Raw genomic sequence first — 54641 nt, forward strand, 5'->3', positions numbered from 1 at the left:
CTCCGGGTTAGGGCGGAACGTCGGCGTTATTCTTCGGTTTCGCTCTCTTCGGCCTCGCTTCCGCTTCCGAGGCCAAGCTCGTCCATGCGGTCTTCGAGCTGGTCGAAGCGGTCGGCCTGCTCTTCGAACTGCTCGGAGAGTTCGTCGAGTTGGTCCTCGAAGCGGTCGGCGAGTTCATCGGCCTGTTCTTCGAGTTGCTCTCGGGCCTCCTCGGTCTGTTCGTCGAGTTCCTCCTGGAGGTCCTCGAACTGCTCGGTGACCTCTTCGAGGGAGTCGACCAGTTGGTCTTCGAGGCCTTCGTTGAGGTCCACGAGCAGGTCGATTTGCTCCGAGAGGTTCTCGAGGGTGTCCTCGCTGAACTCGTCGTAGGTCTCGCCGAGGGCGTCGTACTCCTCGTCGACGGTGTCGAAGGCCTGTTCCTGCTGTTCTTCGAGGGTATCGAACGTCTCGTCGACGGACTCCCGAAGGTCATCGAGCGTCGCGGATTCCCCGGAGATGGCTTCAGCGGCGTCCAGCGACGTGTGGACCGACTCGCGGGTGAGGTTGAGGGCCCGCCCCTGGAGTTCCTGCTGTGTTTCGGCGCCCGCATGGAGGCTGTCGCCGACTTCCCGGGGAACCGAAAGCGCGCTTTCGAGGGCGTCCTCGGTCTGTCTGATGGTGTTCCGCTGCAACTCGAAGAGCGTACTAAGTGGTGAGTTGTCGTCGCTCATGGCTGCCTGACGGTTCGGCGGCAAGAACTTTAACCTTTGCCGTAAATAACCTTTTAATGTCTCTCAATGTCTTTAGTTGGTGATGCTGGTTTTCGGGTCGGCGGCGTCCGCGAAAGGGGCTGGCGGCCGTCGACGGGCGAAATCGGTCCGTGTGGCCCCGCAGCACGCTTGAAAGGCTTAAAGTTACGTACCCGAGATACCGAACTGTGAGAGCGAGCGTGGTGCCGGGTTCCGGCCACAGTCGGCGGCTTTCGCGGCAAGCCACGCCCGCGTCGGTTCAGTCGGACGAGTTCCCGGGAGACGACACATGAACGGACTGCTCCCCGCGTTGCCCTACGGCCTGCAATGGCGCCTGATACTCATCCCACTCATCACGGGCGTCATCGGCTACGGCACCAACTGGGTCGCCATCCGCCTGCTGTTCTACCCGACGGAGTTCGTCGGGATTCGGATGCCCGGCCTCAAGCAGGTGGCCCCCGCGCTGCCGCGCAAACTCAAGCAGATTCCCGGCATCATCGAGGGGCGTCTCGGCTGGCAGGGCATCATCCCCTCGCGGTCCGCCCGGATGGGCACCATCGCCGCCGAGAAGGGCATCGCCAAAATCGCGACCGAACGGGAGTTCTACGAGACGTTCGACCCCGAGCGCATCGCCCGCCACATCGTGACCAACTCCGAGGACGAGATTCGCGAACTCACCGAGGAGGTCCTCGAAGAGGAACACCCCGAACTGTGGCACAACACCCCCCGGGCCGTCCGGGAGGTGATTCACGCCCGCGTGCAGTCGAAACTCCCGGCTATCGCCGAGAAAATCACCGAGCGCATCGGCGACAACATCGACGAACTGCTGGATATCAACCAGATGATTACGAACCACCTCGACGAGAACCCCGAACTACTCAACCGCCTGTTCATCGAGGTGGGTGAACACGAACTCAAGTTCATCATCAACTCCGGCTTCCTGCTGGGGACGGTGCTCGGCTGTTTCTCGATACCGTTCTTCCTCTATATCGACGCGTGGTGGGTCCTGCCCGTCTGTGGGGTCGCCGTCGGCTATCTGACGAACTGGATCGCGCTCAAGATAATCTTCCTGCCCATCGAAGAGCGGAAACTCGGCCCCTTCAGCCTGCAGGGACTGTTCATCAAACGGCAGGGCGAAGTCGCCGAGGAGTACGCCGATATCGTCTCTCAGGAAGTGGTTACCATCGGCAACGTCGCGAAGAACCTCATGCACGGCACCCAGTCGGACCGCACCCGGAAGATGGTTCGCGATGCCATCCGCCCGGAGGTCGACCACGCGGTCGGCGTGGCCGGACCGTTTATCCGTATCACGACCGGTAGCGAAGGATACGAACGCATCCGGGAGTCCTTCGCCTCCGAGAGCGTCGAACGAACCATCGAACCGCTACAGGACCCCGAATTCAACGAGGAACGAAGCGAGGCCATCAAGGAACTCATGACCGACCGAATCCGCAACCTCTCCTCGCGGGACTTCGTCGGCCTGCTCCGGCCGGCCTTCGTCGAGGACGAATGGATGCTCATTCTGCTCGGGGCCATCCTCGGCTTCATCGCCGGGTGGCTTCAGTTACTGGTGGTGACCGCGGTATGAGCGACGACCGAGGCGAGGACCGTGAGGACGGTGGCGACGCTTCCGAGACCTCCGACGAGGCCCTCGATGACACCGACCGCAGCGAGGAACCGCCCGGATACGCCGCCGAGGATGCACCGACCGACGTCCCCGAGGACGAAACCGGCGACCTCCCGCCGGCCGAAATCGACCGGGCCTTCGAACTCCTCGAGGAAGCCATCAACGAGGAGGAAATCGAGTACCGGCAGTTCGACCGCCTGCTGTCGATACTGGAGTCGGCCGTCGCCGTTCCCGCACGGACGGACCCGGAAGCCGTCGCCGAGTTGCTGTCGCTGCTGGAGGCCGGCCTCGTCGAACCCGACGACCTCGACGAAACCGACGTCGAGGGGCTGTTGGCCGTGCTTGAGGGGGCCATCGCCAGCACCACGACCGCCTCCGAGGAGACGCTGGCGGACCTCTTCGACGTCGTCGGGGCGGGCATCACCGACCCGAGCAGTATCGACGCTGCCGACGTCGAACGGTTCCGTACGGGTCTGGAGGACGCCATCGTCGAGATTACCGACCCGGGCGGCAGCGGCATCGACCGCCTCTTCCCCATCCCGGGCCTGACCGGCGTCACACAGGAGGACATAGACGACGAGGGTGCGGTCGACCTGTTCCGGATGGCCCGCGTCGGCGCCGCGATGACCCAGCGGGCGACCGGCTACTCGGTCGACTCGGGTATCCGGACGGGCACCCGGATGGCGTATGCCGCCTCTACCTCGGAGTCGCCGGCCCAACTGCTCACCGAGATGCGCGCCATCGCCCTAGACGAACTCCAGCGTGCGGGCATCGACGTCGGCGAGGAACGCGCCGACTGGCTGGAGGCCCACGAGGACGAAACCACCTCCAGACGGCCGATGACCCGCGAGGCGCTGCAAAAGCGGGGTACCGAACTCCTCTCGCAATCGGCCGAAATCGGCCGCGACGAAACGCTCCATCCCGCCTTCCCGTCGATTCTCGACCAACTGGCGGCCGACGAGGCGCGCATCCTTCGCCTGCTCGGTACCGAGGGCCGACAGGCCTCGATGGACGTCCACGACAAGGGGTATATCCCGTTCAAATCGACGGTCATCGCCGAGAACCTCACTCGCATCGGCAGCGACGCGGGCTGTCGGCATGCCGACCGGACGCCCATCTACCTCCAGAACCTCGAACGGCTGGGTCTCATCGTCTTCTCGGACCAGCCCGTCGAGAACCTCAAGGAGTATCAGGTGCTCGAAGCCCAGCCGCACATCGAGGAGGCCCGCGAGAAGGCCAAACGCGCCAAGACCGTCTACGGGAGCATCCACCTCACCGACTTCGGCGTCGACTTCTGCAAGGCGTGTCTCCCCTTCGAGGTGGCCGTCGACTACCGGGAGACGCGGCTACGGAAGGACGTGGAGAACTGAACGTCCGGGTGCCATAGAACGATTCACGCGGTGTCGGTTTTATTTCTGACACGATGCGGCAGCCGTTCGGACGTGCGTGCAGATGTATCGGATTCCGCGTAGCAAGATGGTAACTTCTCCATTATACACCAAGCCCCAGCCTTACGGGTAGAGGCGGCCTATAATTTAAATATGGATAGTATGGTCCGAATAGAATGAGCGGGAGCGGGGGACCCTCACGTTGAACGGGGGGACTAAACAGGAGTACTCGCCGTCCGATGTGGGGGGCGCGTCGGCCTCGACCGCCTCCGACACCGAACGGGATAGCGATGAGGAACGAGCCGTCGATCTGGGGTTAGACACCGTATTCGATGCGCTCAGAAACGCTCGTCGCCGTCGAGTCCTCCAATACCTGAACGAACAGAACGGCCGCGTGACGTTGAGCGACCTCGCTGAACACATCGCAGCCATCGAGAATGACACGACGCCCGAAGCGCTCGACTCCCAGCAGCGGAAACGCGTCTACGTCGGCCTCTATCAGTCGCACCTCCCCAAACTCGACAGTATGGGTGTACTAACGTTCGACCGGCAACGTGGGCACATCGAGCGGACACCAGCCGCCTCGCAACTCGACGAGTACCTCTACGACGATGAGGCCGATACCCGTTCATCGAAGCGGCACTACGTGGAGTTTCTCGGCGTTAGTGCACTGGTACTCCTGCTCGGCGTCGTGACGGGCATCGTCGGCGGTATCGGGGCCGCCTTCTCGTTTGTCGGCCTCTCTCTGGGCGTCGCCGGCCTTGCAGCGTTTCACGCGTACGAACAGGGATAGAACCCCATCGAAACCACTACAAAAATGTCAACAATAACATCAAAACTCGAGTCGATACTCACCCGGTCACACACCAGCGATTCCACCGGAAACGAAGAGGACGCCGAAAGAAACGCGGAAGACGAGGTAGCGGACCGCTCGACGACGAACCTGCTGCATGAGTGTCCCGAGTGCGGCACCGTCTATTTAAGTGAAGAGGCACGTTCCTGTTCGGCGTGTAACTCGATGACCGCGCCCATCGAGACTACGGACTGAACATCCGCTGTCCGGATGGACTCCTAACCGGCCGAACCAGCAATGATTCCAGCGCGACGAACTGACACTACCGAAAGGCCGCCCCTACTACCCGGCTGACGTTTGTTAGAGCCGAGAGAAGGGTTACCGCGTTTCGGCACGAGGTACGCATATGAGTAAACGAGGGGTATCGAAATGTGATCGCGGTCATCGCTCTTCTACTCAGTAGGCTGACGGTCGGAGAAATCGCGCAGGTGGTCGGGTTATATACCGCCTTCTGTCTCGCGTGGGTTGTCAGCGGACTGGCCGTCGAACGAGCGGTCCGGATGTGTTATTCACGAATCGCTGGTCGACCTGCGGTGAGGGCAAAGGCGGTACGAGACCCGTCGTGTGACTCGTTTTGATTTACTACTCGGTCGCCCACACGAGCATTCGCCGAGCGAGGTGTCCGATAGTCGCGGCGTAGCCACGCGTCGTGGCTAGAAGGAAACCTGATCCCGGCCGTTCTCGCCGATGGAGGGCGCATCGCGGTCCGAGTAGTTCTGCCGGCCGATGGCGTCACTGGAGACGGCCGAGTAGGCGCCGAGTCGGGCCTCCTCGGCGTCGGCGAAGGTGGTCTCGCCGAGGCGTTCGAGGGCGTCGCCGAACGTTTCGGTACCGTTGGGCGTTTCGAGTTCGAGGTCGCCGTACTCGGCGACCAGTTCCGCGGCGGTGGCGGGATACGAGTGGGCGTCGATGGCGTCTTCCACGTTGGCGAGTAGTTGCATGTCTCGGTTCAGCCGATAGTCCTTCATGAATGTTTGCTATAAACGGCCTACTCCAATAATGAGACGTCTAGGCTCCTTATACTTCGGCGGCCACGAAGCGTCGGGGCTTTGACGGTGCGGCGGCGACTGGGGGTATGGTCGTTGCGGACCTCCATGTCCACACCACGAACTCCGACGGCGAACTCACGCTGTCGACGCTGCCCGAGGCCGCCCAGCGGGCCGGCGTCTCGGCGGTCGCGGTCACCGACCACGACCGCATCCACCCCGAGTTACCGACGCCGGTCGCGACCCTCGACGGCGTGACCGTCATCCACGGCATCGAACTGCGGGTCGAAACCGAGGCCGAGCGGGTCGATTTGCTCGGCTACGGCGTCACGCCGACCGCCGAACTCGAAGCCCTCGTTTCGGACCTCCAGCAGAACCGTATCGAGCGCGGCCGGGAAATCATCGAGAACGTCGAGGCACGCCTCGGCGTCGAGTTGCCCGTCGAACCCCGCGAGGGCCTCGGTCGGCCCCACATCGCGCGGGCCATCGACGAGGCCACCGACTACAGTTACACCGAGGCCTTCGACGAACTCATCGGCGACGACGGCCCCTGTTTCGTCGCCCGCGACATCCCCACCTTCGAGGCGGGCGTCTCCGTGCTCCACGACGCCTGCGGCCTCGTTTCGCTGGCCCATCCCTTCCGATATGAAGACCCCGAGGCCGCCCTCGACCTGTGTGCGGACCTCGATGCCGTCGAGGGCCACTACGCCTACGGCCGGGAGGTCGACAGCAGGCCCATCGAACGGGCCATCGAGGAATACGACCTGCTGGTGACCGGCGGCAGCGACGCCCACGACGAGGAGTTGGGCAAGGCCGGTCTGGACCGCGAGGAGTACCGCCGGTTCCGGGCCGCCTTATAGCCGCGAACGCTGGGTTGAAACCCGTCGATACCGTATCCCCGTGCATGCAGTGTCACTACTGCGACGACGAGGCCGCCGTCGCCGTCGAGAAGAACCATCTCAAGGTCGGCCTCTGTGAGGAGCACCTCCGCGAGCGGATGGAGGAACTCTCCGATTCCGAGGTCCTCGAGGACTTCGAGTCGCAAATCGACGACGCGCTCGGCGAATAACGCCTCCTCCCCCTTCTCCCGTCGCCCGCACCGCCAGCGGCGCCGCCGGAAGCCACTTTTCGCCCGCCCGCTATCTCCCGCCATGCGCGTGTCCGTCATCGGCGGCTCCAGCATCGACGACGAAACCTACGCTCGCGCCCGCGAGGTCGGCCGCCTGCTCGGGACCCGCGGCCACACCGTCGTCTGTGGCGGATTGGGCGGGACGATGGAAGCCGTCTGTAAGGGCGCCCACGAGGCCGGGGGCCCGGCCTCGGGTGGAGCGAGCAGCGAGGCGGACGCCGAAACCATCGGCATCCTCCCCACCGAGCGCCCCGGCGACGCCAACGAGTGGGTGACCACACCCATCGCGACGGGGATGGGCAACGCCCGCAACGTCATGGTCGTCCTCAACGGCGACGCCGCAATCGCTATCGACGGCGCCGCCGGCACGCTCTCGGAGTTGGGTCACGCGCTGGACTTCGGCCGTCCGATTGCGGGGCTGGACACCCACGATATCGACTTAAAGGGGTTCGAGGCCGTCGAGACGCCGAAAGACGCCGTCGAGTACGTCGAAGCCGCGGTTTCGGAGTAATCAGGCGCCGACCTGTACCAGCCCGTCGGGCGCGGACGCGTCGTCGACGACGCGGAACCGCCAGCCGTCCTCGTCGCGTTCGGCCGCGCGGATGGCGGGCGTCCCCTCGGGGTTCCGCCGGAAGTATTCGACCGCGAAGGGCAGCGTCGGCAGGGCCTCGCCGTCGGCGAGTTCGTAGCCGTCGACGGCCACCTGCCAGGCGTCGTCCTCGCGGCGGTATTCGTAGCCCTCGATGAGCGTGAGCCGCGTAAAACGGTCCAGCGTTCCGGAAATCGGGTCCAGCGCCGCAGCGGGCTCCGACAGCCGCTCGCTCGCGGCCCGCAGCACCGTCGCCTGCTCGTCGGCCGACAGCGTCGCCAGTTCCTGGGCCATACACTCCAGCAGGAGGAGACAGAGGCGGTCGCGGTCCTCGACCCGCTCGGCGGCCTCGAGGTAGGTGTCGATGACGGCGTTTTCGATGTCGGCGTAGCCGCGGGTCGAGAGCGTCTCGAAGACGGCGCCCGCGACCTCGTGGCAGAAATCCACGAGGTCGGCGGACGGCGAGAGATAGGGGTCCTCGCAGACGACGAAATCCCGCGGCGGCAAGAGCTCGTCCCATCGGCGCAGTTCCGCCCGATAGGCCGCGGCTGCGTCAGCGGCTTCGGCGGCCGTCTTCCGCGTGGCAAAGCGGAGGCCGTCGGCCGGGAACGGCCGCTCGCCGGTCCGCGCACAGACGAGGTAATACCGCCCCTTCGGGTCCGAGAGGGATTCGAGGTGCCGTCGAATGTCCGCGAGCGTGCTCCCGCTCATATGGTTTAGGCCAGCCTAAAAGATAATAGTGGCTTCGGTTCCGAGCGGGGGTATCGGCCGGGGAATGGACGGCCGAGCGGCTGTCGGCGGTAGCGAGAGGGAGAAAAACGGGGAGAGTGGTCGTCAGTCGCTCTGGATGCGCGGTGCGAGCATGAAGGTGACGTGGCCGTCGCCCTCGGCGAAGTCGAAGTGCATCTTGACGGGGAACTCCTCGCCGAGTTCCATCGTCACTTCGGCGTCCTTCGGAATCGCCTTGTTCATGTCCTTGAGGTAGTCCAGCGAGAACAGCGAGCGGGCATCGCCGGCGGTGAGGTCGATGAGGTCCTCACGGCCCAGTTCGAGGTGGACGTCGTCGGTGTCGCCCTCGGCCTCGACGTAGAACTCCTCGTCGTCGGGGTTGACGCCCAGCGCGATGTGGTCCGAGACCATGTCGGCGGCGGTGACCGCGCGGTCGATGTCCTTGCCCTCGATGACGATTTCCGACGAGAGGTCGAGGTCCGGCAGGTCGGGTTCCTGGCGGATGGAGTCGGGGTCGATGAGCGCCAGCGTGTATTCGAGGCCGTCGATCTGGATGTGGAGTTTGCGGGTCTCCTCGTCCAGTTCGAGATGGACCAGCTGGTCGGAGTCGGCCATCCCGACGATGTCTTCGAGTCGGTCGAGGTTGACGCCGATGACGCCGCCGTCGGTTTCGTAGGATTCGAACGCCGCTTCGGAGAGTTCGAGGTCGACCATGCCCACGTTGGCGGGGTCGACCGCGCGAATCGTGAGGCCCTCCTCGTCGAGGCGGATTTTACACTCGTCTACGAGCACGCTCACGGAGTCCAGCGCCGCCCCGAGCGTGTCCGCGCTCACGATAGCCTTGAACATATACGACCATCTTCTGCGCGCCCCCTTAAAAAACGTGCGTGATTCGCGCGCGCGGGAGATGCTCCTTAAGAGGACTGCTCTTTGAGAGGATTCGACCGGATACTGCCGGTGAACAACCTACGGACGGCCAAAGCACCTATATAAACACGATGATTCGTTGACATCGTCTCTCGTAACTCGTGTAGACGCCCCCCGAATGACCTCAAATCCCGTCCTGCGGCAGGACCCGATAATCGTTCTGCACGTCGACGACGACCCACAGATGCGGACCCTCGTGAAATACAGCCTCGAACGCGTAAACTGCGCGTTCACCGTCCGAACAGCCGACGGTCCTGACGCTGCACTCGAGGAACTCGACGACGACGTCGAGTGTGTCATCTCGGATTACGAGATGCCGGGGATGAACGGGCTCGAACTCCTCGATGAAGTACGGGCCGAGCGGCCGGATATCCCCTTTATCCTCCTGACCGGGAAGGGCTCGGAGGACGTCGCAGGCGAGGCGGTGACGGCCGGCCTGACGGATTACTTCCAGAAGTCGGATATCGCCAAGCAGTTCCCGGTGTTGGCCCAGCGTATCGAAACCGCAGTCGAAGGCGAGCGCGCGGAAGTGAGCTACCGGGAACTGTTCGAGAAGGCCGTCGACGGCCTCGCGCTGAACGACCCCGAAACCGGTTCCTTCGTCGATGCCAACCCCGCTTTCAGGGACATCCTCGGGCTGAATCAGGCGGAACTGATGGCGATGAGTATCTCGGATATTCGGAGCGTCCCGCCACAGGACGAGCAGGACCCGACGCTGGTCGAGTACCTGCGACGGGCGACGGCGGAGGGGACGACAAGCACCGAAGAGTGCTGTCGGCGCCCCGACGGCGAGCGCTTCTGGGTCGAACTCCAGTTCAAACCCATCGAGGTGAAGGGCCACTCGCTGGTCCTGACGCAGGCGCGGGAAATCACCGAACGCAAGCGGTACGAACAGACGCTATCGGCGCTGCACTCGGCGGTGACCGACATCGTCGGCGCCGAACAGTCCCGGCAGGTCACCGGCAGCGTCCTCTCGGCAGTCGAGGACCTGCTCGCGGCCGACCGGGCGGCGGTGTTCCGCCACGCGCCGGCCGAAAACTGGCTGGAAGTCGTCGACGCCACGTCGCTACCAAGTGTTATCGACGAACTCCCGCTTGACCCCTCTCAGCCGCCCGCTCGCGCCTTCATCGACGGGACGACTATCACCGTCGATGGGGCCTCGGTGTTCGAACACGCTTCGGACGATGCTGACGATGGCCGGACGCTGTTCGTACCCATCGGCTCGGCCGGCGTGCTCGCGGCCGGCTACGACGAGGCGACGTCCTTCGACGGCGACGACCGGGAGTTCGCGGAGATACTCGCAAACGCCGCGGCGGCGGCCTTCGAGCGCATCGAAAAGGAACGGGAAATCGATTCGAGTCGGGAGGAACTCCGCGAGCAGACCGCGGAACTCCAGCGGCTCGAACGCATCAACGCCGCGTTCCGCGAACTCAACGACACCCTGTTGAGCGCCGAGACGCGCGAGGAGGTCTTCGAGGTGGTCTGCGAGCAGTTGAGCGGCATCGAGGGCGTCAAACTCGCCTGGATCGGCGCGCGGACCGACTCGGACGCCCTCGAACCGCAGGTATGGGCCGGCGATATCCCCCAGTATCTCGACAGCGCCGATTTCGAACCCGGGTCGAGCGACGAACCGGCGGCCGTCGCGGCCCGGACCGGCGACGCGGTTCGCGTCGCGAACACGGCGACGGACCTCCAGCGGAAACCCTGGAAGCGGACGGCCCTCTCTCACGGCGTCGAGTCGGCGATGGCGCTTCCCATCGAGGCCGAGGGCGTTACCTTCGGCGTGCTCTCCGTCCTTGCGGGGGATAGAGCGGCGTTCAGCGGCCAGTTCGCGGACCTGCTGTCGGCGGTCGCGTCCTCGGTCGGTGAAACGGTCCACGCCATCGAGCAACGGCAGGGCATCCGGGCGTCCGATACCGTCGAACTCACCTTCGAAATCACGGCCGACGACCACCCCCTCAAACGCCTCGCGGCCGACGCCGGCTGTGAACTGGAGGTCACCGGCGTCATCTCCGAGCCGGACGATACCTGTCGGCTGTTCGTTACCGTCCACGGTGAGTCGCCGAGCCATCTCCAGACTGTCGCCGAGGAAATGAACGCTGTCCGTCGCGTGACGATTGCGACCGAGGACGACGATGGCGGCGCCGTGGAACTGCACCTCGAAGTGCCGCTGTTAGGCGTGGAACTGAACCAGTATGCGGTTCGCATCACGCGCTTGCTCGCGACCGCGGACTCCGTCCGGGCGACGCTGGAACTCGCCCACCCGCAGGACGTTCGGGACGTCGCCGCCGCCATCCGGGAGCGGTATCCGTCGGCGTCGCTGCGCACGAAACGCACCAACACCGAGGAACGCAGCGACTACGACCGCCTGCTCGCGTTCCGTGACTCGCTCACGCCGCGCCAGCGGGAAGTCGTCCACATGGCGTATCTCAACGGCTACTTCGAATCGCCGCGCCGCTGTACGGGCGAGGAACTCGGCGAGAAACTCGGTATCTCCGCACAGGCCGTCTACCAGCACATCCGGAGCGCCGAACGCCGCCTGTTCGACGAGGCGTTCCGCCAGATTCTGACGGTATCGACGCCCGACGACCCGCCCGCATGAGGTTTCGACGCGCCGGTTTCCCGCCGAATCGCGGCGGGGGTTTACTATTCAAGCTGTACCCGACTCACCCCTTTGAACGTCAATAGTGCTACACGTCCGTGAAGAGGTGGTACGGAGTAGTATGCAACGCAGAACTGTGATTGCCAGCATGGGAGCGATACTCGGAACCAGCGTCGGCGCAGCAGCCTACACCAACGCTAACGTGACTCGTGACGCGACCTTTACCGTCTCGACCGACGCGTCCTCGGCGCTCATCGGGCTCAACGCCGGCTCGACGACTGGTGTCACCGAGAGTGGCGACGCGCTCTCGGTCTCGGTTCAGGACCTCAACACCAACGGCACGTTCACCTACGGCGACGGCACGAACATCGGTTCGTCCTACGCGTTCTCGATTACCAACAACGACGGCGGCCAGCGCTCGTTCACACTGGGCTACGGCACCGCCGGCGTCACGTTCGAACTGTTCCAGCAGGGGACCGACTGGACGGACGCGACCTCCCTAGGCGTCGTCGACAGTGCGACGGACGTTACCTGGACCGCGGCCGCTGCCGAGGAGATTCGCGCGGTCATGACCGTCGACACCAGCGGCGTCGCCTCGGGTGCGACCGACCTGGACGGGACGCTGACCATCTCGGCGAACTAACCTCGCCGCTTCTTTCATGATTCGACGAGCGCTGGCACTCGTAGCGGTTGGTGGCTTCCTGCTGTTGGTACTGCCAGGGACGCCGCTCCAGCTCTCGTACGTCTACAGCGACAGTATGGAACCCACCATCGGACAGGGTGACGGCTATATCGTCGGGCCGGCCGGTGACATAACGGCGGGCGACATCATCACGTTCGATTCGGAGTCCCGCGGCGAGTACGTCACACACCGCGTCGTCGCGGTTACTGACGACGGCTACATCACACAAGGTGACAACAACCCATCCACCGACCAGGCCGTCGGCCACCCCGTCGTGACTGACGAGAGCGTCGTCGGGACCGTTCTCGCCGTCCGCGGCCAACCCATCGTCATCCCGGGGCTTGCCGGCATCGCGTCCGCCCTTTCGACGTACTGGCCGCTCGGCGTGCTCGCCGTCCTGCTCGGCGGTGGCCTCATCGAACGCAATCCCCGCGCTCGGGACCTCGTTCGCGTGAACGACCTGATGACGCCGCTCGTGTTCACCGCGGTCGTCGGGACCGCCCTCGCGCTGGCGTACGCGGTGCCGACCTACACGATGGCCTTTACCGCCGTCGTCACCGACGACGGTGGCGGCCGCATCATCGCCGTCGGCGAGTCCGCGACCCGGTCGTTCGAGGTCGCTGCCGGCCCTCGATTTACCTACCAGTTCGTCGAGGGAAGCGGCGTCACGGTCCTCGACGTGGTCGCGAACGGCGACACCGCCGACGTCGAAATCGAGGTTCCCGCACAGTCGACCGGCGGGCTCTACGAGGCCACGGTGACGACCCATTATTACCCCGCGGTTCTCCCCTACCGTCTCGTCAGCGGCCTGCACGCGATTCATCCCGTGGCGGCGTCGTTCGCCTCCATCGGCACCATCGTCGCGCCGCTGTATGCGGTTCACCGGCTCGTCGTCGACGGCCGGGCGCCAATCGTAAGCAAGTCGCGGTCACGCGGCGCGTGGTGGAAGCCCCGATGAGTCGTGGCCGTTCCCGGGCGCGAACCGTCCGGATTCTTCCCCTCGCCGTCCTGCTGGTCGCCGTTTTGCTCGTCGGGGCGACGGTTCTGCCGGCGGCATCCTACTCGACCGGCGACGTCGGCCGCGGGGCTTCCCTCGGCGTGGCCGACGACCCACAGGCGATTCTCGGGCTCGATACCGCCTCGGGCGTCAGAATCGACCATACCGACCAACTCGTCGTCGTCACCAACAACCTCGACAGCGCCGCGACGGTGACGGTCACGCTGGACGGCGACTCGGCGACGAAAGCCGACCTCGTCGTCGACGGCGTCAACGTGGGCAACGAGTACACCACCGACCTGAACCGCTCCGAAAGCAGCACAATCGACGTCTACGTGGGTAACGACACGTCCTACGTCGGTGAGAGCATCGTCTTCGACGCGTCCGCGGACGGCACCGATATCGACGCCGTCGCCACGAACCGGAGCGCAGCCATCGAGGACAGTACCACATGATGCCGACTGCCTCCGCGAAAATCCGGTATCTCGTCGCGACGAGCGGCCGAACGATTCGACAACTCGGCGCGCTCCTCCTCTTGGTTGGGGTCGTGGGCGTCGCGCTGACGATGCTGTTCCCGCCGACGATGGCCGTGGCGGAGGTCACCGACCGGTCGGTCGTCGAAACCGAGACGACCACCACGGCGACCGTCGAGGGCGACCACGCGATGTACACCGCCGGCGAGAACCTGACCGACGAACCGGTATACGTCCGGAGCGTCGCGCCGAACGTCACGGTGACCGCAACGACGCGCGCACCGCCGGACGGCGTCGCGGTCGACCAGCGGGTCTCCATCGTCTACGAAGCGTCCTCGAGGGAAGACGGCGTCTTCCGCGAGCAGAAACAGGCCGTGACGGCAACGTCCGGTACCATCGAACGCGATGGCGAGACCGTCGAAAGCGTCGTGTCGCTTCGGGTCGCCGATATCGCGGCGACGCTGGAGGCGATGCGCGAGGAAATCGGGGACGCCGGTCTCGTGAACGCGTACCTCAACATCGAAACGGTATACGCGAGCGACGGCTACGAGGGTACCCTCGAAGACCAGACCCAACTCGCCGTGAGCGACGACTCCTACCGCATCCCGGCGCTCGAACTCCGAGAGGAACACCGAACGACGACGTCGAAGGTAGAACCGGTCGCGACCGAGGTGTTCCAGCCGACGGTTCCGACCCTCGGTCCCGTCGTCGTTCCGCATCTGACGCCGGTGTTCGGCTTCCTCGCGTTGTTCGGTGTCGTGCTTCTCGGCACGGTCCGGTACGGCCGCACCGAGTTCGATGCCGACCGCGAGCGCGTCACGCTTCACCGCCTCCGCTACGGCGAATGGATCTCGGGCGGTGAACTCCCCCCGGCGCTGGCCGACCACCCGCTTGTCGTGCCCGTGGAGTCGCTCGAAGCGCTCGTCGACGTCGCCATCGACTCGGATACGCGCGTGATTTACGACGCCGACCAGGAGTGTTACGCCGTCATGACGAGCGTGGCCGTCTTCGTCTTCTATCCCGACACCGTCGGTGGCTTCGTGTTCAATAACGGCAACCGGCCGGAGTCGTAGCGATTCGGACTGTTATTTGATGCGGATAGATATCCGGCGCCATGCAGCGGGTATTTACCGCTCGAAGCACTAACCATTAGCAACCGAAATACGCGCCGTCCCCCTGGGAGATGGTCGCTTTGGGTTCGCCGCTCACGATTCGTGCCGCGGCGACCCAACGTCCGCTGTTCTCTCCTGATTTCTCGGCTTTGTCGGGATTCGGGCTGCTATGATCGGATCCAAATAATGGAAATTGAAATCGCAACTATCGGCGGCTACGAAGAGGTCGGCCGGCAGATGACTGCCGTCCGCGCGGGTGAGGACATCGTTATCTTCGACATGGGGCTGAACCTGTCGAAGGTGCTCATCCACGACAACGTTCGAACCGAAAGCATGCACAGTCTCGACCTGATCGACATGGGCGCCATCCCCGACGACCGAGTGATGAGCGACCTCGACGGCGAGGTACAGGCTATCGTGCCCACGCACGGCCACCTCGACCACATCGGCGCCATCTCGAAGCTCGCACACCGCTACGACGCCCCCGTCGTCGGGACGCCCTTTACCATCGAACTGGTCCGCGAGGAGATTCGCGACGACGACAAGTACGATGGCCAAAACGACCTCGTGAAGATGGACCCCGGCGGCACGATGGACATCGGCGACGACTGCGAACTCGAGTTCGTCAACGTCACCCACTCCATCATCGACGCCATCAACCCGGTCCTCCACACGCCCGAGGGCGCCGTCGTCTACGGCCTCGACAAGCGGATGGACCACACGCCGGTCATCGGCGACCCCATCGACATGGACCGGTTCCGCGAAATCGGACAGGAGGGCGTGCTCTGCTACATCGAGGACTGCACGAACGCGAACAAGAAGGGCCGAACGCCTTCCGAATCCGTCGCCCGCGAACAACTGAAAGACGTGATGCACTCGCTTGAGGACTACGACGGCGGTATCGTCGCCACCACGTTCGCCAGCCACATCGCCCGCGTGAGTTCGCTCATCGAGTTCGCCGAGGATATCGGCCGCCAGCCGATTCTGCTGGGCCGCTCGATGGAACAGTACAGCGGCACCGCCGAGCAACTGGGTATCACCGACTACCCCGATGACCTCGAAATGTACGGTCGCCGCCGCGCTATCGACAACGCCTTCGAGCGCATCATGGAGGAGGGCAAGGAGAAGTACCTCCCCGTCGTCACCGGCCACCAGGGCGAGCCGCGGGCGATGCTCACCCGCATGGGTCGCGGCGAAACGTCGTACGAACTGGACAAGGGCGACAAGGTCATCTTCAGCGCCCGTGTCATCCCCGAACCGACCAACGTCGGCCAGCGCTACCAGGCCGAGAAACTCCTCGGCATGCAGGGCGCCCGCATCTACGACGACATCCACGTCTCCGGCCACCTCCGTCAGGAAGGCCACTACGAGATGCTGGAGACCCTCCAGCCGGAGCATCTCATCCCAGCCCACCAGAACCTGAAGGGTCTCTCCGGCTACGTCGAGCTAGCGAGAGGCGAGGGCTACAAAATCGGTCAGGACCTCCACCCGACGGGCAACGGCAACACGATTCAGCTCGTCGAGTAAGTCCTACTCTCGGTTCGCGGGCTCGGCCGGCCGATTCAGGTCTTCTGAACGAAACCACGTATAAAAAGCGACACCGCCCGCGGTCCCGAACGCTACTCCAGCAACAGCAGTTCGGGGTTCTCCAGATACTCCTTGACGGTGTTGACGAACCGAGCGGCGTCGGCGCCGTCGATGACGCGGTGGTCAATGGACAGCGATAGCGTCATGACCTTCCGCGGGACGACCTCACCATCCACGACACGCGGTTTGTCCTTGATGGCACCCAACCCGAGAATCGCGGATTCGGGGTAGTTGATGATGGGGGTGGCGTACTCGCCGCCGATGGCGCCGAAGTTGGTGATGGTGAAGGTGCCGTCCTGCATCTCCTCGCGAGAGATATCGCGGTTCCGGGCCTTCTCGATGAGGTCGCGCATCTCGTCGGCGATATCGAGCATGCCCTTCCGGTCGGCGCCCTTGACGACGGGGACCATCAGGCCGGCGTCGGTCGCCGTCGCGACGCCGATGTTGTAATCGCCCCTGACCACGATTTCCTCGTTTTCCTCGTCGAGTTGGGCGTTGAGGATGGGGTGTTCCTTCAGCGCCGCGACGATGGCCTTCACGACGAAGGGCATGTAGGTGAGTTTCGTATCGCGGGCCTCGGCCTTCTCCTTGAGGCGCCCGCGGGTCTCCACGAGTCGCGTCACGTCCACGTCGTCGTGGTGGGTGACGTGTGGCGCGGTGAATTTCGATTTCTCCATCTGCTTGCCGATGGTGCGCCGGACGCCACGGTAGGGGATGCGCTCGTCTTCGCCGGTTGCTTCGATTTCGGGGCCAGCGCCGCCCTCCGCGCCCGAAACGGCTTCGGCGTCGGCCGCCTGCGCCTGCTGTTGGGCCTCGGCGTACTCGCGGACCTGCTCGTCGGTGACGAAGGGTTCGCCGTCCTTCGTCCGCTCGGTGGGGACGGCATCGAGGTCGACACCCTTCTCTTCGGCGAGTTTGCGGGTCGACGGCGCCGCAAGCGTCCGCTCGCGGTCGGCGCTTTCGACGGATGCCGCACCGCTACCGCCGCTCGTGGCGGCTTCCGTGCCGTCGGTGTCCGTCGACAGTTCAGCCTCGCCCTCGTCGGCGGTAATCTTCCGCGTCGCGGATTTGACCTCGGATTCGGCTTCGCTGGCCGCCTCCTCGGTGGCTTCCTCGCCGGCGGAGGCTTCGGCGGCCTCGCGGACGTCCGCTTCAGTCACACGGCCGCCGGGACCGGAGCCCTCGACGGCCCCGATGCTAACACCCAGTTCGCGGGCCAGCCGTCGGGCCGAGGGCGCGGCGAAGACGCGGCCGCTGGTCTCCTCGATTTCGGCCTCCGGTTCGCCGGGTTCGCTGGCGGGCGCTTCTTCGGGTTCGGTCGGTTCCGGCTCCGGTTCCTCGCCTTCCACGTCGAAGGTGATGATGACGGTGCCGACGGGCACCATCTCGCCTTCCTCGGCGAGAATCTCGCGAACGGTGCCGTTGACGGGCGCGGGCACTTCGACGACCGCCTTGTCCGTCTCGACTTCGGCGACCGGTTGGTCCTCCGTGACCGTGTCGCCGGGTTCGACGAGCCAGTTGACGATTTCCGCCTCGGTGAGTCCTTCGCCGACGTCGGGGAGTTTGAATTCGCGTACCATGTTAGGCGTCGTAGGTGTCTCGAATCGCGTCTTCGATGCGCGTCTCCTCCGGCATGTAGTAGTCCTCCAGCGCGTACAGCGGGTAAGGCACGTCGAAGCCCGTCACGCGCTGTATCGGTGCTTCCTGGTAGTAGAGGGCGTCCTCCTGAATCGTCGCGGTGAGTTCGCCCGCGAGGCCGCCCGTCTTGGGCGCCTCGTGGACGACGACTGCACGCCCCGTCTTCTTGAAGGATTCGAGGACCGTCTCCTCGTCGAGCGGCGAGAGGGTCCGGAGGTCGACCACCTCGACGTCGATGCCGTCCTCCGCAACCGATTCGGCGGCCGCGATGGACGGTCGGGTCATCGCACCCCACGTAAACAGCGAGACATCCGAGCCTTCGCGACGCACTGCGGCCTCGCCCAACTCGACCGTGTAGGGGTCGTCGGGCACCTCCTCGCGGAAGGCCCGGTAGATGAGTTTGGGCTCGAGGAAGACCACGGGGTCCGGCGACCGAATCGCCGCCGCGAGCATCCCTTTCGCGTCGTAGGGCGTCGAGGGGATGGCGACTTTCAGGCCGGCCTCGTGGGCGTAGAAGGCCTCCTTGGATTCGGAGTGGTGTTCCGGCGCACGGATGCCGCCGCCGTAGGGCGCGCGGATGACCATCGGCAGCGAGAAGCGCCCCCGCGAGCGGTTCCGGAAGCGGGCGGCGTGGCTGACGATCTGGTCGAAGCCGGGGTACATGAATCCGGAGAACTGGATTTCGGGGACCGGCTTCATGCCGTAGGCGGCCATGCCGACGGCGGTGCCGATGATGCCTGATTCCGCAAGCGGCGTGTCGATGACGCGCTGCTCGCCGAACTCGTCGTAGAGGCCTTCGGTCGCGCGGAAGACGCCGCCGTTCTTGCCGACGTCCTCGCCCATCACGACGACGTCGTCGTCCCGTTGCATCTCGCCTTTCATGCCGTCCCGTACCGCCTGGACGAGCGTGAGGTTCTGCGAACTCATTCTAACAGCTCCTCGTCGCCGTGTCGTTCACGCAGTTGTTCGAGATACTCGAGCTGTTCTTCGAGCCGTTCGGGCATCTCCTCGTAGACGTGTTCGAACATCTCCGAGGGCTCGGGCCGCTCGGTGCTTTCGGCCTCGTCGATGGCCTCGGCCACCTCGTCTTCGACCTGCTGGCCGATGGTCTCGACGCGCTCGTCGTCGAGGATGCCCTCGTTCCGGAGGTAGGCTTCCAGCCGCGGAATCGGGTCCTTGGCCTTCCAGCGTTCGACCTCCTCGTCGTCCCGGTAGACCGAGGGGTCGTCGGCAGTGGTGTGGGCGCCGAAACGGTACTGGACTGCTTCGATCATCGTCGGCCGCGTCGCGTGGCCGGGGGCGTCGTCGCCCGCTTCCTCGGGGTTTTTGGCCTTCTCGAGGGCCTCCTTCGTCACCTTATAAACGGCGAGGGGGTCCATCCCGTCGACCTGCACGCCCTCGAAACCGTAGGCGTGGGCCTTCTGGGCCAGCGTCGCCGAGGCGGACTGCCGTTCGCGGGGTACCGAAATCGCCCACTGGTTGTTGTTACAGAAGAAGACCGTCGGCGTATCGAAGACGCCCGCGAAGTTGAGTCCCTCGTGGAAATCGCCCTCGCTGGTGGCGCCGTCGCCGAAATAACAGAGAAAGGCCTCGTCGCCGTCGCCCTTCATCTTCGAGGCCCACGCCGCGCCGGTGGCGTGGGGAATCTGTGAGGCGATCGGGACGGCGACGGGGAAGATGTTGAGGTCCGCCAGTTTGTTGCCGCGCTCGTCGCCCATCCAGTAGCGGAGCGTCTCGTGGAGTTCCAACCCGCGCACGTAGGCGGCGCCGTGTTCGCGGTAACTCGGTACTATCCAGTCCTGTGGGTCCAGTGCGGCCGCACTGCCGACCTGCGCGCCCTCCTGCCCGGACAGCGGCGGATACGTTCCCATCCGCCCCTGTCGTTGCAGGCTGACCGCCCGCTGGTCGAAGTGACGCGCCAGCCGCATCTGCCGATACATCTCGATGAGGCTGTCGTCATCGAGGTCCGGTACCTCGGCGCCGTCGACGACACGACCGTCCTCGTCGAGTATCTGCACGCGGTCCCGCGGGTCTCGCTGCAGTATACTCATAGGTCCCTCCGTCGCATAGGGTGATTGTCCAAGGCCGACGGCATAGTGTTTACGTAAATTTTGCCACGTTTGAAAGGACACGCGAATAGTGGATGGATGGCCGATAACGACGGCAGTTATAGTCAAAACGTTATAATACAGTGGTTTAAAAATGTCCAAACCGAACAGGTGGGTATTCGCCCCGTTTCGTAACGGTTCGATATGACGGTGATTCCGAAAACGATGGGACGATACTGTGACGCCTGTGGGACGCGAATCCACAGCCCGGAGAGTCAGAAGGTCTGCATGGAACCCCACGACCGAACCGAGACCTACGAATCCGTGGTGGTCCACATCGCCTGTCCCTGCCCAGACCACGGCTGGGATGGTGACTTCGCGTATCCGGGCCAGGAGTGAGCGACTCCGTATACCGGCCGAAGCGGTCGGGGTCGTGTAGTCCGATGCCTCCGTGACCTCAATCAGCGGCTTCGCGTTGCTCGGCCATGCTACGTGCCTCTTCGACGCTTTTCCCATCCCGAAGCAGCGCCTCCACGAAGAACTCGCCGGCCTTGAACGACGACCGGACCATCGGCCCGGAGGCACAGTAGAGGAAGCCGAACTCCTCTTCGGCGACCCGCTTCCAGACGTCGAAGGCGTCAGGATGGACGTACTCGAAGACCTCCAGATGCGACCGCGAGGGCTGGAGGTACTGGCCGAAGGTGACGATGTCGACGTCGTTTTCCCGCAAATCCGACAGCGTCTGATAGATTTCGTGGTCGTACTCGCCGACGCCGAGCATGAGGCTCGTCTTGGTGTAGATGTCCGACTCCTCGCTGACCTGCTTCAGCACCGACAGCGACTGCTCGTAGTCGGCCCGGCGGTCCCGGATCGGCCACTGGAGGCGCTCGACGGTCTCGACGTTGTGGGCGATGACGTCCGGCCCGGCGTCGATAATCTTCCGGACGTCCTCGGGGTCGCCCTGGAAGTCCGGAATCAGCGTCTCGACGAGAATCGAGGAATCGAGCCGTTTGATTTCCCGGATGGTTTCGGCGAAGTGGGCCGCGCCGCCGTCCTCGAGGTCGTCGCGGTCGACCGACGTGAGGACGACGTAATCGAGGCCGATTTCGGCGACGGCCTCGGCGACGTTCCGGGGTTCGTCGGGGTCCAGCGGCTCCATCCCGCCGGTTTCGACGTCACAGAAGTTACAGCCACGGGAACAGCGGTCGCCCATCAGCATGAACGTCGCCGTCCCGGGGCCGTTACGGCCGCTCCAACAGTCCCCGAGGTTCGGACAGTTGGCCTCCTCACAGACCGTATGGAGGTTCCGGTCCCGGAGCGTCTCCTTGATTTCGGCGAACCGCTCGCCGCTCGGGGGCCGGGTCTTGAGCCACTCTGGCTTGCGGCGCCGACTGCTCATACCCTACCGTTCGACTCCGCCGCCAAAAGCATACGGTGTCTCCCGGACCCACGCGCCGCCCCGCCGAGTGCTGTCACCACCACCGATTTATATTCAACTGTTATAGGTCCCCGTATGACGAACACGCGCAGACCGGCCCCGACCGAGAAGCCGGTCGTGCTCACCATCGCGGGCAGCGATTCGGGCGGTGGCGCCGGGATTCAGGCCGACCTCAAGACCATCGAGGCGACCGGCGGCTTCGGCACCTCGGCGGTCACCGCCGTAACCGCCCAGAACACGACGGGCGTCGAATCGAGCCATGTCCTCCCCATCGCGGAACTGGAGGCTCAACTCGACGCCGTGTTGTCGGATTTCGACGTTCGGGCGGCCAAGACCGGCATGCTCGCGACCGCCGAGGTAGTCGAGACGGTGGCCGACTACGCCGCCGACTTCGACTTTCCGCTGGTGGTCGACCCCGTGATGGTCGCCGCGACGGGCGACCGCCTGCTGACCGAGGCCGCCGAGGACGCCTACGAGGACCTCATCGCGGAGGCGACGCTCGTGACGCCGAACGCCGACGAGGCGGCCGTGTTGACCGATATCGATGTCGGTGGCAGCGGCCATCCTGACGAGGCGGGCGCCCGCCTCGCCGGCCAGCGCGTGCTGACGATGGGCGCCGACGCCGCGCTGGTGAAGGGTGGCCACATGCCCGGCGACGAAGTCCTCGACGTACTGGTCACCGAGGAGACCATCGAGACGGCCCGCCACCCGCGAGTCGACACCGACGCCACCCACGGCTCGGGCTGTACGCTGTCGGCGGCTATCGCCACCCGACTGGCCCGCGGCGAATCGCTGGCCGACGCCGTCGGTCGGAGCGTCGACTTCATGGAGCGGGCCGTCCGCTACCACCACGACGTCGGGGCGGGTCCGGGTGCGGTCCACCACCTCGTCGATTTGCGGAACGACGCGGCCCGCGACGAAACTGCCGAACGCGTTTCCGACATCGTCGAGTGGTTCGTCGAGGAGAACGTCCGGCCGCTGGTGCCCGAGGTGGGGATGAACGTCGTCGCGGCGACGCCCTACGCCGAGGAACCGGGAGACGCGGCCGCTGTCGAGGGTCGAATCACGAAAACCATCGACGGCATCGCGCCGAACCGCGGCGTCCGGTTCGGGGCCTCCAGCCACGTCGCACGGTTCCTTCTGGGCGCCCGCGAGTACCATCCGGAGTTCCGCTTTGCGGTCAACTGCCGGTTCGACGACGACGTCGAGGACGCGCTGTCGTCGCTCGACTGGAGCGTGGTCGAATACGACCGCAGCGAGGAACCGGACGGTGCCGACTCGACGATGGAGTGGGCCGCGGGCGAGGTCTTCGCGCCCGACGCGGAACCACCGGTTGCGGTCGTCGACCGCGGTGCGGTCGGTAAGGAGGCCATAACGAAACTCCTCGCCGCCGACGGCCGGACGGTCGCCGAGCGGGTCGTCGAACTGCAGCGCGAACTCGACCGCCCCGACGAACACGTCTGACGTACCGCCGTCTGCGGGATTATATCCCCTTTACCGCGCGGGTGCTTTATATTGGAGCAACGTTCAGAACGAACGAAATACCCCCTTGCTGTCGTGCGATTTAATAACACTCACACGGAGCGTATGGGTGTAATTATTTATAGGACTCGGCAATAACTACCTCCCATGGAAAATCTGTTGAATCACGACAGTATTGACCGCCGTACCGTTCTGAAAGGTGCTGGTGCGCTCGGAATCACATCGCTCGCCGGCTGTACCGGCGACAGTGGCAACGGGAACGGAAACGGCAACGGCAACGGAAATGGGAACGGAAACGGCAACGGTGACACCGAGGTCATTCGCTGGCACGCTGGCGGGACCGGCGGGACCTACTTCCCGCTTTCCGGCGAGTTCGAGACCGTCGTCGAGGAGAACACGGACTACGCGATGGAAGTCTCCGCGACGGGCGCCTCCGTCGAGAACGTCGGCAGCCTCGCAAACGGCGACGCCGACTTCGCGCTCATCCAGAACGACATCGCCTACTTCGCCCGCAACGGGACGGGCATCGACGCCTTCGAGGACAACGCCATCGATAACCTCCGCGGTGTCGCGACGCTGTACCCCGAGACCATCACCATCGTCCTCCGGCCCGGCGCTGGCATCGAATCCATCGCCGACATGGAAGGCATGCGCGTCAACACCGGCGACCTCGGCTCCGGGACGCAGGTCAACGCCCTCCAGATTCTGGAGGCCGCCGCGGGCCTGACGCCCGACGACTTCGAGGAGCAGAACACCGACTTCACGCAGGCCGCAAACCAGATTCAGGACGGCGACATCGACGCCGCCTTCGTCGTCGGTGGCTGGCCGGTCGGTGCCATCGAGGAACTGGCGACCACGACCGATATCGACCTCCTCAGTCTCAGCGACGAGGAACGCACCGCCGTCAAGGATGCCGCCTCCTGGTTCGCCGATGACACCATCCCCGCCGGCACCTACGAGGGCATCGAATCCGCGACCGAAACCGTCTCCGTGCAGGCGATGATCGCCACCCGAGCGGAGTACGATGCCGAAGTCGTCGAGAACGTCACCGCGGCCATCTTCGACAACCTCGACGGTCTGAGTATCAAGACGGACTTCATCAGCGTCGACTCCGCCCAGGACGGCATGTCCATCGAACTCCACGAGGGCGCGGCCCAGTACTTCGAATAACGTGAATCGACGAGCGTGGCTCCTTGTCGCCGTCACGCTCGCCTTCGTCTGTGTAGGCGCTGTAACCGCCACCGGCGGGGCAACCGAAACCGTTCTCGTCGTCACCGACAGCGACGGCGAGGACATCCTCGTCACGCCGGTCGACGACGGGACCGAAGTCACCGTCGAATACACACACAGCGTCGAAAAGACACTCGTTAGCGACGTCTACGAGGTCCGCAACGGGACGCTCGTGATGACGCACATGAAATTCAGTTCGTATGGCGCCGGCCTTCCGTCGACCGTCCCCGTGACCGAAGTCGACGGAAGGTACGTCTATTACCCGCCGGAACGGAGCTACGACCCCCTTCGAATTACGACCGGATTCGTCGCCGAACACGACCTCATCGTCGGCGACAAGCGGTACGATATCGCCGAGCGTGCCGATGGCGGCACCGTCGAGATACACGTCGAGACACGACTCAAAAGACCATGGTAGACGATACATCGACTGACGAGGATCGGCCGGCCGACGAGGACAAGCCAACCGACGAGATGTCCGAGGCGGACGCCGAGAGCATCCTCGAAGAGATAGAACGGAAACGCTCGCTTCGCGGTGCCGGCGTCGTCGTCGTCGCCACCGTTGGCATCATCTTCTCGCTGTTCCAGTTGTGGCTCGCCGCCCGTGGCTTCGTCTTCGATGCGACGCTGCCGTTCGTCGGCACCGTCCAACTCGCCGCCCTCCAGCAACTCCAGATTCGCGCGATTCACGTCAACTTCGCGCTCATCATGGCGTTTCTGTTATACCCGCTTTCCGACGGGACGGGTGGGGTCGCGCGACGACTCGGGCGGATACCGCCCGCGACTCGTGAGCAGTTCGGCGACTCGCCTGTGACGTCCGTCGTCGACCGGGTTGGGGCCGTAATCAGCTGGTTCTTCGTCGACGAGAACCGCGACCGCATCCTGCCGGCCGACATCGTCCTCATCGCCCTGTCGCTTCTGCCGACCATCTACTACGCTACCCAGTATCAGGAGGTCGTCGACGTCGTCCGCCTGTTCGGGCTCCGTCGGGCCGCGCCGGTCGGCGAACTCTACCCGTTCCTCGACCCCATCGCCATCGGCCCGCTGGCGTCGTGGCCCGTCGCCTACATGATGGGCGTGCTGGCCATCCTGCTCGTGCTGGAGGCCACGCGCCGCGCGCTCGGTATCCTCCTGACGGGACTGGTCAGCGTCTTCATCCTCTATGGCCGCTACGGCTGGCTCATCCCCCGTGACGCGCCGGGTATCGGCCTGCTTGCGACCAGCCAACTCCGCTGGGACCAGGTCGTCCAGAACCTCTGGTACACCGTCGAGGGCATCCTCGGGGTCCCGGTCAGCGTCAGCGTCCGGTTCATCTACATCTTCATCCTCTTCGGCGCCTTCCTGGAGATGTCCGGCGCCGGCAAGTGGTTCATCGACCTGGCCTACTCGCTGACCGGCACCCGGAAGGGCGGCCCCGCGAAGGCCAGCGTCGTCTCCTCCGGCTTCATGGGAATGCTCAGCGGCTCCTCCGTCGCCAACACGGTCACCACGGGCGCGTTGACGATTCCGCTGATGAAGCGCTCGGGCTACTCGCCGGAGTTCTCCGGTGCCGTCGAATCCTCCGTCTCCTCGGGCGGCCAGATTCTCCCGCCCGTGATGGGTGCGGCGGCCTTCCTCATCGTCGAATTCACGGGCACGCCGTTCCGTGACGTCATCATCGCCGCGACCCTGCCCGCTATCGCCTTCTTCTTCGGGATGTGGATTATGGTCCACTTCGAGGCGGTCAAACACGATATCGGCGGTCTCACCCGCGGGGAACTACTCGATATCGGACCGCACATGAAACACGGGTGGTTCTACCTCGTCCCGCTCGGCCTGCTGCTGTACTACATCGTCATCGCGCGGCTCTCCATCGGCCGCGCCGGCTGGTACACCATCGTCGCTACCGTCACGCTCACCGCGCTGGTGGCGGCCTACGACCGCGATATCGGCCCGGTGCTGCTCGGGAGCATCTTCGCGTTGGCGACCGCAACCGTCCTCTCGCAGTACTTCGCCGGGACGACGATTCTCGGTCTCGTCCTCGGTGAGGCTGGTGCCGGTCTGGGTCTCGCTGCGGCCATCCGGGCAGCGATTCCGTCGATGGCCGCCATCGTCCTCGTCGTGAGCGTCCTCGCGATGTTGGCCCGGCCGCTGACCGAGGCGCCGCTGCTCGAACTCGACGATGCGGTCTACGACGCCGCCAACGCCGTCGACGAGAAGGTCGGCTACAACGCCGCCTCGACGCGGGCGGGCGCCTTCGGCACCTTCGTCGTCAAGTCGCTGGACAACGGCGCCCGGACCGCGACGGTCGTCGTCGTCGCCGTCGCCGCGGCGGGCGTCATCCCCGGCATCATCAACCTGACCGGCCTCGGCGGGAGCCTCCGGTCGCTCATCCTCACCGTCTCCGGCGGGTCGTTCGTCGTGCTCCTGCTTCTGACCGGCATCTCGGCCATCATCGTCGGGATGGGGATGCCGACGACGGTCATGTACATCATCATCGTCGTCCTGCTCGGGCCGACGATGCAGGAGTTCGGCGTCGCCCTGCTGGGCGCACACCTGTTCGTCCTCTATTTCGGCCTGATGGCCGACGTGACGCCGCCGGTGGCCGTCGCCGCTTACGCCGCGGCGGGTATCGCGAAATCCGACGCCTTCGAAACCGGCAAACAGGCGTTCCTGCTGTCGCTGAACAAGATTCTCGTCCCCTTCGCGTTCATCTTCGCGCCCGGTATCATGTTCCTCCGCCAGCGCGAGAGCGGCGAGTGGGTGACGCTGGCTGCCTCGGACCTCGCCGATATCGGCTTCCTCGTTCCCGAAGTCATCATCCCGGTGGTAGGGATGTTCGCTGGCGTCTACGCGCTGGCGCCGTCCATCATCGGCTACTACCGCACCGACGTCCGCCTGAATGCCCGCGTTGCCTTCGGTATCGCGTCGCTGCTGCTGTCGGCGCCCGGCCTGGTGCTGATGCCGGCCGGCACGGCGCTCGGCATGGTCGGCATCGACGTCGTCAGTTACACGGTTACGACCGATATCGTGCTCCGGGTAATCGGCGGCGTGCTGCTCGTCGTCCTCGTAGTCGCCAACCGCCGCCGCGCCGACGCGGAAGGCGAGGGCGAAGACGAACCCGAATCGACTGACACGACGCCGACGGCGGCCTGACGATGGCCGCCTGACGGCCCCACCGGCCGTGCGTGTCCGGCCACGCTCCCCACCAGCCCTTTTGAATCGCCGCGCGAGGCTCTCGGTATGGAGCCCGAACGGTTCTTCCACGTCGCCATCAAGACCGACGACCTCGAGGAGAGCGTCGCCTTCTACCGCGAGTTGTTCGGCGGGACCGTCGTCGACGAAAGCGCCCCTGACGAGGCGGTCCAGTACGTCGCCCTCGAAGTCGCCGACAAGCGGGTCTACGTCTTCGAGAAAGCGCCCTACGAGGCCGACGGTGTCGTCGACGACTTGCCGACCGGGTTCCTCCATTTCGGCTTCGTCGTCCCGAGCGTCGACGCCGCCGTCGAGACGCTGACCGACGCGGGCGCCGACCTGCTGATGGAACCGGCCACCTTCGGCGAGTTGCGAATCGCCTTCGTCTACGACCCAAGCGGCACGCGCGTGGAGTTGCTGGAGGAGCTGTAGCCCGCCAGCGGCGACGTTCGCAGGGAACGACACGCATATCTGTCGTAGTGACGAGGTGCAGATAATGAGTGCCGCGATAGCCTCTCTTCTGCGGCTGATACCATGTTGACCGAGGCCTCACTCGCCGCGACGGGTATCGACGCCGTCGCGTTGAAACCCGCCGAAGTCGACGTCGCCGACGCGCTGGACCTCGACGCCGAGGCCGCCGTCATCGACTACGAGGGCCGCGAGCGGTTGCCCGACGCCGAGACGCTGGCAGCGCTGGACGACGCCTACGACCTCTTCGTCACGACGCCCGTCCGCGCCGACGGCTTCGACCCGCTGGGCGACGACTCGCTTCTGGACCGCCTCCCCGAGACGGCCACGCGCGTCCTCGTCGCCGGCAACGGCGCCTACCTGACCGAAAGCGAGGCCCGTCGCGCCATCGCGCCGCGTCTGAAAGCCGCCCGCGAGGCCGCCCCCGACGCGTGGGTCGGCACCGAGGGCATCGAACGCGTCGCGCTGGCGACCGGCGGAACCCAGTTCGAACTCCTCTCCCGCGGCACCGACTCCGAGGTCCGCGCGATTCGGACGGCCGGCTTCGACGGCGATATCGTCCTCTACGCGCCGACCGTCCTCACCGACGACCCCGACGAGACGCTGGATGCCGTCGGCGGCTACGTCTCCCGCCGCGGCCCCGTCCGCAAGGCGCTTCCCGACGACGCCACGACCGATGCCACCGCCGAGGGCCGCGCCCGTGAAATCCTCCTGCAGGCCGCGACCGACTACGCGCTCGTCGGCGACGCCGAGACGGTCGCCGACCGTGTGGCCGACCTCGAAGCCGCCGGCATCGACCGCGTCGTCGCCTATCCTGCTCGCGGCCTCGATGCCTTCCGTCCATGAGCCCCGCGCCGCCAGCCGAATCCATGGAGGTCGCCGTCGTCGGGTGTGGCGTCGTCGGGGCGACGGCCGCCGTCGAACTCGCCGAGGCGGGCGCCGATGTGACCGTTTTCGAGGCCGGCGATGTCGCCAGCGGGGCCAGCGGCCGCGCCGCCGGCATCTGCTATGACGCCTTCGCCGACAGTCTCGACGCCGAAATCGCCGCGGAAGCACTCGAAACCTTCCGCGAACGGGACGCCATCACCGACTGCCCGTACGTCTGGCTGGCCCGCGCAGGCGACGACCGCAGCGCCGCGGCGATGGCCGAACACGTCCCGCGAATGCAGAAACAGGGCCGCGACGTCGAGTTCATCGCCCCTGCGGACCTCGACGCGCGCTGGCCGGCACTCCGAACCGACGACATCGAGCGGGCGGCCATCGCCCACGACGCCGGATTCGTCGATACGGGCAACTACACCCGCGAGACGGCCCAGTTCGCGGTCGCCGCGGGCGCCGACCTCCGCGCGGAGACGCCCGCCCGGCTTGACGAACGCGGCCGCGTCAACGGCGAGGCCTTCGATGCCGTCGTCGTCGCCGCTGGCGCCCAAACCCCGCGACTGGTGGCGGCGGCCGGCCTGCCGATTCCGGTGAAAGCCTACCGCGTGCAGGCATTTCTCTCCGCGGAGACGCCGCTTTCGGCGGCGGTACCGATGTGCTACGATGCAACCGGGAGCTACTACCTCCGGCCGCGAGGGGGCGGCCTCTTCGTCGGCGACGGCACGGTCCCCGAGGCGGCGGACCCGACCGACTGGAACCGGCGCGCCGACGAATGGTTCGTCGAGGAGTGTGCCGACTACCTTCAGCAGGCAATCGGTCAGACTGTTCCCGAACGCCGGTCGTGGGCTGGTCTCTGTACCGCGACGCCGGACGGCGACCCGCTGGTCGGCGAGCGGGCGCCCGGCATCTACGTCGCGACCGGCTTCCAGGGCCACGGCTTCATGCGCGGCCCGGCTATCGGCAAACGGCTCGCAAGGGCGGTGCTGGGCGAGTCGGCATCGCCGGCGTTCGACCCCAACCGCTTTGCTCCCGACGAGGACTTCGATATCGTCGAGGGGATGACCCTCGAAGAATAGGCTCGGTTAGGCGTCAGCGTCGCTCGCGTCGTCTTCGGCCGCCATTTCGACGGACTCGACCTCATCGGCTTTCTCCTCGCCGTCCTTCGGAATCAGCACTTCGAGCGTGCCGTTCTTCGTGACCGTCGCGTCAGCGGCTTTGGCATCGACATCGGCGTCCTCGGGCAGTTCGACCTCGCCGCGCAGTTTGAGGCCACGGCCGGGGAACCGCATATCGTAGCCGTCGTGGAGGCCGCGGAACCGTTCGATATCGATTTCGAGCGTGCGGCCGACCAGTTCGACGTTCACGTCGCCCGCGCTCGCGCCAGGGGCGTCGAAGACGGCGAGATACGCGTCGTCGTTTTCCAGCAGGTCGACGGGCAGGTACTTTCGCTCTTGGACGCGACTGGAGGCGCGGCCGATGCCCTCCAGTACCGTCCGCCCGATGGATTCCCCCACCTCCCGAATCATACGTGAATCTCTTCGAGCCCGTCGCTTTCCCCGCAGTAGGGGCAACTGAACGCCTCTACCCCGGTATCGTCGGGCATCGAATACTCGTAATGCAGTTCGAACATGTCGAGGTGACAGTCGTCGCGAGTACAGGAAACCTCCAGCGTCTTTGGCATGAACGGGTGTAGGAGCGAGACGCTAATCAATGCCCCGGCGTTTTGTCCCTGGCGTACCTGACCGACGTATGGTCGTTCGGGGCATCGACTTCAGCGGCGCGGCCGAACCGGGCGAGGACATCTGGATTACCGAGGGTCGACTCGACGGCCGAACCCTCGAACTCACGGCCTGTCGGTCGGCCGCTGAGGCGTTCGAGACGCGGGGCCGCGAGGCGATTCTCTCGTCGCTTGTGGACCTGCTCCGGAGCAGCACCGGGACGACGGGTATTGACGTCTCCCTCGGACTGCCCGCAGCGTTGCTTCCCGACGGTGTGGCGGAGTGGCCGGATGCCGTCCGCTGGTTCGCCGAGACGTTCGCCGACGCAGACGCGTCCGAAATGCGCGAATATTTAAAAGAACGCGCCAGGGCGAGCGACGAATCCGGCGTCGAGTTGAAACGACAGGCCGACACGGCGGTCGGCGCGAACTCCCCGTACGGTTTCATCACCTACTACCAGACGCTCCACGGGATTCGGGACGTGCTCGCGCCGCTGGTCGCCGAGGATGCCGTCCGCGTCCCGCCGATGCAGTCGGCTGGAAAACGAAATGTCATCGAGACGTATCCGGCGGGCACGCTCCGTCGGCTCCGGACGGTCGACACCCAATATAAGGAAAGCGGCGAGGAGACGGTCGACCGCCGTGCGGAAATCCTGCGCGTACTGAAATCAGACCGCGGTGATATCGTACTTTCCCTCGACGAGGAGACACGAGAAATCGCCCTTCAGTCACCGGGGGCTGACGCCCTCGATAGCATTGTCGCTGCCGTCGCGACGGCGCGGGCGGTTCGGAACGACTTCGCCACGGACTACGACTACCGGGACTGTGAGGGATATATCTACTCTTAAACAGTGTTTGGCGTGTGTTTTAAATCACCAACTATCGTACACACTGGTATGAGCACCACCCTCACGACACGGATTCCGGAGGACCTCGCGGCGGAAATCGAGCGTATCAGCGAGGAGGAGGGCCTCGACAAGAGCGCTGCTACCCGTCAGTTGCTTGCACAGGCAGTCGCCGAACGGCGGCGAAAACAGGCGTTCGAGCGTTACGAGGACGGTGAACTATCGCTCGGGCAACTGGCCGAGGCGGCGGATATGTCCGTCCGGCAGGCGCTTTCGGAACTCCGGGAACGCGGTATCCACTTCAACTACTCCGAACAGAGCCTTCACGAGGACTTCGATGCTTGACGAGGGAGCGATCGCCGATGCGACGGTGCTGATCTTCCTCGGAAAGCTCGATAAACTTGACCGTCTTCGGGAACGCTACGATACTGTATATATACCCGAAACGGTCCACGAGGAAGTCGTCGTTGCCGGCAAGGAGATCGGCGCGCGTGACGCCGCACTCGCCGAAGAGGCGATCGAGGACGGCTGGCTCGTCGTTGAACCGACCGATGTCAACCCGGCAGTCGAGCGATTCGACCTCGAAGCCGGCGAAACCGCCGTACTCTCGCTGGCTCTCGACCGGGATGCGGACTGCCTGCTTGCCGACGAGGAGGCCGTCCGCGAAGTCGCCCGCCTGCTCGACCTCAATCCCCGCGGGACGCTGTCCGTACTGTTCGACGAACTCCGGTCGGGTGACGCCACCTTCGACGATTTCGTCGAGTCGCTGGAACGCCTCATCGACGAAGGGTTCTACCTCGATGAGTCGGTCTACCTGCAGGCGGTTCGGAAGGCACGAGAACTCGCTGAGTAACCATCCGCATTCGTTTTACGCGTCGATGCCCTCCGGCCGAGTATGAAGGACCCGGCGGACCTGGACGTAACCCTCGTCGACGGCTACGTCGACGAGCCGGCGCATTTCGGCGTGCCACCCTATATCTCGACGTATCCGCGCTTCGCCGCCGGTGCTGCCGTCGACGCAGGCGTTTCGCCCGACAACATCACGTATCACACCATCGACGAACTCCGTGAGGACCGCTCGAAGAAGCGGGACGTCGCGGCGGCCGACCTCTTCATTTACGTCGGCGGGATGACCGTCCCCGGCAAGTACGTCGGCGGCACGCCCGCCGAACCCGACGAGGTGAAGGAACTCGCCTGGATGGCCGAGGGCACGAGCGTCATGGGCGGGCCAGTCCGCTTCGGCGTCGGCGAGGCCAACGAGGGCGCCACCGAGACTGAACGGCAGAACCTCGATTACGACTTCCTCGCGATGGCCGACATCGAGGCCGCGGTCTACGACCTCGTCCACGGCGGCTTGGAGGGCTTCGAGGACCGCTACCGCGACAACGAGGAACTCGATAGATGGGCCTCGAAGGGCGCCTTTATCATCGAGCAGCATCCGGACCACCCCGAATACCTCATCTGCGAGATGGAGACCTCGCGTGGCTGTCCGTACCGCTGTTCGTTCTGTACGGAACCGATGTACGGCGACCCGGACTTCCGGGCGCCCCGCTCGGTCGTCGAGGAAGTCGACCGCCTCTCGGACCACGGCGCCCGCCACTTCCGACTCGGCCGGCAGGCGGACATCCTCGCCTACGGCGGCGACGGCGAAGCGCCGAACCCCGACGCCCTCCGTGAACTCTACGGGGGGATTCGCGAGGCCGTCCCCGACCTCGGGACGCTGCATCTCGACAACATGAACCCCGTGACGATTACGGACTATCCCGAGAAATCGAGGGAGGGAATCCGCATCATCGCCGAGAACAACACGCCCGGCGACACCGCGGCGTTCGGCCTCGAATCCGCCGACCCGCTCGTTCAGGAGGAGAACAACCTCCTTGTCACCGCCGAGGAGTGTCTCGAAGCGGTCCGCATCGTCAACGAGGAAGGTGGCTGGCGTCCCGGCGAGGAACCGGGAAGCGGCCCCTCCGTCGACCCGAACGCCGACCGCCTGCCGAAACTCCTGCCGGGCATCAACCTCGTCCACGGCCTGAAGGGCGAGCGCTCGGAGACCTTCGAGCACAACAAGCAGTTCCTGCAGGATGTCTACGACGAGGGCCTGATGGTCCGCCGTATCAACATCCGGCAGGTGATGGCTTTCGAGGGCACCGAGATGGCCGAGACGGGCGCCGACATCGCCAAGGACCACAAACAGCAGTTCAAGACGTACAAGCAGGAGGTCCGCGAGGAGATCGACAACCCGATGCTCCAGCGCGTCGCCCCGCCGGGGACCGTCCTGCCGAACGTCTACCTCGAATACCATCAGGACGGCAAGACCTTCGGCCGGCAGTTGGGCACCTACGCGCTTCTCGTGGGTATCCCGGGCGAGCACGAACTCGGACAGGCCATCGACGTGGCCGTCACCGACCACGGTTTCCGCTCGGTTTCGGGCGTGCCCTATCCGCTTGATATCAACAGCGCCTCGATGGATGAACTCCGGATGCTCCCCGAAATCGGCAAACAGCGCGCCGGCAACATCGTCGTCAACCGCCCTTACGAGTCACCCAAGGACGCTACCGACGAAATCGACCTGACGCGATTCTGCGAGACGGGCCGCACGGAGCGCGCGGACTGACAGCCTCGGCGATAGGCCTTTGCTTGCGGCTTCCTGAGTTCTATGCATGCCACAGGATAGCACAGCCGACCGACTCCGCATCTCGTATCCTGCGGACCTCAGCGAGTGGGGGCGATTTCAGGTCGAAAAGCCGTCGTTCCGGGCGTATCTGCGGAAGACCACTGAGATGGCGAGTCAGGGTGACGTTTTCGAGGAGTTCGTCGGCGTCGGTTGCTGTGGGAACACGCTGGACGTGCCGCTTCGGGTCGAGGCCGTCGAAGGCGGCAACAGGGTCGGCGAGGACACCGAAATCGAATACGAGGTGCGGGAGGCCTGCGATATCGAGGGCGGGTGGCTGGTCCAGAGCGAAGCGGGGCCGTCCTAAAGCCGGTGTAGACCGTCCTCGTCTTCGAGGAAGAGCGGGTTCTCTGGGCCGAAGGCGGTGCCCGTTAGGGCGACGGTTCGGTCCTCGACTTGTACCTCCCAGCGCGGGACGAACCCTCCCTCGTCGAGTTCGACGTCGTCGACGGCATCGTCCCACCGGGTCAGCAGGCGGGCGACGTCGCTCCGAAGGCGGTGTTGGCCCCAGAGCATGCCGCCGCCCAGAGCGAGAGCGATGCCGGCCGCCGCGGCGGGCGCGAGTGCGGGCCGACCGACGGCGACGAGTGACAGGGCGCCGAGAACCATCAGGGTGCAGACGGCTGTCAGCGGGCGTGTACCGAACCCTAACGGCACTTGGTAGTCACTCATTCGGACAGTGCTTCACGCCGGCGTCTATAATCCCTCGGTCCCGTTTCACTCGGTGAGTTCTGCTTCCTGAAGGACCTCGTTGAGGTCGTCGCGGACGTGTTCGCCGAGTTCGCGGTCGCCGGCCGTCGTGACGACGCGGTTCTCCTGGACGCTGGAGCCGTCACGGATGAGCAGGCGGACGTTGCCGTTGTCGTCGGCGCGGGTCACCTTCGCGCGGACGCCCGTGCGGGAACCGGAGCCGCCGGCGTCGATGGGGCCCGGAATCAGTTTCTTGACGTGGGGATGACTGGCGACGGTCTGGAGGACCTGCCGGCCGTCGCGGCCGCCGATGACCGTCGAGTGGCTGCCGCCCAGTTTCTCCTGAAAGGAGGCTTCGATGACTTCGAGGGCGGTGTCACCGCGCTTGCGGCGGACGGCCTCGATGGGGTCGTCGTCCTCGACGCGGTAGAAGGGATAGTGAAGTTCCGCGCGCGTGGCGCGGACGATGTCGCGCTCGCCGGTGGCGTAGACCTCCTCGGGCCGTTTGCGTCGGACTTCGTCGGCGATGCGGCCGGCGTAGTTGCGACGTTCGGCCGGTGCCCAGCGGTCGTCGGTTTCGATGCTGGTCGTGACGGTTCGCTGGGCGACGATCTCGTCGTCGAGCAGGCAGGTGACGGTCGCTCGCTCGCGCTCGCAGTCGATGACGACGGTGTCGGTGTTGGCGCTGCGACAGACCAGGCAGTAATCGCCCGGCCGTTCCAGCGACGACGCGCACTGCCGACACTCCATGTCCGTTCGAAGTCGTCCGAGCCCGATAAGCGGGGCGGTTCACCCCCACTTTTTGCACGGGGCGCCTGTAGCGCCCCGGCAAAAACATGGGGAAAATATGCGCGAGAGCCGACTAACGCACTCGGAGGGCGTGGCTGGAAGCTCTCGCTACGGTGACTCGGCGACTTCGCCGCCTCGTTGCCGCGAACCGCCTCGGGGGCGCTTTTCAAGCGCCCCACTCGGCGGATGCTACCCCCTCAGTCGGTTGATTCTTTTAAATAGCGGCTTCTAACTCTACCCTTTCTCACATCTGGGGGAACTTCCCTGTCACGACAGATCGTCAGGGTCGGCCTTCAGGAACTCACGGGCCACGACCGTCGCGTAACTGCCTTTCGGCAACGAGAACGAGAGCGTAAGCGGGTCGCGGTCGATATCGAGGTCGGTCGTCACGCGAATCGCGCGTCGGGTACCCGTCGAATCGAACTCGCCGGGTAGCGAGAAGTCGGCGGGTTCGATGCCCAACTCGTCGAGCACTTCGTGGGCGATTTCGGCGGGTTCGCCGGCCCCGAACTCGGTGTCGGTGCCGACAAGCGGCGCGGTGACGAACGCGCGGCCGCGCTCGCAATGGCGGCCGACCGTATCGACCCGGCCCTCGTCGACGGTCTGGGCGCGGTCGGGGTCCGGCAGGCCGGCGTCGTCGGTAAAACAGACCACGTCGCCGGGGACGGGACGGCCGAAGGGCAGGCCCCGTTCCAATCGCTCCGAGAGGATGCGGTTGAAGGCATACGACTGGGCGGCGTTGACGAACATCCGCTGGAGGTTCGTCGGCAGGCGCTCCAGCGCCTCGCGGTAGTCCTCGTCGGTTTCGGCGCCCTCCGCGAGGCGGGCGGCGATGGCGCGCTCGAAGCGCAAGCGCCCCGGCAGTGTATCGAGGGCGGCCTGCCAGTCCCGCGTTTCGCCGATTTCTTCCCGGACCTCGCGCGTCGATTCGGGTTCGCGCTCGCTGGACTCACAGACGTACCGGACGGCCGCCGACTTCCAGTCGCCGCGGACGATATCGAGGCCGACGCGGTGGGTGATGGGTCGTTTCGACCCGAAACGCTGCTGGCCGAAGTAGTTCGGAACGGCCACCTCGTCGGCGCTTCCGTCGAAATCGGCGGCGAACTCGCGGAGTTCGTCTGCGACGGTCTCGGCGTTTTCGGGGTGGTCGGCATCGCGAACGACGAGTTCGAACTCGTTGCCCGCGAGGTCGCCGAAGAGGACGGGTCGGCCCGCCCGCCCCAGAATCTCGACGTCGGCGTTACCAAGCTCCGGCAGTTCCGTACGGTCGGGCAGTTTCACCGAGAACAGCTGTGTCGTAATCGCGTGCTTGTCCTTCGTTCCGGCCCACGAGACGCGCTCGCGGCTGATTTCGAGTTTGTTCGACAGCGCCGAGGCGAAATCGTTGGTGTCCCATCCCGAGAGCTTCGCCCGGAAGACGAGATGCGGGTACGACCCGCTGTCGGCGTCGACGGGGTGGACGTCGACGTCGAAGGACTCTCGCTCGCGGACCCGGAAATCCTCCGGGCGGGCGCGCAGGCGGCCGCCGGTGCCATCGGCCTCGCTGACGTAATACTCGATGCCGACGGCCTGCTCGACGGGATGGGACTCGCGCATACCCTCGGCTGGACGCCGCTGCGCAAAGCGTCTTACGAGACGGGAGGCTTAGAAGGAGGGGACGAGGGGTGCCGTTACCTCGTCAGCGTCGTAGCGTTTCGGCTGGCCGCCGTCGGCGCGGACCGTTTCGGTGGACGTTTGTCGAGGCATTCGCGGCACCATCGGTTCGATTTCGTCGGACGTCATCTATTCACCCGTACCGACTCATCATCCTTAAACCTCATGATTGTTAGTGCAGTTCCGGCAATTGCTGCCGGTCGGCGGCGAGGATTTATAAACGATAACGTGGCCAGCCCCGGTATGTCGCCGCCCGACGCCGACCGCGAGTCGCTCGAACGTCGTCTCGATGCCGTCGAACGGGCGCTTTCTGCGGACGAACCAGTCGACCGAACCGACGAACTCGCCGAACTCGAAGGCCGGATTGCGGAACTGGAAGCCGCCGTCGAGGCGCTTCGGGGCTACGTCGGGTCGGTGCGCTCGGTCAACGAGGACGTCGAACGGCGGGCCGACCGCGCGCTCCGGAAGGCCGAGGCACTGGAGCGAACGGTCGCGGCGGGCCAGCGGGAGCGGGAGGAGCCGACGCAAGCCGCCGGACCGACCGATGATGGGGCCCAAATCCCTCTCCTCGAACGCCTGCGGCCGTGATTCGCGTCGTATTGGCGGTCGTGCTCGGAACGGCTCTCGTGGGCGCCAGCCTGCCGGCCGCCGAGCGGGCCGAACGGGACCGCAACGCCGCGCTCGCGACGGACGAACTGAACGTGCTCGCGACCGACGCCGAGCGACTCGCGGCCCGAAACGACCCGGTCGACGCGAACGCTTCGCCGGCCACGACCACCGTCACACTCCGCCCACCGGAGCCGTCGTTCACGGACGGCGGGCGGTTTCACGTCGCCGACGGGCGATTAGTCTGGGTCCCCGCGCGCGGCCCGAACGTCTCCGTCCGAAGCGAGGTGCCGATTCGGGTCGACGGCTCCCTCCGCATCGAGAGTCGGACCGAACTCCGGTTGTCGCTGTCCCGAACCGACGGCCAGGCGGTCGTCCGCGTTCGGCGAGCGGGGATTCAAAAGGAAAGCCGCGACCAACCGCCCTATGCTGGATAGACTGCTCGATACCGCGGCCGACTGCGGCTGTGTGCCGTCCGTCGAGGCCGACCGGCTCCACGTCGACAGCGACGACTGCGCGGGAGAGGGCCGGCTCGCCGAGGAACCGGCCTGTCGCGGGACCGTCGTCGAAGCGCTGGAGGACCGAGACGTGACGGCCGTCCGCACCCGCGCGTCGGGCTTCGAGCGCGCCTACGAGGACGACGCCGCGGCCCTGCTCGTTGCGGCGGGTCGCTTCGCCGAGGCCGCCGCCTTTCACGATGCGGACCTCGCGGCCCGCGCCCGGAGGGACCCGCTGGGTGCGGCCCGCGTCGCCTCGGGTCGGGGCGACCCGCTGGCGCGTATCGCCGCCGAAACCGGCCTCGCGACGTTTCTCGGCGCCGACTACGAGACGGCGCTCCGGCCGAGCGTCGGGCCGACGGTCGCCCGCTCCCGGGTGGCGACCCGACCGCCCGCGGACGCGACGCTGACCGAGCGCTACGAACTCGATACCGGTGCCGTCGTCCGGCACTATACCGGCGACGACCTCTCCACGTACCACCTTACGCCTGCGGAACACCGGCTGGACGCCGACGCGACGGCGACGCTGGCGGCAGCCTACGACCGTCTCGCCGAAGGGGGCGTCACCGGTGGCCAGCGGGCGCCGGGACGGGCCGTTCGCGCCGTCGCCGATACCGGCCAGCCAGTCGAAACGCTCGCGACAGCGCTCGAAAAGCACACGCGCGGCCTCGGCGCGCTGGAGGACTGTTTCGCCGACCCCGAGGTGACCGACGCCTTCGTCACCGCACCGGTCGAGAACAACCGCATTCGGGTCCGCCGGGACGGCGAGACGATGCGAACCAACGTCCGGTTGACAACCGACGGCGCCGCGGCGCTTGCCTCCCGGTTCCGGCGGGCCAGCGGCCGCGCGTTCTCGAAGGCCAGCCCCACGCTGGCTGCGACCGTCGACGCGGGCGGCCGCCGAGTGCGGGTCGCGGGCGTCACCGACCCCGTCAGCGACGGCGTCGGCTTCACGTTCCGCGCCCACGACGAGTCGGCGTTCCGGCTGGCCGACCTCGTCGAAAACGGGACGCTCGACCCCGAGGGGGCGGCCCTGCTATCGGTCGCCGTCGAGCGCGGCGCGGCCGTCCTGCTTGCGGGCGCCCGCGGCGCTGGCAAGACGACGCTGCTCGGCGCGCTGCTGTGGGAACTGCCGCCGTCGGTCAGGACCGTCGTCATCGAGGACACGCCCGAACTTCCCGTCGAGGAACTCCAGTCGACGGGCCGGGACGTCCAGCCGCTTCGTGTAGCGACCGGCGACGGGGCCTCCATCGAACCGACCGACGCCCTTCGGACGGCCCTCCGACTCGGCGACGGCGCACTCGTCGTCGGGGAGGTGCGCGGCGAGGAGGCACAGGTGCTCTACGAGGCGATGCGGGTCGGCGCCGCCGACGGCGCGGTCCTCGGGACGATTCACGGCGGTGGCGGCGAATCGGTCCGCGAGCGGGTCGTCACCGACCTCGGTGTGCCGGAAACCGCCTTCGCGGACACGGATTTCGTCGTCACGGTCGAAGCCTACGACGACGGCGACGGCCGGACGCGCCGGCTCCGAGCCGTCGAGGCCGTTCGTCGTACCGCCAACGGCGTCGGCTTCGAGACGGTAGCGGACGACGAAGGCCTTTGCCTCGCTGACAGTCCCGCCATTGCCGACCTCGCGGCGCCGAACGAGACGGCCGCCGATGTCCGGGCGGACATCGAGAGCCGAGCGAACCACCTCGGCGAATGACGGCAATCGAACGCCTCGCGCGGCTCTCACCGCGGGAGACGGCCCCCGACTCGTTGGCCGAAGTCGCACCGTTCCTCGACGAGGAACCGTCGATACTGGCCGCCGGCGCGGACGTCGTCGGCGCCATCGCGACGGTTCCAGTTGTCCTCATCGCGCTCGTGCTTGGACGGGCGGAACTCTTGCTGGTCGCTTTCGGCGTCGGCCTCGGTGCCGCCGTCGCCGTCCGTGGCGTACTCCTCGCCGTCGCCAACCTCCGCGAAAGCCGGGCGCTCGGTGCGGCGCCGACCCTCGTCGGGCGGGCGGTCCTCCGGTTGCGCATCGCCCCGACGGCGGAGGGGGCGGCCGCATTTGCGGCGAGGACCGATGGCCTGCTCGGCGACCGTCTGGCCGAACACGTCAGACGGGCGCGGGGGACGCCCCGTTCCGGACTCGGCGCCTTCGCCGACGGCTGGCGTGACACCTTCCCGGCGCTCTATCGGGCCGTGACGCTGCTGGAGGCGGCCGCGAACGCCCCCGACGACGAGCGCGACCGGGCACTCGACCGCGCGATGGAGACGGTCCTTGATGGGGCCGAGACTCGTGCTGCTGAAGCAGCCGATTCGCTTCAGGGACCGACGACGGCGGTCTACGCGTTCGGCGTGCTCCTGCCGCTGGCGCTCGTGGCCGTCCTGCCGGCGGCCGGCGCGGCCGGCGTCGAGGCCGCCCTTCCCGCGGTCGTCGTGGTCTACGACGTGGTGTTGCCCGCCGGGCTCTGCTGTGCGGCCGGCTGGCTGCTGGCGGCCCGCCCGGTCGCCTTCCCGCCGGTCCCCGTCGGCCGCGACCATCCCGACGTCCCGGACCGTCGGTGGCCGCCGGTCGTCGTGGGTTTGGCTGTCGCCGTCGGTAGTTGGCTCGTCGTCGGCACTCTCCTCCCGGCGTGGACTCGACCGCTGGCGGCCGTCGGATTCGGAGGCGGGGCGGCCCTCATCTGCTGGTTTCGCCCCATCGTTTCGGTTCGACGGCGTGCGAGTCGGTTCGACGCCGGCCTCCCGGACGCGCTATATCTCGTCGGCCGGCGCGTGGCCGACGGCGTGGCCGTCGAGCGCGCCGTTGCCGACGCCGCAGATGACCTCGATGGCGTCGTCGGCGAGACGTTCACCGCAGCCGAGCGGCGGGGCCGCCAACTCCGGGTCGGCGTCGAGACGGCTTTCGATGGCGCCCTCGACGGCGTGCCGAGCAAACGGGGCGAAAGCGCCGCGCGCTTGCTCGGTTTGGCGGCCCGCGAGGGCCCGCCGGCCGGCCGCGCGCTCGTCGAAACCGCCGACCACCTCGATGCGCTCGCCCGCGTGGAGGCGGAGGCCCGCCGCGACCTCGGCCGGGTCACCGCGACGCTCGGCAACACCGCGGCTTTCTTCGGCCCGCTCGTCGGTGGCGCGACGGTCGCCCTTGCCGATAGCATCGACGCCAGCACTGTCATCGATGGCAGCTCCCCGGATGCCGCCGCGCTCGGCCCCGCTATCGGCGCGTATGTCCTCCTGACGGCAGTGGTTCTGACGGCACTGGCGACGGGCCTTTCGCGGGGACTCGACCGGGCGACGGTGGGCTACCGAATCGGTATCGCCCTCCCTCTGGCGACGTCGACGTATCTCGCCGGCTTCGCCGCCGCCTCGGTCGCGGCCGGGGGTTTATAACTGAACACGCGGCCAGCGGCCCCATGTTCGACGTTCCCGTCGACGCCTGGTACGTCTATCTCGGTCTCGCCGTCGCCAGCGGGGCGACCGTCACGCTCGCGGGTGCGATGCCCGCCGCAGCGCCGCCGGACGCGACTGGTGCCGCTCGAACCGTCGATAGCGTCGCCGCCAGCCAGCACGCATCCGTCGGCAGCCACCCGCTCGCTGACGCCGACGCCGTTCGGGTGGGCGCCGATACCCTCTCGCTTCGCGGGCCGGGTGGGACGACCCATGCCGGCCTCGGCTACGGGCCGGTCGTCCTCGCTCCCGAAGGGACGCCGCTCGGGGGCGTCCTCCGCGGGGAACCGCCCGAGCAGGTCTTCACATCGCCGGCGCGGTTCGAGCGGGCGGTCGCCGACCGGCGGGCGACGGACCCGACGTGGTACCGCACCGACCGACTGCTCGTCAGGCGGGTCACGTGGGAGGGAACCGATGTCGTCCTCGTCGGCTAGGGCACAGGTCGAACCGCTGGCCGCGCTGGCTGCGGTTTTCGCCGTCGGTGTCGGCCTGACGCTCTACGTCGGCGCGCTCGACGGGGCGCTTGCGGCGCTCGACGACGACCGCGAGATGGCGCCGACGGCGGCCGACGCGCTCGTCGCCGAAGCATCCTCCTTCGGCGCCGTCGACCCGCCGTTATCGGCGGCCGCGAAGCGTGCTCGCCCGACGGGCTATCGGCTGAACGCGACGCTCGCGGCCGGCGGAAAGCGGTGGCAGGCAGGTTCGCCCCGTTCACGCCGCGTCGATTGCGTCGAGCGACGGGTGAGCGCTCGCACCGCACCGGGGACGGTCCACCCCGGGCGTCTGGAGGTGTGCGTGTGGCCCGCGGCGTGAGCACCGTCCTCGACGTAGCGGTCTGTCTCCTGCTGGTCGGCGCGGCGATGACGACGCTGACTGTCGGGATTCCGAACGGAGGACGCCACACGGTCGGCGACTCGACGACTCCCGACGCGGACGTGCCCGCCCGAACGCTCGCGACTGTGACGGCTGACGTCTCCGCCCCTCGAAATCGAACGGTTCACGGCACGCTAGCGGACCATCTCGGACGAGCCGCTGTGGCGAATACCTCGCTCGATGGCGACTCGCTGTCGGACGGGGAGTATGCCGGCGCGGTCGCGACGGAAACGGCCGAAACGACCGGACGACGGGTCGCAGTCACGGCACGCTGGGAACCGTATCCCGGGGCACCGCTTCGGGGAACGGTGACGGCAGGACGAATGCCGCCGACGGACGCCGACGTCGCAGTCACGAGACACGTCGTCGCCACCGGTATCGACGCTTCCATGGCGGACCCGGATTCCTTCGGCACGCTGGCACGAGCGCTCGCGACGGCGTATGTCGAGTGGCGTTTTCCGCCGGAGCGAACGCGTGCCGCGCTGGTCGACGAGCGGACCGCACCGGCAACCGCCGATCGCTATCGGACGGCGGCAGCGCCGCTCGGCGCGGATATCGAGGGCGCACTCGCTGAGGCGGACACCCGACGAACAAACGAGTTGCTCGCGAACGCGCTGGCCAACCGTCTCGAAGCCGACCTCCGAGAGCGGTACGATACGCCCGCGGCCGCCGCCGAGGCGAGCGCTCCCGACCGAACGGTACTCGTCGTCCGGCGGTGGGACAGATGAACGACCGTGCGCGCGTCCCGTTCGCGCTCGTCGGCGTGCTCCTGTTGGTCTCCAGTACGACGCTGACCGCGACCATCGGCACGGAGGCGCCCGCCGACCGGCCGTCGGTCGACCGGGCGATGGATGGCGCGACCGCCGAATCAGTGACCGCGCTCCGGGCGGCGGCCGACGAGGCAGCGACCGAGGCGGCGGCCGCTCCGGTGACGCGCCCGGCGAACACGACGGCCGGCCGAGCGCTGAACGACACTCAGCCGTTCCGGGACGCGCTCCGATTACGGCTGTATCTGGCCGCCCGCGAGCGCCTCACTCCGGTCGCCGTCGAACGCGGTGGTGTCACCGCGACGGCGTCGCTGCCGGCCGTCGAGTCGACGACTCGCGGCTACCGCGAGGCCATCGACCACGTCACGGTCGAACGGGCCGGCGAGGACAGGGCGGCCCTTCGGGTGACCATCGAGAACGTCACACTGACCGCGACTCGCGGTGAGCGGCAGGTCGCCGAAACCGAACGGTCGCCGACCTTCGTCGTTGCCAATCCCGCGCTGTTGCTCCACGACCGAACGGAACGCTTCGAACGCCGGGCGACCGCGCCAGTGACCGAAACGGGTATCTCGCGTCGCCTGACAGCGCGGCTCTATCCGATTGCATGGACCCGCGGGTATGCCCAGCACGGTGGCGCGCCGATAGCCAACGTCGTCGGCACGCGACACGTCGAACTGGCGACTAACGACGCGCTCGTCGCCGAACAGCAGGCCGTCTTCGGCGCCACCGACCCCGACGGCCACCGGGGCGTCGCCGCTGCGGGTCGGCGTGTCGCGACCACGGACGCCCTGCTCGGTGCCGGTGGTGACGAGAAATGGGTCGACGCGGTCCTCGGTGGTGCCAACGAGGTCGGCCAGTCCGACTCCGGCAGCCAACCGGTCGGCGCCTGGCGCTCCGAACCGCCGGCCGCCGAGGTGTCAGTGGGCGTCAACCGCTCGGCGGACCACGCCTACGCCGAGGTGGTCGGCATCCGCGGCGAGGACCAGATCGCTCGGCACATCGACCGGGCACACACCGTCGAGGCCCGCGTCGACGCCTCGGTCGAGAACCGGGGCAGCTACTCGACCGGCGAGCGCTCGCCCGGCGGCGACTGGACGCTCGTCGACGTGCGGCGCGAAACGAGCGTCTCGCTCGATGACGCCGAAGCGGCGGCAGACGACGAATCGGACTGGACGACACGACGAGCGAGGGCTTTCGAGGCGGTGGAGACGGCAACCACGACGCGGACGTGGCGGCAAGGAAACCGGACGACAACAACGGTACGGACGAGCAAGCGTCGCTATCGGGTTTCCGTCACCCTTCGCGCTCGAACGGCACCCATCGACGGGGTTCCGAGCGGCCGCCTCGACGGCGCACTGGCCCCTGCGACCGACCGGGCGACCGACGAGGCGCTTCGCGAGGCGGGCGGCTTCCGGACGGCCGCCCGAAGCGTCGTCTCCGGCGGATGGTCCCCGACGACGGCGACGGCGACCGCCGACCGGACCGTCTCACGGGCTGACGTTCTGCACACCGTTCGACCGCTACGCGAAACGACGCGCAACCACACCGTTCGACTGCCCGCGCCGGCGGTCGGTGCCGGCCGAGCGAACCCGCCGGCCCGACTGCGCGAGAGCCTCGCGGACCGCCGTGAGGAACTGCTCGGCCCGCCCGACCGGTCGGCCGAGCCGCGGGCGAAACGCGCCGGCCGGGCCGCGTATCTCGACGCGCTGGGCGCGGAACTCGACGGCCGGGCGGATACCCACGCCGAGACCAACACCGGTATTGAGGCAGCACTCGGCGAGCACCTCCCTGCCGACCGGCTCGACGGCGCGCTCGCGGCCCATCGGGCGGCCCGTCGTCCCGACCCGCCGCGAACCGCCGACCCGGCGGGGAACCTCTCGTTTGCGGTCGAAACCGGGCCGTCCTATCTCACGACGGGGTCGGTGGCCCGCGACCGAATCGGCGCTCGCGGCGAGGGTCGTATCACGCCGCTTGCGACCCGGAACGTGAACGTCTTCACCTCGCCGCACGACGGGGTCGCACAGTCGATCGTCGACCGGATTCCCTATCTCGGGGCGGACCGGATCGCCCTTTCGACGGCCGCCTCGACGCTCCTCGCGGCCGAGCGGTCGGATACTGACGCCCCGGACCTCGAGCGGGAAGTCGGATCGGCCAACGCCCACGTCCGTGGTGCGCTCGTCGCGGTCATGGTCGACGAGGGAATTTCCGAGCGGGACGCGAGGGCGGCGCTTGAAACCGATGCGGGGACCGCCGAGGCCGCCTTGGCGCTGGCGAACGGCACGACCGCCGACCGCGCGGCCGCGACCGTCGCCGACAGTGAGGCCGAACGGGACCGGCTTCGGGTCCGTCTGCGAAGGAGGCTCGATGCGACGCTCGCCGAGAAGGGCGCCCGCCCGCCACGAAGCGCCACGACGCCGATTCCCGAGGCGCTTCGCGCGGAATACAGCAGGGAACTCCGACGGGTGGCTGCCGATGGCATCGAGGCCGAAATCGCGGACAAACGGAAGCGGCTTCTCGGCAAGCGCCTCGGCGCGCTTCCGGCCGGCCTGCCGATTGCGCCGGTTCCGGGCTACTGGTATGCGACGGCCAACGTCTGGTACGTCGAGGCGGCCGGCGAGTACGAACGGTTCGTGGTCCGGGCCGACCGCGGTGGCCCGTCCGGCGCGGTGACCTACATCCGCGACGGGCGGGCGGCCCGAATCGATTCGCGAGACGCCCGCCTCGGCACTGCCGAGCGCGTTCCAGTCCGGCTCTCGACGGCCGTCGTGGTCGTCGTTCCGCCGGGTCCCCGCGGCGTCGGTGACACCGACGGCGTCGCCGACGAACGGTCTCAGGGGTGGCCGCCGTGACAGCCGAGGCTTCTTGCGGGCGGCGGTGGAAACGGGGGGTATGGACGCCGCTACTGCCCTCAAGTCGGCCGCTGCGGTCCTCCAGCGGCCGTCGAACATCCTCCCCGCGTACTTCCTGACGCCGGCCGTCTCGGCGGTCACACGAACGGTCTCGCTTTTCGGTATCGCCGTCGTCTACCTGTATCTCGAAACGACCGGACGGCTCGCGCGGTTCCGCGAAGAACTCGCCGCGCGCGATATCGAGTCGCCGCCCTCGGCGGAGACCAACCCCGATGCCTTCGACACATGGGTCCGGGAAATTACGCCACTGGTCGAGACGGTCGTCACGCCCACGACCGTCGCCATCGTCGCGGCGACGATACTGGCCACGATAGTCGTCTCCGTCATCCTCGTCGCCGTCGCATCGGCTGCCCAACTGTCCGCCAGCCACGCGCGATTGTGTTCGGAACGCGGGACGACGGCCGCGCTTCGGGGCGGCCGCCGCTTCTGGGGACCGATACTCGTGCTCCGCCTGCTGGAACTCGCCCTCTGGGCGGGGATACTCGCCGCCGTCGGAATCGTTATCGCCGTCGTGTCGCTGCTCTCGCCGATAGTGGCCGCGCTGGTGGCTCTCGCAGCCTTCCCGGTGACCGTCGGACTGCTCGTCGGCATCCGTCTCGTGTTCATCTTCGCGCCGGTCGCCGTCATCGTCGACGAGGGAACCGTCGGCCCGAGCCTCAGACGGTCGGTTGGGTTTCTTACCGATAACCCGGTCGCTGCGGGCGCGTACGTCCTCATCGCGCTGGGCGGCTTTCTGACGGTCGGGTCCCTCGGCGGGGCCTTCGCCACACAGGGCAGCGGCGTCCTCTTCGGCCTGCTCGGCTTTACCCTGCTGTCGCCGGGACTGGACCTCGTGAAAACCGCCTTCTACGGGGATTACAGGGGGGAAGTCGACCCGCCAGGGGCTCCCGAGGGGCCACTCGGAGGCCGGTTCCGAGCCGGCCTCTCCCGCGGTATCGGCGAGCTATTCGCCTTCGTCCGGGGCCACCCTCTGCTGCATGTCGCCTCGCTTGCGGTCGGCGTCGCCGGGTTCGCGCTCGGGTGGGTCGCCATCGAGCCGTTCCTCGGGGGCGTCTCGACGTCCATTGCCGACCGACTGGCCGGCCACAACCCGCTCGTGGCGGCCGTCGAGTTCGGCGCGAACAACTGGACGGTCGCGGTGAGTTCGGCTTTCGCCGGCCTCGTGTTGGCGGTGCCGGCCGCGGGCGCGCTACTGTTCAACGGCTTCGTGTTCGGCGTCATCGCCCGCACCGAGGAGACGCTACTCGAACTGTTGGCCTTCGTCGTGCCGCACGGAATCCTCGAAATCCCGGCCTTCATCGTCGCGGGCGCGCTCGGCTTCTGGCTGGGCGGTGCCGGCTGGCGGACCCTCCGGGGGCAGGCCTCCGCCGAGGCGCTGGCCGATGCCATCGACCGCGCCTTCTGGGTCGCCATCGGTCTGGGGGTCCTGCTCGCTATCGCCGCCGTCATCGAGGGGTTCGTCAGCCCCTACTACTATCGACCGTTCCTGTAGCCCGACCCCGAACGCTACTTGAGGCCGGGGACCCGAAGGGCGGATATGCTCCACGAAGTCGCCGACGACCCCGGGTCCCATACCCCGGAGGAACTTCACGAACGGTACGAGGCCGAACTGGCGGGCGCCGTCGAGTCCCACGGCGTCGAGGAAGTCGCCGAGGAATCCGGCGTCGATGCCGAACGGCTCCGCGCGCTGTTGGACGGCGAAACGCCCGAATTTACACTCGAAGAGGCCGCGGCCATCCTCTCGGTGCTCGCGGAGGCGCCCGAGGCCGAGACCATCGCCATGCTCGTTCGCGACGACCTGATGATGGGGATGTCGATGGCCGTCCTCGACGTCGAGGCCATCGAGTCCGGTATCGGCGGCCAACTCGAAGCGAAGGAAATCCAGTCGAAACTCGAAGGCCGCTTCCCGATGAACCTCCGGGAACTCGCCTTGCTCCATCAGTTCATCGAGAGCAAAAAGCGATGAAGGTGGGCATTCTCGGCTGTGGCTACGTCGGCCTGGAGTTGGCCCGCCAGCTACAGGACGACCACGACGTCGTCGGCGTTCGCCGCTCGGAGGCGGGGCTGGCGGCCGTCGAGGAGACGGGCGCCGAGGCCGTACAGGCCGACGTCACGGACGCCGAGGCGCTCGAAGCGGTTCCCGACGTGGACGCGCTGGTGTTCGCGGCCTCCTCGGGCGGCCGCGGCGCCGAGGCCGCCCGCCGTGTCTACGTCGAGGGGCTTCGGACCGCCATCGAATCCTTCGGCGCTCGCGCAGATTCGCCGGACAGACTCGTCTACACGTCGAGTACGGGCGTCTATGGCGACCACGATGGCAACTGGGTCGACGAGGAGACCCCGCTAGAGCCGACCACGGAGAAGACGAAAGTGCTGGCGGAGGCCGAACGAATCGCCCGCGAGGTTGCTCCCGACTACGGCATCGACGGCGCAGTTGCGCGGTTTGCGGGCCTCTACGGCCCGGACCGCTATCGGCTCGAACGGTATCTGGAAGGGCCGGTTACCGAAGGGTATCTGAACATGATTCATCAGGAAGACGCCGCGGGCGTCGTCCGCTTTATGCTGACCGACACCGATGCGGACCTGCTTTTGGCCGTCGACGACGAACCGGTCAACAAGTGGGCCTTCGCCGACTGGCTGGCCGACGAATGCGGCGTCGAGCAGCCACCCAAGCGGACGAAAGCCGAGCGACTCGACGACGATATCTCCGAGGCGGCCCGTCGTCGTATCCTGACGAGCAAGCGCTGCTTGAACGACCGGCTTCGCGAGTCGGGCTACGAGTTCCGCTATCCGACCTATCGAGAGGGGTATCGGGACGCCATCGACGCCTACCGAAACCGGCAATAACCGGCTTTCGCGGCGAAGTACTTACCTCGGTGCCGGGCTATCTCGGGCTATGCAGCAGACCGCGGCCGAGGACGCGTTCGCGGTCGGCCAGCAGCTTTTCGAGGCAATCACTGGGAATCCCGAGCGGGTGCTCGTCGTCGCCGCCGTCGCGCTCGCGCTCGTGCTGTTCGGCGTCGTGCTGTGGTCCCGATTCGGCCGGACGCCCGGCGACCGGTTTCTGGACGCCCTCGCCGTCTCCGACGGCATCGCGGTGCTGATGCACCCGAACCCGGACCCCGACGCGATGGGGTCGGCGCTGGCCGTCGCGACGATGGCTGACGCCGTGGGCACGCCCGCGACGATACAGTACCCCGGCGAGATACGCCATCCGGAGAACCGGGCCTTCGAGACGGTTCTGGACTGTTCCTTCGAGCGAATCGATGCGGCCTCGGAGTTACACGGCGAGGACGTGGTGCTCGTCGACCACAACGAACCCCGCGGCTTCGGCGGCGCCGATTTCATCGAACCGTACGCCATCGTCGACCACCATCCCGGAAACGGGGAGGGGGAGGCCTTCACCGACGTCCGCCCCGACCGGGGGTCGTGTGCGAGCATTCTCACCGAATACCTCCAGCAGCGTGGCTGGAGCAACGACCCGGAGGCCAGCGGACAGGTGGTCTCACCGCGGGTCGCGACCGGCCTGCTCTACGGCATCCAGTCGGATACGACGGCGTTCACCCGCGGCTGTACGCCCGCGGAGTTCGAGGCGGCGGCCTTCCTCTTTCCCGCAGCCAACGGGGATTCGCTGGACCGCATCGCCAACCCCGAGGTCGACGGCGAGACCCTCGACGTGAAGGCCAAGGCAATCCGTGACCGGAAGAAGGACGGGTCGTTCCTCGTCAGCGACGTCGAGACGCTGTCGAACCTCGATGCGCTACCGACCGCGGCCGAGGAACTCGTCCGTCTGGAGGGCGTCTCCGTCTCGGTCATCATGGGCGAGGCCGACGGCGCGATTCACCTCTCGGGGCGCTCCCGTGACGACCGGGTTCACATGGGTAAGGCCCTCCAGCGGGCGACGGGAGAGCTTTCGGATGCCAGCGCGGGTGGTCACGCGCGGATGGGCGGCGGACGTATCGAACTCCCGCTGTCGGACAGCGAGTCCGGGGAGTCGGTCGACCTCGAATCGCGGCTCTTCGCGGCGATGAAAGGCGAGTTGTAACGCTCGCCTGCCAGCGTGCTTTTGTGTCCGACCCGCTTATCACGGGTATGGCGACGAAATCGGCGACGTGGGCCTATCGTGACCGCTTCCACGAGTCCTTCGCTCGCACCTATTTCCGGCGCTTTGCTGATTGTCTGGTCTCCTCGGTCGGCGTCGGCACGTATCTCGGCGATGCGACCGACGCCGCCGACGAGGCCTACCACGAGGCCATCATCGAGGCGCTCGAAAGCGGCATCAACGTCGTCGACACCGCGGTGAACTACCGCCATCAGCGCGCCGAGCGGGTGGTCGGCGAGGCCGTTCGGGACAGCGATATCGACCGCGACGCGGTCATGGTCTCGACGAAAGGCGGCTTCGTCCCCTTCGATGAGGAACGGCCCGCCGACGCCTCCGCGTACATCGAATCGGAGTTCCTCGATACCGGCCTCATCGACCGCGAGGACCTCGTGATGGGCAACTGTCTCACGCCCGCGTTCCTCGATTGGAGTCTCGACCGCTCGCTTGAGAACCTCGGCTTCGACTCAGTCGACCTCTACTACGTCCACAACCCCGAGGCACAACTCGCCCAGTTCGACCGCGAGACGGTCTACGACAAACTCGAAGACGCCTTCGTCCGACTGGAAGAACGCGCCGCCGCGGGCGACATCAACCACTACGGCGTGGCGACGTGGGAGGCCTTCCGCGTCCCGCAGGACCACGACAAATACCTCTCGTTGCCCGAAGTCGTCTCGCGGGCCCGCACGGCCTCCGACCGCGCGGGGACGACGGCCACGCACTTCCGGGCCGTGCAGTTGCCCTTCAACGTCCATATGGCCGATGCCTTCACCCTCGAAGCCCACGAGGGCGCCGACGGCGAACAGAGCGCGCTGTGGTTCGCCAGCGAGGCCGGCCTCGACGTCTTCACCTCGGCGTCGCTGCTGCAGGGCGACCTCGCGGAATCGGGCGGTATCCCCGAGGCCGTCGACGAACGCCTCGCCGGGGACACCGCTGCCCAGCGCGCGCTCAACTTCGCTCGGAGCGCCCCCGGCGTCACCTCGGCGCTGGTCGGCACCGGGTCGCCGGAACACGTCGCCGAGAACGTCGGTGCCGGCACCTTCGCGCCGATGGGCGCCGACGCCTTCGACAGCGTCTTCCAGTAAACTGATACGGGCCCGTCGGATACCGGGCGGTATGCGCCGTCGCCGCTATCTCGCCTTGCTTGGAACCGCCGCCAGCGCCGCGGTCGCCGGGTGTAGCGACGGCGGGTCGTCGACCGAAACGCCCACGCCGACGCCATCCCCGACGCCGACCCGCGAGGACCTCATCGAGCGGTATCGCTCGGAACTGGACGGACGGGACATCAACGTCCAGCGAATCCAGGAAGACGGGCCCACGCTCCTGCTGGACTATTACAGCGACGCCGGCAGCAGGTCGGGGTTCCGCGAGGAAGTCCAGCGGGTCGCCGCCGCGGCCGCCAGCGCCTACGGCCAGTATCTGAACGTCGAGGTCGACCGCTTCGAGGTGACCGGCTACGCCTACAACGACGACGTCCTCGGGGAGTTCCACATCGAGGCCGCGTGGGTCGAACAGTTGATGAGAAGGGAACTCAGCGAGGCGGAGTACCTCCAGCGGGTTCAGAACACCGTCTCCGCGGCATAGCGTCGGCGGCACCGGGTTCGAATCGAACCTCACGATATCAACTCTCACATCGCCCCCGGTCCGAGTCTTTCAAACCGGCCCCAACCGAAGGGCGGGTGTGTCCCGTCGGGAACTGTTCGGGTCGCTCTGTGCGATGGTGTTTCTGGTCAACCTCGCGCGGGTGGTCTTCGCACCTATCGTCCAGCCAGCGGCCGCCGATTTCGACGTGTCGGCGGCCTCGCTCGGTATCGTCACCAGCGCCGCGTGGATGGGCAGTGCGGCCCCGCGCCTGCCGACCGGCTACCTGTTGACCCGCTTCCCCCGACATCACGTCGTCGCCGCGACGGGGACGATGCTCGTCGGGACGGCTGCCTTTACCGCACTGTCGCCGTCGGTGACCCACCTGACGGTCGGTGCCTTCCTGATGGGTCTCTCCAGCGGGATGTATTTCATCGCGGGTAACCCGCTGGTGAGCGAGTTGTTCCCCGACCGGGTCGGCCGCGCCATCGGGATTCACGGCATGTCGAGTCAGGTCGCCGCCGTCGTCGCGCCGCTTGCGGTCAGCGCCATCCTGCTGGTCGGCAACTGGCGGACGTCGTTCCTCCTTATCTCGGGGATTGCAGCCGTCGTGACTGCCTTTCTGGTGTTTGCGGCCTCCCGCGCGGAACTGCCGGAGGCCGGGACGGCCGACCGGAGCCTCCTCGCTGCCGGCCGCGCCCAGTGGCCCATCATCCTCACGGGCGTCGCCTTCCTCGGGGCCGCCGGCTTCCTCTGGAACGGCCTGTTCAACCTCTATGGCGACTATCTGGAGGTCGTCAAGAACATCGACCCGGCGACGGGCCGGACGCTGCTGTCGCTGATGTTCGCCGCGGGCGTGCCGGCGTTCCTCATCACGGGTCGACTCGCCGACCGGGTGCCGAACGTCCCGCTGCTTTTGAGCATCGTCGGCGGCTTCATCGTCTGTGTCCTCCTGTTGACGCTGGCAGAGGGCGTCTACGCCGTCGCCGCAATCAGCCTCGTGTTGGGCTACGTCGTCCACTCGCTGTTTCCCGCGGTCGACACCTACATGCTGGCGTCGCTGCCGGACCGCCACCGGGCCAGCGCCTACGCGCTGTATTCCTCGATTATGATGTTCGTGCAGGCGCTCGGCTCCGGCAGCGTCGGCATCGCCGTCTCCCGCGGCGTCAGCTACACCGTCGTCTTCCGGACGCTGTCGGGGGTGCTCGTGGTCGTTCTCGGCTGCCTGTTCGTGCTCTATCGGGCCGGCTGGCTGCCGGCGGGCGGGGCGGCCCACAGGGCGGCCGGCGAAGCCGGGGCGGCACAGCAGCCGGAACGTTAACGGCACACGCAAGCGGAGGCCCGGATATGTTTACCCCCGACGAGCTGGCCGGCATCGTCGACCTCTTCGGGGCGTTGACCCGCGAGGAACTCGGCTCGGCCTGCTCGGAGTTGGCCTACCGGCGGGGCGAGGACCCGCCCGAAGACGCCGTCGAGACGGCGCTTTCGGAGTTCGCACTCGTGCGGTTCGACGCCGACGGCGACACGGACGAACTGCTCGCGCCCGGGCCGGCGGCGTTTCCGACGCTCCCGGAGGGCGCCGAGGACCTGCCGCACATCCTCGACGTCGAGACGCGGTCGGTCGACCGGGCGACGGTGGCGCGGGCGGCCGAAGAACGCCTGCGAACCGAGGCCGCGCAGGCGGTCAGCGCCGGCGATACCGAGCGGGCCGACGAACTGCTCGATATCAGCTACGATATCGAGGCGTGGGGCGGCGTCGACCTCTCGGGGGTTCGGGACCGCCTCGACGACGCGGACAACAAGACAAACTAAGAGCGCCCGGCCCGACATGCCCGACATGGACTGGGAGCGGGTGATGGCACACGAGCCGGCTGCCCTCGACGGCGAGGAACGTGATGCGGCCGTCCTCGTGCCGATTATCACCCGCGGCGACGACCATCACCTCGTGTTCACCAAGCGCGCCGACCACCTCGGTGAGCATCCGGGTCAGATGAGTTTCCCGGGCGGCGGCCGCGAACCCAGCGACGCCGACCTCGAGGCGACGGCCAAACGCGAAGCCGACGAGGAAATCGGCCTCCGGCCCGAGGAGGTGGAGGTGGTCGGCCGCCTCGACGACATTCCGACGGTCACCGACTACCGCGTCCGGCCGTTCGTCGCGCGGGTGCCGGACCGCGAATACACACCCGACGAGCGGGAGGTGGCCGAAATCGCAGTGCTGTCCCTCGATGACCTGACGGACCTCGACAACTACGAATCCGAGCGGCGGGACCACCAGCACCACGGCGCGATTCGCATCCACTTCTTCCGGGTCGACGGCTACACCGTCTGGGGCGCGACCGGCCGGATGCTCGTGCAGTTCCTCGAACTGGCGACCGACTGGGAGATGCCCGAGGAGGTCGACCGGGTGGTCGACCCCGACGCCGAGTTTCCGGTGTGAGGCGGTGTCGGCGGTTATTCGGCCGGTCCGTCCGCGCTCCCGTCGGGGGTCCCCGCGAGCAGGACCACGAGCGCCCCGACCGCGGTTAGCCCGCCGCCGACCCTGCCGACGGAGACGGCGAACGTCTCGTATCCTCGAACCGCGTTCGCGATATCGGCGAGCAGGAACACACAGAGGCCCAGTTGCATCACGATGACGAGCCGCAACACGCGTGCTGAACGGTCGAACTGTATGGAGGGCATGGCTGACGGTTCCGCGAAAACGTAGGAATCTCTTGTGGTTCCGTTAACGCGGCGACCGCGTCCGCTGACG

The 54641-nt window shown here is 66.8% G+C and carries 58 protein-coding genes; 43 read left to right on the forward strand and 15 right to left on the reverse strand.

Annotated elements, in window-relative coordinates; genetic code table 11:
* Window positions 1-26: 26 nt before the first annotated feature.
* A complete protein-coding gene (locus HWV23_RS11120; protein ID WP_178290468.1) occupies window positions 27-710 on the reverse strand; it encodes a DNA repair protein RecN in 684 nt (227 codons plus the stop codon).
* Between the two features lie 307 nt (window positions 711-1017).
* Here HWV23_RS11120 and HWV23_RS11125 point away from each other — a divergent pair, with 307 nt between their 5' ends.
* The 4 genes from HWV23_RS11125 to HWV23_RS11140 all read left to right on the forward strand — a co-directional run bounded on the left by HWV23_RS11125 (window position 1018) and on the right by HWV23_RS11140 (window position 4791).
* On the forward strand, window positions 1018-2316 hold the full coding sequence (locus HWV23_RS11125) for a DUF445 domain-containing protein (protein ID WP_178290469.1): 1299 nt from the start codon (window positions 1018-1020) through the stop codon (window positions 2314-2316).
* On the forward strand, window positions 2313-3725 hold the full coding sequence (locus tag HWV23_RS11130) for a DUF4393 domain-containing protein (protein WP_178290470.1): 1413 nt from the start codon (window positions 2313-2315) through the stop codon (window positions 3723-3725). The genes HWV23_RS11125 and HWV23_RS11130 overlap by 4 nt, the downstream gene beginning before the upstream one ends.
* Before the next feature lie 259 nt (window positions 3726-3984).
* On the forward strand, window positions 3985-4536 hold the full coding sequence (locus HWV23_RS11135) for a DUF7344 domain-containing protein (protein ID WP_178290471.1): 552 nt from the start codon (window positions 3985-3987) through the stop codon (window positions 4534-4536).
* Between the two features lie 24 nt (window positions 4537-4560).
* A complete protein-coding gene (locus HWV23_RS11140) occupies window positions 4561-4791 on the forward strand; it encodes a hypothetical protein (RefSeq protein ID WP_178290472.1) in 231 nt (76 codons plus the stop codon).
* 458 nt (window positions 4792-5249) lie between these two features.
* Here HWV23_RS11140 and HWV23_RS11145 read toward each other — a convergent pair whose 3' ends face one another.
* The gene (locus tag HWV23_RS11145) at window positions 5250-5537 is read right to left on the reverse strand and encodes a DUF5789 family protein (protein ID WP_178290473.1); all 288 of its coding nucleotides are present in this window, start codon (window positions 5535-5537) and stop codon (window positions 5250-5252) included.
* A gap of 134 nt (window positions 5538-5671) precedes the next feature.
* On the opposite strand from HWV23_RS11145, the gene HWV23_RS11150 reads away from it, so the two are divergent.
* From HWV23_RS11150 to HWV23_RS11160, 3 genes are all read left to right on the forward strand, one after another.
* Window positions 5672-6442 (forward strand): PHP domain-containing protein, encoded by a 771-nt coding sequence (locus HWV23_RS11150; RefSeq protein ID WP_178290474.1) that lies wholly within the window; start codon window positions 5672-5674, stop codon window positions 6440-6442.
* 44 nt (window positions 6443-6486) lie between these two features.
* Window positions 6487-6651, forward strand: coding sequence for a DUF6757 family protein (locus HWV23_RS11155; protein WP_178290475.1), 165 nt, complete (start codon window positions 6487-6489; stop codon window positions 6649-6651).
* A gap of 82 nt (window positions 6652-6733) precedes the next feature.
* A complete protein-coding gene (locus tag HWV23_RS11160) occupies window positions 6734-7222 on the forward strand; it encodes an SLOG cluster 4 domain-containing protein (protein ID WP_178290476.1) in 489 nt (162 codons plus the stop codon).
* On the opposite strand, the gene HWV23_RS11165 is transcribed toward HWV23_RS11160, so the two are convergent.
* Window positions 7223-8011: a DUF7551 domain-containing protein gene (locus HWV23_RS11165; protein WP_178290477.1), complete on the reverse strand. Its 789-nt coding sequence runs from the start codon at window positions 8009-8011 to the stop codon at window positions 7223-7225.
* A 123-nt stretch (window positions 8012-8134) separates the two neighbouring features.
* Window positions 8135-8878, reverse strand: coding sequence for a DNA polymerase sliding clamp (locus HWV23_RS11170; RefSeq protein WP_178290478.1), 744 nt, complete (start codon window positions 8876-8878; stop codon window positions 8135-8137).
* A 196-nt stretch (window positions 8879-9074) separates the two neighbouring features.
* On the opposite strand from HWV23_RS11170, the gene HWV23_RS11175 reads away from it, so the two are divergent.
* From HWV23_RS11175 to HWV23_RS11200, 6 genes are all read left to right on the forward strand, one after another.
* Window positions 9075-11558, forward strand: a complete 2484-nt coding sequence (locus tag HWV23_RS11175) for a bacterio-opsin activator domain-containing protein (protein WP_178290479.1) — start codon at window positions 9075-9077, stop codon at window positions 11556-11558.
* A gap of 121 nt (window positions 11559-11679) precedes the next feature.
* Window positions 11680-12201 carry a hypothetical protein gene (locus HWV23_RS11180; protein ID WP_178290480.1) on the forward strand — a complete coding sequence of 174 codons (522 nt, stop codon included), beginning with the start codon at window positions 11680-11682 and terminating at the stop codon, window positions 12199-12201.
* A 16-nt stretch (window positions 12202-12217) separates the two neighbouring features.
* Window positions 12218-13198 carry a signal peptidase I gene (locus tag HWV23_RS11185; protein ID WP_178290481.1) on the forward strand — a complete coding sequence of 327 codons (981 nt, stop codon included), beginning with the start codon at window positions 12218-12220 and terminating at the stop codon, window positions 13196-13198.
* On the forward strand, window positions 13195-13692 hold the full coding sequence (locus HWV23_RS11190) for a hypothetical protein (protein ID WP_178290482.1): 498 nt from the start codon (window positions 13195-13197) through the stop codon (window positions 13690-13692). Before HWV23_RS11185 ends, HWV23_RS11190 begins: the two co-directional genes overlap by 4 nt.
* Window positions 13689-14783 (forward strand): DUF5305 family protein, encoded by a 1095-nt coding sequence (locus HWV23_RS11195; protein WP_178290483.1) that lies wholly within the window; start codon window positions 13689-13691, stop codon window positions 14781-14783. The genes HWV23_RS11190 and HWV23_RS11195 overlap by 4 nt, the downstream gene beginning before the upstream one ends.
* A gap of 225 nt (window positions 14784-15008) precedes the next feature.
* Window positions 15009-16349 (forward strand): RNase J family beta-CASP ribonuclease, encoded by a 1341-nt coding sequence (locus tag HWV23_RS11200; RefSeq protein ID WP_178290484.1) that lies wholly within the window; start codon window positions 15009-15011, stop codon window positions 16347-16349.
* 92 nt (window positions 16350-16441) lie between these two features.
* Here the strand turns inward: HWV23_RS11200 and HWV23_RS11205 are convergent, their stop codons facing one another.
* The 3 genes from HWV23_RS11205 to pdhA are packed head-to-tail and all read right to left on the reverse strand — an operon-like array spanning window position 16442 to window position 20098.
* Window positions 16442-17989 carry a dihydrolipoamide acetyltransferase family protein gene (locus tag HWV23_RS11205; protein WP_178290485.1) on the reverse strand — a complete coding sequence of 516 codons (1548 nt, stop codon included), beginning with the start codon at window positions 17987-17989 and terminating at the stop codon, window positions 16442-16444.
* A 1-nt stretch (window position 17990) separates the two neighbouring features.
* Window positions 17991-18974 (reverse strand): alpha-ketoacid dehydrogenase subunit beta, encoded by a 984-nt coding sequence (locus tag HWV23_RS11210; protein WP_178290486.1) that lies wholly within the window; start codon window positions 18972-18974, stop codon window positions 17991-17993.
* Window positions 18971-20098 carry a pyruvate dehydrogenase (acetyl-transferring) E1 component subunit alpha gene (gene pdhA, locus HWV23_RS11215; RefSeq protein WP_178290487.1) on the reverse strand — a complete coding sequence of 376 codons (1128 nt, stop codon included), beginning with the start codon at window positions 20096-20098 and terminating at the stop codon, window positions 18971-18973. Before pdhA ends, HWV23_RS11210 begins: the two co-directional genes overlap by 4 nt.
* A gap of 201 nt (window positions 20099-20299) precedes the next feature.
* On the opposite strand from pdhA, the gene HWV23_RS11220 reads away from it, so the two are divergent.
* Window positions 20300-20494 (forward strand): hypothetical protein, encoded by a 195-nt coding sequence (locus tag HWV23_RS11220; protein ID WP_178290488.1) that lies wholly within the window; start codon window positions 20300-20302, stop codon window positions 20492-20494.
* A 58-nt stretch (window positions 20495-20552) separates the two neighbouring features.
* Here HWV23_RS11220 and lipA read toward each other — a convergent pair whose 3' ends face one another.
* A complete protein-coding gene (gene lipA / locus HWV23_RS11225) occupies window positions 20553-21494 on the reverse strand; it encodes a lipoyl synthase (protein ID WP_178290489.1) in 942 nt (313 codons plus the stop codon).
* Window positions 21495-21608: 114 nt separating this feature from the next.
* Between lipA and thiD the strand changes: the two genes are divergently transcribed.
* The 7 genes from thiD to HWV23_RS11260 all read left to right on the forward strand — a co-directional run bounded on the left by thiD (window position 21609) and on the right by HWV23_RS11260 (window position 29842).
* Window positions 21609-22997: a bifunctional hydroxymethylpyrimidine kinase/phosphomethylpyrimidine kinase gene (gene thiD, locus HWV23_RS11230; RefSeq protein ID WP_178290490.1), complete on the forward strand. Its 1389-nt coding sequence runs from the start codon at window positions 21609-21611 to the stop codon at window positions 22995-22997.
* A gap of 165 nt (window positions 22998-23162) precedes the next feature.
* On the forward strand, window positions 23163-24185 hold the full coding sequence (locus HWV23_RS11235; RefSeq protein ID WP_178290491.1) for a TAXI family TRAP transporter solute-binding subunit: 1023 nt from the start codon (window positions 23163-23165) through the stop codon (window positions 24183-24185).
* Between the two features lies 1 nt (window position 24186).
* Window positions 24187-24663 carry a DUF1850 domain-containing protein gene (locus tag HWV23_RS11240; RefSeq protein WP_178290492.1) on the forward strand — a complete coding sequence of 159 codons (477 nt, stop codon included), beginning with the start codon at window positions 24187-24189 and terminating at the stop codon, window positions 24661-24663.
* Window positions 24657-27380, forward strand: a complete 2724-nt coding sequence (locus tag HWV23_RS11245) for a TRAP transporter permease (protein WP_178290493.1) — start codon at window positions 24657-24659, stop codon at window positions 27378-27380. The genes HWV23_RS11240 and HWV23_RS11245 overlap by 7 nt, the downstream gene beginning before the upstream one ends.
* An 87-nt stretch (window positions 27381-27467) precedes the next feature.
* The gene (locus tag HWV23_RS11250) at window positions 27468-27851 is read left to right on the forward strand and encodes a VOC family protein (protein ID WP_178290494.1); all 384 of its coding nucleotides are present in this window, start codon (window positions 27468-27470) and stop codon (window positions 27849-27851) included.
* Window positions 27852-27953: 102 nt separating this feature from the next.
* Window positions 27954-28733 carry a DUF7388 family protein gene (locus tag HWV23_RS11255; RefSeq protein WP_178290495.1) on the forward strand — a complete coding sequence of 260 codons (780 nt, stop codon included), beginning with the start codon at window positions 27954-27956 and terminating at the stop codon, window positions 28731-28733.
* A complete protein-coding gene (locus tag HWV23_RS11260) occupies window positions 28730-29842 on the forward strand; it encodes an NAD(P)/FAD-dependent oxidoreductase (protein WP_246282681.1) in 1113 nt (370 codons plus the stop codon). The genes HWV23_RS11255 and HWV23_RS11260 overlap by 4 nt, the downstream gene beginning before the upstream one ends.
* A gap of 6 nt (window positions 29843-29848) precedes the next feature.
* Here the strand turns inward: HWV23_RS11260 and HWV23_RS11265 are convergent, their stop codons facing one another.
* Both HWV23_RS11265 and HWV23_RS11270 read right to left on the reverse strand, forming a co-directional pair.
* Entirely contained in the window at window positions 29849-30292 is a 444-nt protein-coding gene (locus tag HWV23_RS11265; RefSeq protein ID WP_178290496.1) for an Hsp20 family protein, read from the reverse strand.
* Entirely contained in the window at window positions 30289-30447 is a 159-nt protein-coding gene (locus HWV23_RS11270) for a DUF7559 family protein (protein ID WP_178290497.1), read from the reverse strand. The genes HWV23_RS11265 and HWV23_RS11270 overlap by 4 nt, the downstream gene beginning before the upstream one ends.
* A gap of 68 nt (window positions 30448-30515) precedes the next feature.
* Here HWV23_RS11270 and HWV23_RS11275 point away from each other — a divergent pair, with 68 nt between their 5' ends.
* The 5 genes from HWV23_RS11275 to HWV23_RS11295 are packed head-to-tail and all read left to right on the forward strand — an operon-like array spanning window position 30516 to window position 34306.
* Window positions 30516-31331 (forward strand): DUF429 domain-containing protein, encoded by an 816-nt coding sequence (locus tag HWV23_RS11275; protein ID WP_178290498.1) that lies wholly within the window; start codon window positions 30516-30518, stop codon window positions 31329-31331.
* A 48-nt stretch (window positions 31332-31379) separates the two neighbouring features.
* A complete protein-coding gene (locus tag HWV23_RS11280) occupies window positions 31380-31673 on the forward strand; it encodes a UPF0175 family protein (protein WP_178290499.1) in 294 nt (97 codons plus the stop codon).
* A complete protein-coding gene (locus tag HWV23_RS11285) occupies window positions 31666-32181 on the forward strand; it encodes a PIN domain-containing protein (RefSeq protein ID WP_178290500.1) in 516 nt (171 codons plus the stop codon). The genes HWV23_RS11280 and HWV23_RS11285 overlap by 8 nt, the downstream gene beginning before the upstream one ends.
* Window positions 32182-32223: 42 nt before the next feature.
* Window positions 32224-33942 (forward strand): radical SAM protein, encoded by a 1719-nt coding sequence (locus HWV23_RS11290; protein WP_178290501.1) that lies wholly within the window; start codon window positions 32224-32226, stop codon window positions 33940-33942.
* 46 nt (window positions 33943-33988) lie between these two features.
* On the forward strand, window positions 33989-34306 hold the full coding sequence (locus HWV23_RS11295) for a DUF7968 family protein (RefSeq protein WP_178290502.1): 318 nt from the start codon (window positions 33989-33991) through the stop codon (window positions 34304-34306).
* On the opposite strand, the gene HWV23_RS11300 is transcribed toward HWV23_RS11295, so the two are convergent.
* The 4 genes from HWV23_RS11300 to HWV23_RS11315 form a co-directional block, all read right to left on the reverse strand.
* The gene (locus HWV23_RS11300) at window positions 34303-34671 is read right to left on the reverse strand and encodes a hypothetical protein (RefSeq protein WP_178290503.1); all 369 of its coding nucleotides are present in this window, start codon (window positions 34669-34671) and stop codon (window positions 34303-34305) included. The two genes, HWV23_RS11295 and HWV23_RS11300, sit on opposite strands and share 4 nt — an antisense overlap.
* 45 nt (window positions 34672-34716) lie before the next feature.
* Window positions 34717-35439, reverse strand: coding sequence for a DUF2103 domain-containing protein (locus tag HWV23_RS11305; RefSeq protein ID WP_178290504.1), 723 nt, complete (start codon window positions 35437-35439; stop codon window positions 34717-34719).
* A gap of 306 nt (window positions 35440-35745) precedes the next feature.
* Window positions 35746-37074: a tRNA pseudouridine(13) synthase TruD gene (truD, locus tag HWV23_RS11310; RefSeq protein ID WP_178290505.1), complete on the reverse strand. Its 1329-nt coding sequence runs from the start codon at window positions 37072-37074 to the stop codon at window positions 35746-35748.
* A 48-nt stretch (window positions 37075-37122) separates the two neighbouring features.
* Complete coding sequence (locus tag HWV23_RS11315) at window positions 37123-37260, reverse strand: hypothetical protein (protein ID WP_178290506.1); 138 nt, start codon at window positions 37258-37260, stop codon at window positions 37123-37125.
* A gap of 114 nt (window positions 37261-37374) precedes the next feature.
* Here HWV23_RS11315 and HWV23_RS11320 point away from each other — a divergent pair, with 114 nt between their 5' ends.
* The 17 genes from HWV23_RS11320 to HWV23_RS11400 all read left to right on the forward strand — a co-directional run bounded on the left by HWV23_RS11320 (window position 37375) and on the right by HWV23_RS11400 (window position 54329).
* On the forward strand, window positions 37375-37719 hold the full coding sequence (locus tag HWV23_RS11320; protein ID WP_178290507.1) for a DUF7310 family coiled-coil domain-containing protein: 345 nt from the start codon (window positions 37375-37377) through the stop codon (window positions 37717-37719).
* Complete coding sequence (locus HWV23_RS11325; protein ID WP_178290508.1) at window positions 37716-38174, forward strand: DUF7311 family protein; 459 nt, start codon at window positions 37716-37718, stop codon at window positions 38172-38174. The genes HWV23_RS11320 and HWV23_RS11325 overlap by 4 nt, the downstream gene beginning before the upstream one ends.
* Window positions 38164-39939 carry an ATPase, T2SS/T4P/T4SS family gene (locus HWV23_RS11330; RefSeq protein ID WP_178290509.1) on the forward strand — a complete coding sequence of 592 codons (1776 nt, stop codon included), beginning with the start codon at window positions 38164-38166 and terminating at the stop codon, window positions 39937-39939. Before HWV23_RS11325 ends, HWV23_RS11330 begins: the two co-directional genes overlap by 11 nt.
* The gene (locus HWV23_RS11335; RefSeq protein ID WP_178290510.1) at window positions 39936-41609 is read left to right on the forward strand and encodes a type II secretion system protein; all 1674 of its coding nucleotides are present in this window, start codon (window positions 39936-39938) and stop codon (window positions 41607-41609) included. The genes HWV23_RS11330 and HWV23_RS11335 overlap by 4 nt, the downstream gene beginning before the upstream one ends.
* Window positions 41610-41632: 23 nt before the next feature.
* Entirely contained in the window at window positions 41633-42100 is a 468-nt protein-coding gene (locus HWV23_RS11340; RefSeq protein ID WP_178290511.1) for a DUF7283 family protein, read from the forward strand.
* Window positions 42081-42479 (forward strand): DUF7285 family protein, encoded by a 399-nt coding sequence (locus HWV23_RS11345; protein ID WP_178290512.1) that lies wholly within the window; start codon window positions 42081-42083, stop codon window positions 42477-42479. The genes HWV23_RS11340 and HWV23_RS11345 overlap by 20 nt, the downstream gene beginning before the upstream one ends.
* Window positions 42464-43267, forward strand: a complete 804-nt coding sequence (locus tag HWV23_RS11350; protein WP_178290513.1) for a DUF7284 family protein — start codon at window positions 42464-42466, stop codon at window positions 43265-43267. Before HWV23_RS11345 ends, HWV23_RS11350 begins: the two co-directional genes overlap by 16 nt.
* Window positions 43264-46155, forward strand: coding sequence for a DUF7286 family protein (locus HWV23_RS11355; RefSeq protein WP_178290514.1), 2892 nt, complete (start codon window positions 43264-43266; stop codon window positions 46153-46155). The genes HWV23_RS11350 and HWV23_RS11355 overlap by 4 nt, the downstream gene beginning before the upstream one ends.
* Before the next feature lie 40 nt (window positions 46156-46195).
* A complete protein-coding gene (locus HWV23_RS11360) occupies window positions 46196-47707 on the forward strand; it encodes a stage II sporulation protein M (RefSeq protein ID WP_178290515.1) in 1512 nt (503 codons plus the stop codon).
* Window positions 47708-47752: 45 nt separating this feature from the next.
* On the forward strand, window positions 47753-48181 hold the full coding sequence (locus HWV23_RS11365; protein ID WP_178290516.1) for a DUF5791 family protein: 429 nt from the start codon (window positions 47753-47755) through the stop codon (window positions 48179-48181).
* The gene (locus HWV23_RS11370; RefSeq protein WP_178290517.1) at window positions 48178-49059 is read left to right on the forward strand and encodes an SDR family oxidoreductase; all 882 of its coding nucleotides are present in this window, start codon (window positions 48178-48180) and stop codon (window positions 49057-49059) included. Before HWV23_RS11365 ends, HWV23_RS11370 begins: the two co-directional genes overlap by 4 nt.
* A 49-nt stretch (window positions 49060-49108) precedes the next feature.
* On the forward strand, window positions 49109-50257 hold the full coding sequence (locus HWV23_RS11375) for a DHH family phosphoesterase (RefSeq protein ID WP_178290518.1): 1149 nt from the start codon (window positions 49109-49111) through the stop codon (window positions 50255-50257).
* Window positions 50258-50304: 47 nt separating this feature from the next.
* Window positions 50305-51396: an aldo/keto reductase gene (locus HWV23_RS11380; RefSeq protein ID WP_178290519.1), complete on the forward strand. Its 1092-nt coding sequence runs from the start codon at window positions 50305-50307 to the stop codon at window positions 51394-51396.
* Window positions 51397-51427: 31 nt separating this feature from the next.
* Window positions 51428-51895 carry a DUF8159 domain-containing protein gene (locus HWV23_RS11385; protein ID WP_178290520.1) on the forward strand — a complete coding sequence of 156 codons (468 nt, stop codon included), beginning with the start codon at window positions 51428-51430 and terminating at the stop codon, window positions 51893-51895.
* A 97-nt stretch (window positions 51896-51992) separates the two neighbouring features.
* Complete coding sequence (locus HWV23_RS11390) at window positions 51993-53213, forward strand: MFS transporter (RefSeq protein ID WP_178290521.1); 1221 nt, start codon at window positions 51993-51995, stop codon at window positions 53211-53213.
* A gap of 26 nt (window positions 53214-53239) precedes the next feature.
* Window positions 53240-53704: a DUF7109 family protein gene (locus HWV23_RS11395; RefSeq protein WP_178290522.1), complete on the forward strand. Its 465-nt coding sequence runs from the start codon at window positions 53240-53242 to the stop codon at window positions 53702-53704.
* A 25-nt stretch (window positions 53705-53729) separates the two neighbouring features.
* Window positions 53730-54329: an NUDIX hydrolase gene (locus HWV23_RS11400; RefSeq protein WP_178291662.1), complete on the forward strand. Its 600-nt coding sequence runs from the start codon at window positions 53730-53732 to the stop codon at window positions 54327-54329.
* A 14-nt stretch (window positions 54330-54343) separates the two neighbouring features.
* Here the strand turns inward: HWV23_RS11400 and HWV23_RS11405 are convergent, their stop codons facing one another.
* Complete coding sequence (locus HWV23_RS11405; protein WP_178290523.1) at window positions 54344-54571, reverse strand: hypothetical protein; 228 nt, start codon at window positions 54569-54571, stop codon at window positions 54344-54346.
* Window positions 54572-54641: the final 70 nt, after the last annotated feature.

This window comes from Natronomonas halophila (assembly GCF_013391085.1).
Classification (GTDB): Archaea; Halobacteriota; Halobacteria; order Halobacteriales; family Haloarculaceae; genus Natronomonas; species Natronomonas halophila.

What these genes read in the sequence shown, in the direction of transcription:
- HWV23_RS11300 (WP_178290503.1), bottom strand. Translation starts at nt 34,671, where the DNA reads ATGAGTGACTACCAAGTGCCGTTAGGGTTCGGTACACGCCCGCTGACA.
- HWV23_RS11185 (WP_178290481.1), top strand. Translation starts at nt 12,218, where the DNA reads ATGATTCGACGAGCGCTGGCACTCGTAGCGGTTGGTGGCTTCCTGCTG.
- HWV23_RS11190 (WP_178290482.1), top strand. Translation starts at nt 13,195, where the DNA reads ATGAGTCGTGGCCGTTCCCGGGCGCGAACCGTCCGGATTCTTCCCCTC.
- HWV23_RS11165 (WP_178290477.1), bottom strand. Translation starts at nt 8,011, where the DNA reads ATGAGCGGGAGCACGCTCGCGGACATTCGACGGCACCTCGAATCCCTC.
- HWV23_RS11340 (WP_178290511.1), top strand. Translation starts at nt 41,633, where the DNA reads ATGTTCGACGTTCCCGTCGACGCCTGGTACGTCTATCTCGGTCTCGCC.
- lipA (WP_178290489.1), bottom strand. Translation starts at nt 21,494, where the DNA reads ATGAGCAGTCGGCGCCGCAAGCCAGAGTGGCTCAAGACCCGGCCCCCG.
- HWV23_RS11305 (WP_178290504.1), bottom strand. Translation starts at nt 35,439, where the DNA reads ATGGAGTGTCGGCAGTGCGCGTCGTCGCTGGAACGGCCGGGCGATTAC.
- HWV23_RS11270 (WP_178290497.1), bottom strand. Translation starts at nt 30,447, where the DNA reads ATGCCAAAGACGCTGGAGGTTTCCTGTACTCGCGACGACTGTCACCTC.
- HWV23_RS11265 (WP_178290496.1), bottom strand. Translation starts at nt 30,292, where the DNA reads ATGATTCGGGAGGTGGGGGAATCCATCGGGCGGACGGTACTGGAGGGC.
- HWV23_RS11235 (WP_178290491.1), top strand. Translation starts at nt 23,163, where the DNA reads ATGGAAAATCTGTTGAATCACGACAGTATTGACCGCCGTACCGTTCTG.
- HWV23_RS11120 (WP_178290468.1), bottom strand. Translation starts at nt 710, where the DNA reads ATGAGCGACGACAACTCACCACTTAGTACGCTCTTCGAGTTGCAGCGG.
- HWV23_RS11395 (WP_178290522.1), top strand. Translation starts at nt 53,240, where the DNA reads ATGTTTACCCCCGACGAGCTGGCCGGCATCGTCGACCTCTTCGGGGCG.
- HWV23_RS11205 (WP_178290485.1), bottom strand. Translation starts at nt 17,989, where the DNA reads ATGGTACGCGAATTCAAACTCCCCGACGTCGGCGAAGGACTCACCGAG.
- HWV23_RS11330 (WP_178290509.1), top strand. Translation starts at nt 38,164, where the DNA reads ATGCTGGATAGACTGCTCGATACCGCGGCCGACTGCGGCTGTGTGCCG.
- HWV23_RS11290 (WP_178290501.1), top strand. Translation starts at nt 32,224, where the DNA reads ATGAAGGACCCGGCGGACCTGGACGTAACCCTCGTCGACGGCTACGTC.
- pdhA (WP_178290487.1), bottom strand. Translation starts at nt 20,098, where the DNA reads ATGAGTATACTGCAGCGAGACCCGCGGGACCGCGTGCAGATACTCGAC.
- HWV23_RS11250 (WP_178290494.1), top strand. Translation starts at nt 27,468, where the DNA reads ATGGAGCCCGAACGGTTCTTCCACGTCGCCATCAAGACCGACGACCTC.
- HWV23_RS11335 (WP_178290510.1), top strand. Translation starts at nt 39,936, where the DNA reads ATGACGGCAATCGAACGCCTCGCGCGGCTCTCACCGCGGGAGACGGCC.
- HWV23_RS11375 (WP_178290518.1), top strand. Translation starts at nt 49,109, where the DNA reads ATGCAGCAGACCGCGGCCGAGGACGCGTTCGCGGTCGGCCAGCAGCTT.
- HWV23_RS11320 (WP_178290507.1), top strand. Translation starts at nt 37,375, where the DNA reads ATGTCGCCGCCCGACGCCGACCGCGAGTCGCTCGAACGTCGTCTCGAT.
- HWV23_RS11155 (WP_178290475.1), top strand. Translation starts at nt 6,487, where the DNA reads ATGCAGTGTCACTACTGCGACGACGAGGCCGCCGTCGCCGTCGAGAAG.
- HWV23_RS11255 (WP_178290495.1), top strand. Translation starts at nt 27,954, where the DNA reads ATGTTGACCGAGGCCTCACTCGCCGCGACGGGTATCGACGCCGTCGCG.
- HWV23_RS11285 (WP_178290500.1), top strand. Translation starts at nt 31,666, where the DNA reads ATGCTTGACGAGGGAGCGATCGCCGATGCGACGGTGCTGATCTTCCTC.
- HWV23_RS11400 (WP_178291662.1), top strand. Translation starts at nt 53,730, where the DNA reads ATGGACTGGGAGCGGGTGATGGCACACGAGCCGGCTGCCCTCGACGGC.
- HWV23_RS11345 (WP_178290512.1), top strand. Translation starts at nt 42,081, where the DNA reads ATGTCGTCCTCGTCGGCTAGGGCACAGGTCGAACCGCTGGCCGCGCTG.
- HWV23_RS11180 (WP_178290480.1), top strand. Translation starts at nt 11,680, where the DNA reads ATGCAACGCAGAACTGTGATTGCCAGCATGGGAGCGATACTCGGAACC.
- HWV23_RS11140 (WP_178290472.1), top strand. Translation starts at nt 4,561, where the DNA reads ATGTCAACAATAACATCAAAACTCGAGTCGATACTCACCCGGTCACAC.
- HWV23_RS11385 (WP_178290520.1), top strand. Translation starts at nt 51,428, where the DNA reads ATGCGCCGTCGCCGCTATCTCGCCTTGCTTGGAACCGCCGCCAGCGCC.
- HWV23_RS11175 (WP_178290479.1), top strand. Translation starts at nt 9,075, where the DNA reads ATGACCTCAAATCCCGTCCTGCGGCAGGACCCGATAATCGTTCTGCAC.
- HWV23_RS11355 (WP_178290514.1), top strand. Translation starts at nt 43,264, where the DNA reads ATGAACGACCGTGCGCGCGTCCCGTTCGCGCTCGTCGGCGTGCTCCTG.
- HWV23_RS11405 (WP_178290523.1), bottom strand. Translation starts at nt 54,571, where the DNA reads ATGCCCTCCATACAGTTCGACCGTTCAGCACGCGTGTTGCGGCTCGTC.
- HWV23_RS11130 (WP_178290470.1), top strand. Translation starts at nt 2,313, where the DNA reads ATGAGCGACGACCGAGGCGAGGACCGTGAGGACGGTGGCGACGCTTCC.
- HWV23_RS11360 (WP_178290515.1), top strand. Translation starts at nt 46,196, where the DNA reads ATGGACGCCGCTACTGCCCTCAAGTCGGCCGCTGCGGTCCTCCAGCGG.
- HWV23_RS11280 (WP_178290499.1), top strand. Translation starts at nt 31,380, where the DNA reads ATGAGCACCACCCTCACGACACGGATTCCGGAGGACCTCGCGGCGGAA.
- HWV23_RS11315 (WP_178290506.1), bottom strand. Translation starts at nt 37,260, where the DNA reads ATGACGTCCGACGAAATCGAACCGATGGTGCCGCGAATGCCTCGACAA.
- HWV23_RS11260 (WP_246282681.1), top strand. Translation starts at nt 28,730, where the DNA reads ATGAGCCCCGCGCCGCCAGCCGAATCCATGGAGGTCGCCGTCGTCGGG.
- HWV23_RS11370 (WP_178290517.1), top strand. Translation starts at nt 48,178, where the DNA reads ATGAAGGTGGGCATTCTCGGCTGTGGCTACGTCGGCCTGGAGTTGGCC.
- HWV23_RS11275 (WP_178290498.1), top strand. Translation starts at nt 30,516, where the DNA reads ATGGTCGTTCGGGGCATCGACTTCAGCGGCGCGGCCGAACCGGGCGAG.
- HWV23_RS11245 (WP_178290493.1), top strand. Translation starts at nt 24,657, where the DNA reads ATGGTAGACGATACATCGACTGACGAGGATCGGCCGGCCGACGAGGAC.
- HWV23_RS11150 (WP_178290474.1), top strand. Translation starts at nt 5,672, where the DNA reads ATGGTCGTTGCGGACCTCCATGTCCACACCACGAACTCCGACGGCGAA.
- thiD (WP_178290490.1), top strand. Translation starts at nt 21,609, where the DNA reads ATGACGAACACGCGCAGACCGGCCCCGACCGAGAAGCCGGTCGTGCTC.
- HWV23_RS11210 (WP_178290486.1), bottom strand. Translation starts at nt 18,974, where the DNA reads ATGAGTTCGCAGAACCTCACGCTCGTCCAGGCGGTACGGGACGGCATG.
- HWV23_RS11125 (WP_178290469.1), top strand. Translation starts at nt 1,018, where the DNA reads ATGAACGGACTGCTCCCCGCGTTGCCCTACGGCCTGCAATGGCGCCTG.
- HWV23_RS11195 (WP_178290483.1), top strand. Translation starts at nt 13,689, where the DNA reads ATGATGCCGACTGCCTCCGCGAAAATCCGGTATCTCGTCGCGACGAGC.
- HWV23_RS11365 (WP_178290516.1), top strand. Translation starts at nt 47,753, where the DNA reads ATGCTCCACGAAGTCGCCGACGACCCCGGGTCCCATACCCCGGAGGAA.
- HWV23_RS11170 (WP_178290478.1), bottom strand. Translation starts at nt 8,878, where the DNA reads ATGTTCAAGGCTATCGTGAGCGCGGACACGCTCGGGGCGGCGCTGGAC.
- HWV23_RS11220 (WP_178290488.1), top strand. Translation starts at nt 20,300, where the DNA reads ATGACGGTGATTCCGAAAACGATGGGACGATACTGTGACGCCTGTGGG.
- HWV23_RS11145 (WP_178290473.1), bottom strand. Translation starts at nt 5,537, where the DNA reads ATGCAACTACTCGCCAACGTGGAAGACGCCATCGACGCCCACTCGTAT.
- HWV23_RS11200 (WP_178290484.1), top strand. Translation starts at nt 15,009, where the DNA reads ATGGAAATTGAAATCGCAACTATCGGCGGCTACGAAGAGGTCGGCCGG.
- HWV23_RS11295 (WP_178290502.1), top strand. Translation starts at nt 33,989, where the DNA reads ATGCCACAGGATAGCACAGCCGACCGACTCCGCATCTCGTATCCTGCG.
- truD (WP_178290505.1), bottom strand. Translation starts at nt 37,074, where the DNA reads ATGCGCGAGTCCCATCCCGTCGAGCAGGCCGTCGGCATCGAGTATTAC.
- HWV23_RS11160 (WP_178290476.1), top strand. Translation starts at nt 6,734, where the DNA reads ATGCGCGTGTCCGTCATCGGCGGCTCCAGCATCGACGACGAAACCTAC.
- HWV23_RS11380 (WP_178290519.1), top strand. Translation starts at nt 50,305, where the DNA reads ATGGCGACGAAATCGGCGACGTGGGCCTATCGTGACCGCTTCCACGAG.